The organism is Prevotella sp. HUN102 (assembly GCF_000688375.1).
Lineage (GTDB): Bacteria > Bacteroidota > Bacteroidia > Bacteroidales > Bacteroidaceae > Prevotella.
In genome coordinates, this window is record NZ_JIAF01000001.1 from 230,686 (window position 1) to 288,356 (window position 57,671).

At 45.0% G+C, this 57,671-nt stretch carries 42 protein-coding genes, 1 tRNA gene, 1 other RNA gene and 1 pseudogene (2 of these 45 only partly in view); 22 read left to right on the forward strand and 23 right to left on the reverse strand.

What is annotated here, in order from left to right:
* The 10 genes from recN to P150_RS0101150 form a co-directional block, all read left to right on the forward strand.
* Positions 1 to 925, forward strand: partial view of a DNA repair protein RecN gene (gene recN / locus P150_RS0101100; protein ID WP_028896107.1) — the 3' portion only. Its footprint begins 737 nt before the window's first position; the window shows 925 of its 1,662 coding nt (coding positions 738–1,662); its start codon lies beyond the left edge, outside the window; it ends in the stop codon at positions 923 to 925.
* Between the two features lie 77 nt (positions 926 to 1,002).
* Positions 1,003 to 2,658 (forward strand): lipopolysaccharide assembly protein LapB, encoded by a 1,656-nt coding sequence (locus P150_RS0101105; protein WP_028896108.1) that lies wholly within the window; start codon positions 1,003 to 1,005, stop codon positions 2,656 to 2,658.
* 737 nt (positions 2,659 to 3,395) lie between these two features.
* Positions 3,396 to 7,070 carry an isoleucine--tRNA ligase gene (gene ileS, locus P150_RS0101115; RefSeq protein WP_028896109.1) on the forward strand — a complete coding sequence of 1,225 codons (3,675 nt, stop codon included), beginning with the start codon at positions 3,396 to 3,398 and terminating at the stop codon, positions 7,068 to 7,070.
* A 114-nt stretch (positions 7,071 to 7,184) separates the two neighbouring features.
* Positions 7,185 to 7,568 carry a molecular chaperone DnaK gene (locus tag P150_RS0101120; protein WP_028896110.1) on the forward strand — a complete coding sequence of 128 codons (384 nt, stop codon included), beginning with the start codon at positions 7,185 to 7,187 and terminating at the stop codon, positions 7,566 to 7,568.
* A 64-nt stretch (positions 7,569 to 7,632) separates the two neighbouring features.
* Complete coding sequence (locus P150_RS0101125; protein ID WP_028896111.1) at positions 7,633 to 8,295, forward strand: lipoprotein signal peptidase; 663 nt, start codon at positions 7,633 to 7,635, stop codon at positions 8,293 to 8,295.
* A 23-nt stretch (positions 8,296 to 8,318) separates the two neighbouring features.
* Entirely contained in the window at positions 8,319 to 9,257 is a 939-nt protein-coding gene (locus P150_RS0101130) for a DUF4296 domain-containing protein (RefSeq protein WP_028896112.1), read from the forward strand.
* A complete protein-coding gene (locus P150_RS0101135) occupies positions 9,254 to 9,454 on the forward strand; it encodes a hypothetical protein (protein ID WP_028896113.1) in 201 nt (66 codons plus the stop codon). The genes P150_RS0101130 and P150_RS0101135 overlap by 4 nt, the downstream gene beginning before the upstream one ends.
* A gap of 37 nt (positions 9,455 to 9,491) precedes the next feature.
* Complete coding sequence (locus tag P150_RS0101140; RefSeq protein WP_028896114.1) at positions 9,492 to 11,132, forward strand: M23 family metallopeptidase; 1,641 nt, start codon at positions 9,492 to 9,494, stop codon at positions 11,130 to 11,132.
* A gap of 32 nt (positions 11,133 to 11,164) precedes the next feature.
* On the forward strand, positions 11,165 to 12,802 hold the full coding sequence (locus P150_RS0101145; RefSeq protein WP_028896115.1) for a dipeptidase: 1,638 nt from the start codon (positions 11,165 to 11,167) through the stop codon (positions 12,800 to 12,802).
* Positions 12,803 to 13,044: 242 nt separating this feature from the next.
* Positions 13,045 to 14,781, forward strand: coding sequence for a DUF4836 family protein (locus tag P150_RS0101150; RefSeq protein WP_028896116.1), 1,737 nt, complete (start codon positions 13,045 to 13,047; stop codon positions 14,779 to 14,781).
* 117 nt (positions 14,782 to 14,898) lie between these two features.
* Here P150_RS0101150 and P150_RS0101155 read toward each other — a convergent pair whose 3' ends face one another.
* Complete coding sequence (locus P150_RS0101155) at positions 14,899 to 15,345, reverse strand: cupin domain-containing protein (RefSeq protein ID WP_028896117.1); 447 nt, start codon at positions 15,343 to 15,345, stop codon at positions 14,899 to 14,901.
* A 227-nt stretch (positions 15,346 to 15,572) separates the two neighbouring features.
* Between P150_RS0101155 and P150_RS15620 the strand changes: the two are divergent.
* Positions 15,573 to 15,913: pseudogene (locus P150_RS15620) on the forward strand (winged helix-turn-helix transcriptional regulator).
* Between the two features lie 175 nt (positions 15,914 to 16,088).
* On the opposite strand, the gene P150_RS0101165 reads toward P150_RS15620, so the two are convergent.
* Both P150_RS0101165 and P150_RS0101170 read right to left on the reverse strand, forming a co-directional pair.
* Complete coding sequence (locus P150_RS0101165; protein WP_028896118.1) at positions 16,089 to 16,274, reverse strand: DUF4250 domain-containing protein; 186 nt, start codon at positions 16,272 to 16,274, stop codon at positions 16,089 to 16,091.
* A 7-nt stretch (positions 16,275 to 16,281) separates the two neighbouring features.
* Positions 16,282 to 17,190 (reverse strand): TraB/GumN family protein, encoded by a 909-nt coding sequence (locus P150_RS0101170; protein WP_028896119.1) that lies wholly within the window; start codon positions 17,188 to 17,190, stop codon positions 16,282 to 16,284.
* Positions 17,191 to 17,736: 546 nt separating this feature from the next.
* Between P150_RS0101170 and P150_RS0101175 the strand changes: the two genes are divergently transcribed.
* Positions 17,737 to 18,657 (forward strand): IS982 family transposase, encoded by a 921-nt coding sequence (locus P150_RS0101175; RefSeq protein ID WP_028896120.1) that lies wholly within the window; start codon positions 17,737 to 17,739, stop codon positions 18,655 to 18,657.
* Positions 18,658 to 18,953: 296 nt separating this feature from the next.
* Here P150_RS0101175 and P150_RS0101180 read toward each other — a convergent pair whose 3' ends face one another.
* The 3 genes from P150_RS0101180 to mazG are packed head-to-tail and all read right to left on the reverse strand — an operon-like array spanning position 18,954 to position 21,356.
* Entirely contained in the window at positions 18,954 to 19,871 is a 918-nt protein-coding gene (locus tag P150_RS0101180; protein WP_028896121.1) for a ribonuclease Z, read from the reverse strand.
* Positions 19,872 to 20,432 (reverse strand): hypothetical protein, encoded by a 561-nt coding sequence (locus P150_RS0101185; RefSeq protein WP_028896122.1) that lies wholly within the window; start codon positions 20,430 to 20,432, stop codon positions 19,872 to 19,874.
* 30 nt (positions 20,433 to 20,462) lie between these two features.
* Positions 20,463 to 21,356 (reverse strand): nucleoside triphosphate pyrophosphohydrolase, encoded by an 894-nt coding sequence (gene mazG / locus P150_RS0101190; protein WP_028896123.1) that lies wholly within the window; start codon positions 21,354 to 21,356, stop codon positions 20,463 to 20,465.
* Positions 21,357 to 21,488: 132 nt separating this feature from the next.
* On the opposite strand from mazG, the gene P150_RS0101195 reads away from it, so the two are divergent.
* Complete coding sequence (locus P150_RS0101195; protein ID WP_028896124.1) at positions 21,489 to 24,182, forward strand: valine--tRNA ligase; 2,694 nt, start codon at positions 21,489 to 21,491, stop codon at positions 24,180 to 24,182.
* Between the two features lie 144 nt (positions 24,183 to 24,326).
* The gene (locus P150_RS0101200; RefSeq protein ID WP_155952887.1) at positions 24,327 to 25,526 is read left to right on the forward strand and encodes a clostripain-related cysteine peptidase; all 1,200 of its coding nucleotides are present in this window, start codon (positions 24,327 to 24,329) and stop codon (positions 25,524 to 25,526) included.
* Between the two features lie 199 nt (positions 25,527 to 25,725).
* Here the strand turns inward: P150_RS0101200 and P150_RS0101205 are convergent, their stop codons facing one another.
* Positions 25,726 to 26,451 (reverse strand): DUF169 domain-containing protein, encoded by a 726-nt coding sequence (locus tag P150_RS0101205; RefSeq protein ID WP_028896126.1) that lies wholly within the window; start codon positions 26,449 to 26,451, stop codon positions 25,726 to 25,728.
* 135 nt (positions 26,452 to 26,586) lie between these two features.
* On the opposite strand from P150_RS0101205, the gene P150_RS0101210 reads away from it, so the two are divergent.
* On the forward strand, positions 26,587 to 26,934 hold the full coding sequence (locus P150_RS0101210; RefSeq protein WP_028896127.1) for an MmcQ/YjbR family DNA-binding protein: 348 nt from the start codon (positions 26,587 to 26,589) through the stop codon (positions 26,932 to 26,934).
* 312 nt (positions 26,935 to 27,246) lie between these two features.
* On the opposite strand, the gene P150_RS0101215 is transcribed toward P150_RS0101210, so the two are convergent.
* Together P150_RS0101215 and P150_RS0101220 are read right to left on the reverse strand one after the other, a co-directional pair.
* Positions 27,247 to 28,062, reverse strand: a complete 816-nt coding sequence (locus tag P150_RS0101215) for a hypothetical protein (RefSeq protein ID WP_028896128.1) — start codon at positions 28,060 to 28,062, stop codon at positions 27,247 to 27,249.
* Between the two features lie 71 nt (positions 28,063 to 28,133).
* Positions 28,134 to 29,198, reverse strand: a complete 1,065-nt coding sequence (locus P150_RS0101220; RefSeq protein WP_028896129.1) for a LacI family DNA-binding transcriptional regulator — start codon at positions 29,196 to 29,198, stop codon at positions 28,134 to 28,136.
* A gap of 148 nt (positions 29,199 to 29,346) precedes the next feature.
* Here P150_RS0101220 and P150_RS0101225 point away from each other — a divergent pair, with 148 nt between their 5' ends.
* The 3 genes from P150_RS0101225 to P150_RS0101235 are packed head-to-tail and all read left to right on the forward strand — an operon-like array spanning position 29,347 to position 34,270.
* On the forward strand, positions 29,347 to 32,907 hold the full coding sequence (locus tag P150_RS0101225; RefSeq protein WP_028896130.1) for a DUF5112 domain-containing protein: 3,561 nt from the start codon (positions 29,347 to 29,349) through the stop codon (positions 32,905 to 32,907).
* 6 nt (positions 32,908 to 32,913) lie between these two features.
* Entirely contained in the window at positions 32,914 to 33,639 is a 726-nt protein-coding gene (locus tag P150_RS0101230) for a DUF5932 domain-containing protein (RefSeq protein ID WP_028896131.1), read from the forward strand.
* On the forward strand, positions 33,629 to 34,270 hold the full coding sequence (locus P150_RS0101235) for an AbgT family transporter (RefSeq protein ID WP_028896132.1): 642 nt from the start codon (positions 33,629 to 33,631) through the stop codon (positions 34,268 to 34,270). Before P150_RS0101230 ends, P150_RS0101235 begins: the two co-directional genes overlap by 11 nt.
* 246 nt (positions 34,271 to 34,516) lie before the next feature.
* Here P150_RS0101235 and P150_RS17320 read toward each other — a convergent pair.
* The 5 genes from P150_RS17320 to rnpB form a co-directional block, all read right to left on the reverse strand.
* Positions 34,517 to 34,587 (reverse strand) — tRNA-Cys (locus P150_RS17320).
* A 73-nt stretch (positions 34,588 to 34,660) separates the two neighbouring features.
* Entirely contained in the window at positions 34,661 to 34,852 is a 192-nt protein-coding gene (locus P150_RS17005; protein ID WP_369793296.1) for a FeoB-associated Cys-rich membrane protein, read from the reverse strand.
* 19 nt (positions 34,853 to 34,871) lie between these two features.
* Complete coding sequence (locus tag P150_RS0101245; RefSeq protein ID WP_028896134.1) at positions 34,872 to 35,279, reverse strand: YkvA family protein; 408 nt, start codon at positions 35,277 to 35,279, stop codon at positions 34,872 to 34,874.
* Positions 35,280 to 35,331: 52 nt separating this feature from the next.
* Entirely contained in the window at positions 35,332 to 35,778 is a 447-nt protein-coding gene (locus tag P150_RS0101250; RefSeq protein WP_231477556.1) for a hypothetical protein, read from the reverse strand.
* 55 nt (positions 35,779 to 35,833) lie between these two features.
* Positions 35,834 to 36,218, reverse strand: an RNA gene (rnpB, locus tag P150_RS16795) — RNase P RNA component class A.
* Positions 36,219 to 36,972: 754 nt separating this feature from the next.
* Between rnpB and P150_RS0101260 the strand changes: the two genes are divergently transcribed.
* Positions 36,973 to 38,439 carry a S1C family serine protease gene (locus tag P150_RS0101260; RefSeq protein WP_028896137.1) on the forward strand — a complete coding sequence of 489 codons (1,467 nt, stop codon included), beginning with the start codon at positions 36,973 to 36,975 and terminating at the stop codon, positions 38,437 to 38,439.
* 201 nt (positions 38,440 to 38,640) lie between these two features.
* On the opposite strand, the gene P150_RS0101265 is transcribed toward P150_RS0101260, so the two are convergent.
* Entirely contained in the window at positions 38,641 to 39,486 is an 846-nt protein-coding gene (locus P150_RS0101265; RefSeq protein ID WP_028896138.1) for a patatin family protein, read from the reverse strand.
* 162 nt (positions 39,487 to 39,648) lie between these two features.
* On the opposite strand from P150_RS0101265, the gene P150_RS15625 reads away from it, so the two are divergent.
* The gene (locus P150_RS15625; RefSeq protein WP_051617402.1) at positions 39,649 to 43,959 is read left to right on the forward strand and encodes a DUF3320 domain-containing protein; all 4,311 of its coding nucleotides are present in this window, start codon (positions 39,649 to 39,651) and stop codon (positions 43,957 to 43,959) included.
* Positions 43,960 to 44,031: 72 nt separating this feature from the next.
* Here the strand turns inward: P150_RS15625 and P150_RS0101275 are convergent, their stop codons facing one another.
* The 3 genes from P150_RS0101275 to P150_RS0101285 all read right to left on the reverse strand — a co-directional run bounded on the left by P150_RS0101275 (position 44,032) and on the right by P150_RS0101285 (position 48,709).
* Positions 44,032 to 46,419 (reverse strand): TonB-dependent receptor, encoded by a 2,388-nt coding sequence (locus P150_RS0101275; RefSeq protein WP_028896139.1) that lies wholly within the window; start codon positions 46,417 to 46,419, stop codon positions 44,032 to 44,034.
* Positions 46,420 to 46,527: 108 nt separating this feature from the next.
* A complete protein-coding gene (locus tag P150_RS0101280; protein WP_028896140.1) occupies positions 46,528 to 47,400 on the reverse strand; it encodes an RNA polymerase sigma factor RpoD/SigA in 873 nt (290 codons plus the stop codon).
* 370 nt (positions 47,401 to 47,770) lie between these two features.
* Positions 47,771 to 48,709: an IS30 family transposase gene (locus P150_RS0101285; RefSeq protein ID WP_028896141.1), complete on the reverse strand. Its 939-nt coding sequence runs from the start codon at positions 48,707 to 48,709 to the stop codon at positions 47,771 to 47,773.
* 579 nt (positions 48,710 to 49,288) lie between these two features.
* Here P150_RS0101285 and P150_RS0101290 point away from each other — a divergent pair.
* Together P150_RS0101290 and P150_RS0101295 are read left to right on the forward strand one after the other, a co-directional pair.
* Entirely contained in the window at positions 49,289 to 51,820 is a 2,532-nt protein-coding gene (locus tag P150_RS0101290) for a zinc-dependent metalloprotease (RefSeq protein WP_028896142.1), read from the forward strand.
* Positions 51,821 to 52,022: 202 nt separating this feature from the next.
* On the forward strand, positions 52,023 to 52,667 hold the full coding sequence (locus P150_RS0101295; protein ID WP_051617405.1) for a SagB/ThcOx family dehydrogenase: 645 nt from the start codon (positions 52,023 to 52,025) through the stop codon (positions 52,665 to 52,667).
* 200 nt (positions 52,668 to 52,867) lie between these two features.
* On the opposite strand, the gene P150_RS15630 is transcribed toward P150_RS0101295, so the two are convergent.
* The 5 genes from P150_RS15630 to P150_RS0101320 all read right to left on the reverse strand — a co-directional run.
* Entirely contained in the window at positions 52,868 to 53,458 is a 591-nt protein-coding gene (locus tag P150_RS15630; protein ID WP_197018023.1) for a tetratricopeptide repeat protein, read from the reverse strand.
* Between the two features lie 251 nt (positions 53,459 to 53,709).
* On the reverse strand, positions 53,710 to 55,236 hold the full coding sequence (locus P150_RS0101305; RefSeq protein WP_028896144.1) for a hypothetical protein: 1,527 nt from the start codon (positions 55,234 to 55,236) through the stop codon (positions 53,710 to 53,712).
* The gene (locus tag P150_RS17755; RefSeq protein WP_028896145.1) at positions 55,233 to 55,478 is read right to left on the reverse strand and encodes a hypothetical protein; all 246 of its coding nucleotides are present in this window, start codon (positions 55,476 to 55,478) and stop codon (positions 55,233 to 55,235) included. The genes P150_RS0101305 and P150_RS17755 overlap by 4 nt, the downstream gene beginning before the upstream one ends.
* Before the next feature lie 337 nt (positions 55,479 to 55,815).
* Positions 55,816 to 56,922, reverse strand: a complete 1,107-nt coding sequence (locus tag P150_RS0101315) for a glycosyltransferase family 4 protein (RefSeq protein WP_028896146.1) — start codon at positions 56,920 to 56,922, stop codon at positions 55,816 to 55,818.
* On the reverse strand, positions 56,919 to 57,671 hold the 3' portion of the coding sequence (locus P150_RS0101320; RefSeq protein ID WP_028896147.1) for a glycosyltransferase. The gene runs 243 nt beyond the window's last position; the window shows 753 of its 996 coding nt (coding positions 244–996); its start codon lies beyond the right edge, outside the window — the gene reads right to left on this strand; its stop codon occupies positions 56,919 to 56,921. The genes P150_RS0101315 and P150_RS0101320 overlap by 4 nt, the downstream gene beginning before the upstream one ends.

The window sequence follows — 57,671 nt, forward strand, 5'->3', positions numbered from 1 at the left end:
GCACACCAAGGAGGTACTTCGCAGCATTGCTCACGTCTATCCTAAAGCGGAGGAACTCGGCAATCGTCTTGAATCTGCCTATATTGAGCTGAAAGACATTGCCGATGAGATAAGTGCAGACACCGAAGATATAGATTTCGACCCTCAGCGTCTGAACTTCATCAACGAGCAACTCGACAAGATTTATCATCTGCAAAAGAAATTCCACGTCGCCACCATTGGAGAGCTTCTCGAAATTCAGGAAAATCTGAAGAAACAACTGCACAGCATAGACAACAGCGATGAGGAATTGGAAGAAATGGAATCGCTCTTGAACACCCAATTGGAAGAATGCCGAAAACTTGCATCCGTCCTTACAAAGGCACGATTGAAAGCTGCAAAGATAATTGAGGGCGAAATGAAAACCCACCTTGTGCCAATGGGCATTCCCAACGTGCAGTTCTGCATAGAAATAAAGGAGAAAAGCCTTTCTCCCGACGGTGCCGACAAGGTGCAGTTCCTCTTCTCTGCCAACAAGAACACGCCTGTTCAGCCCATTACACAAGTGGCTTCGGGTGGAGAAATAGCCCGCGTGATGCTCTCTCTGAAGGCAATGATCAGCGGCGCAGTGAAGCTCCCGACTATCATCTTCGACGAAATCGACACGGGTGTGAGTGGAAAGATTGCCCAACAGATGGCTTTCATTATGCAGAAGATGGGAAACAGCAACCGACAGGTAATAACCATTACCCATCTTCCACAGATTGCAGCCCTCGGTACATCGCATTATAAGGTGGAGAAACACGACACGGTCACGGGCACAACCAGTCATTTACGCGAACTCAACACGGAGGAACGAATCGTGGAGATAGCGCAAATGCTCTCCGGAGCAGACATTTCAGACGCCGCAATAGAGAATGCAAAGAGCCTGCTGAATGTGAATTAAGCCTTCATTCGTTGTAATAAAACAATGTGTAAGCAGTCAATTCTCAGTTCAAAATTTTAAAAATCGCAGTTCAATATATGAAAACCCTATTAACGAGCATCCTTTTGCTCCTTTCAACAACAGTAACTTTTGCACAGTCCTCTGCCGTGAAGAATGTTGCAAACTCCACGTTTACGCTGACCACTTTCAAGGCGGACGGTTCCATTCTTGCAACATCAAACGGCGTATTCATCGCCAACGACGGAACGGCAGTCAGCCCGTGGAAACCATTCATCGGTGCCGACCACGCTGTCATCATCAATAATAAAGGCGAAAGGATAAACGTAGAGTCGCTGCTCGGTCTGAACGAGATATACGACTTGGTAAAATTCAAGGTCGATGCCTCCACCTCTGCCCCCGCTTTCGCTGCCGGCGTTTCCGGAAATTCAGGAGCTTGGATTGTAACAACATCGAAGAGCGGCGCACCTGTGAAGACTTCCGTCGATAAGGTTGAGAAGTTTATGAACAAATACAATTACAGCATACTGTCCTATCAGGTGGATGAAAAGAGAAATGGAGCCGCCGTGGTAAACGACAAAGGTCAGCTCATTGGCATACTCAATTCAGAAGGCAACGTGCAAAGTGCAACCGATGCAGCATTTGCACGCGATTTCAGGCTTACCGGCGTGTCGCAGAACGAACGGGCATTGCGCGAATGCGCCATCCGTGTAGCCCTTCCTGAAACGGAGGAAGAAGCCGTTATCGCCTTAATGTTTTCTGCCGACAAGCCAGAAAAATACAGAAACGGCATCGTTCAGGAGTTTATCAAGAAATTCCCGAAGCTCAACGATGGCTATTTGGCCCTCGCAAACGACTATGTTGCAGCCCAAAAACTTTCCGATGCCGACAAAGCATTGCAGACCTCAATTGCCAATGCCGCCAAGAAGGACGAAGCACATTTCAACTACGCACAGATAATCTATCGCTCTGTGCTCAATCCGAATCTTGCCGAAAACGCAAAAGCACAGGGGTGGTCGCTCGAAAAGGCGATGAGCGAAGCACAGGAAGCCTATAAAATTAAGCCCGAAAACAGCTACAAGCACCTGCAAGCGCAGATAACCTACTCTCAGGGCGACTATCAGAAAGCCTACAACGACTTTGAAGCACTGACCCAGACAGACTTCAAGAATCCTGAACTGTATCTGGAAATGGCGCAGAGTCTTCAGCAAATGAATGGCGACGACGCAAAAATTCTTCAGCTATTGGATCAGAGCATCGCAGAATGCGACACCCCCTACGTGCAGACCGCCGCACCTTTCTTCTATGCGCGCGGCCAGCAGCACGACAAGATGGGCAACTACCGTAAGGCTATGCAGGATTTCTACACCTATGAATATTTCTACCGCGGACAGCTTGACGCCGATTTCTACTATATGCGTTCCAAATCTGAAAGTAAAGGAAAACTCTGGCAACAGGCATTGCAGGACATTCTCATAGCATCGCGCCTCAACCCAACCGAACCCACCTATTGCGCCGAGGCCGCCAACCTTCTGTTAAGGGTAAACAAGCTTGACGCAGCAATCAGTGCAGCCGAAGAGGCCATCAAGCTCGCCCCCCAGTTTGCCGATGCCTATCTCGTGCTCGGCATAGCTCAATGCCAGAACAAACAGAAGGCCGAAGGCCTGAAGAGCATTCAGAAGGCCAAAGAGCTGGGCAACACTCAAGCCGACAGCTTCCTTGAGAAGTTCAAATAATCACGCTTTCGCCCCTCCTCATAGCGAACAAAACTCCCTGTAAACTTGTTCGCTTCTCTCTGTCATTGATTTCTCCATACTCTTTCGTAAGGTGTTGAAAATCAAATAATAAAAAACAGTTTTCAAACGTGCGAAGAATGCAATCCATTCTTCGCACGTTTGTTTTGCGTTTTTGCGAAGAATGTTCTGCAATCTTCGCATACTTGCAATTTCATATTTTCTTATCTTTCTGTCCGAATACTTTTCTGCTCGAAAAACTAAATGAAGGCAAGTTTGTCCTTATGATTGATTTGATGCTTTTTTCAAATTGTTTGTAGAGGCTATTGAATAAGTTAAAGTTGCGATTTTATGTTCGAGAACATCTGGAGTAAAGCTGTTTAAAGCTATATATAAAAAGGTGGAATCCGTGATATAAGGTAATTTGTAGATGTTGTTTCACGGATACTTTGTATTTTCAATCAGATGGATATGCTTCTTTTTCAAGAACATTTATACAGCTTTATCGGGGCGAGGCAATCTGCCTGACTTATGGGAAAAGATATTCCGTGGCTTGCATAATTTAAACTAATTGCGTTGAAGTAAAAGGAATTTGTATGATAATGTGAAGAATCTCTGTGAATTGATAATCATAATGGCAGAATAGAAAATTTGTTGAACTGTGGCTAAAATTTGGTATTTCCGACTATTCTTTATATCTTTGCATACTCATAGAATTAAGGATTAACTAATATAGAAATATGGCAAAGAAATTCGCCGAACATAATGGCCTGAACTTGGTCAAAACCAATAAAGAAGTGTTGGCAAAGTGGGAGCAAGATGATATCTTCCACAAGAGTGTGGATGAGCGTGAGGGCGAACCTCAGTTTATCTTCTTCGAAGGACCTCCTTCAGCAAACGGACATCCCGGTATTCACCACGTTTTGGCTCGTTCTATAAAAGATACATTCAACCGTTATAAGACGATGCAGGGCTTTCAGGTGCACCGAAAAGCAGGTTGGGATACACACGGTCTTCCGGTAGAATTGGGTGTGGAGAAAGAATTGGGTATCACAAAGAAGGATATCGACAACAAGGCTTCTGAAAAGTATATCTCGACGGAGGAGTACAACCATAAGTGTCGGGAGAATGTGATGAAGTTTACGGCTGAATGGCGTCAGCTCACGGAAGAGATGGGCTATTTCGTAGACTTGGATAATCCTTATATTACATACGACAACAAATTCATTGAAACGCTTTGGTGGTTGCTCAAGCAGCTCTACAACAAGGGCTTGCTCTATAAGGGCTATACCATTCAGCCGTATTCTCCGGCAGCAGGTACCGGTTTGTCGAGCCACGAGCTTAATCAGCCCGGTTGCTATCGCGATGTGAAGGACACAACCGTTACTGCGCATTTCGATATTGCAGAAGAGGATTGGAAAACGTTTGTTTCAGAAAACAATATTCAGGCAAACGGATGGGGCAAGCCCTCGTTCCTTGCTTGGACCACAACCCCTTGGACTCTGCCCTCAAACGTAGCTTTGTGTGTGGGGCCTAAGATTGATTACGTTGTAGTTGAAACATACAACCCTTATTCGGCGAAGAAGATTACGGTTGTCATAGCCGAAAATCTTGTTGCTTCTTATCTCAAACCTGAAGGAAAGGTTACCGATGGGGGCGAATTGCCTGAATATCAGAATGGCGACAAGTATGTGCCTTACAAGGTGGTTGGAAAGGTTAAGGGTACGGCACTTGAAGGGCTGCACTACAAGCAGTTGATGCCTTGGATTAAGCCTGTTGAGAAGATTGGCGAATTTGCTCCTGCCTTTGTCAATGACTACGCAGCAGCACACAGCGACAAGGTGTTTGCCAGCGAGGATGGTCGCGACAGCTTCGTTGAAATGTCGAGCGAGGCTTTCCGTGTGATTCTCGGCGACTACGTAACCACGGAAGATGGTACGGGTATCGTTCACATTGCTCCTACGTTCGGTGCTGACGACGCCAAGGTGGCAAAGGATGCAAATATTCCTGCACTCTACCTTATTTCAAAGAAAGGCGAGACACGTCCGATGGTTGATCTTCAAGGTAAGTATTATGCGATTGCCGATCTCGATGGCAACTTCGTCAAGTTCTGTGTCGATGAAAAGGCTTATGGCAATCACGCAGGCGACTATGTGAAGAATGCCTACGATCCTAAGTTCAATCCCGATGGAGTCTGGGACAAGAAGGCTACGGAGAAGTCGGAAGACTTGAATATCGTGCTTTGTATGGAAATGAAACAGGAGGGTTCTGCATTCCTCATTCAGAAACACGTACACAACTATCCACACTGTTGGCGCACGGACAAACCGGTGCTTTACTATCCGCTCGACAGTTGGTTCATCAAGGATACGGCAGCGAAGGCTCGTATGGTGGAGTTGAACAAGACAATCAACTGGCAGCCGGAGTCTACGGGTACGGGACGTTTCGGTAACTGGTTGGAGAATCTGAATGATTGGAACCTGAGCCGTTCTCGTTTCTGGGGAACTCCTCTTCCAATCTGGCGTGATGACAAGCGAAATGAAAAATGTATCGGTTCTGTTGAGGAACTGTACAACGAAATAGAAAAGGCTGTTGAAGCAGGCATTATGAAGTCGAATCCTCTGAAGGAGCGCGGCTTTGTAGTGGGCGATTACAGTCAGGAAAACTACGACAGGATAGACCTGCACCGTCCTTATGTTGATGATATCGTGCTTGTGAATGACAACGGAGAGCCGATGAAGCGTGAGGACGACCTCATTGATGTGTGGTTTGACAGTGGTTCTATGCCTTATGCGCAGTTGCACTATCCGTTCGAAGGCGAAATCAATGCAGAGGGATTGAAGAAGCCCGGCAAGACAGAAGCTGAATATCGCGACCTGTTGGTGCATTCCAATTATGAAGGAACTGCCGTTCCACCTGCATTCTATCCTGCCGACTTCATCAACGAGGGTGTGGACCAGACACGCGGATGGTTCTTTACGTTGCACGCAATCGCTACGATGGTGTTCGACTCCGTAGCGTTCAAGAACGTTATTTCTACCGGTCTCGTGCTTGATGCGAAGGGCAATAAGATGAGCAAGCACGTGGGAAACGTTACGAATCCGTTTGAAATGATGGAGAAGTACGGTGCCGACCCTGTTCGTTTCTATATGATGACCAACAGCGAACCTTGGGATAACCTGAAGTTCGACCCGGAAGGCGTGGATGAATGCCGCCGCAAGTTCTTCGGAACACTCTATAACACATATAGCTTCTTTGCGCTCTATGCAAATGTAGACAATTACGAACCGTCATTCAAGCAGGGCGAGAGCGTGTTGTCAGCCGATGCTACGGAAATTGACCGTTGGATTATTTCCAAGCTCAACTCACTGATAAAGAATGTGAGTGCAGAATTGGACAATTTTGATCCTACACGTGCAGGTCGTCTGATTGACAATTTCGTGAACGACGACTTGAGTAACTGGTACGTCCGTCTGAATCGTAAACGCTTCTGGGGCAAGGAAATGAGTGCAGACAAGAAGAGTGCTTACGATTCGCTCTATATTTGCCTGATGACGGTTGCGAAGCTGCTTGCACCGTTGGCTCCGTTCTATGCCGATGAACTTTATCACGACCTCGGTGGCGAGAAGGAAAGCGTGCATTTGGACAAGTGGCCAGCAGTAGATGCAGCAGCAATCGACCTTGACTTAGAGGCGCATATGGATATGGCACAGCGCATTACCTCAATGGTGCTGGCATTACGCCGCAAGGTTAATGTGAAGGTTCGCCAGCCATTGGCACAGATTATGATTCCGGCTGTCGATGAAAAGCAGAAGGAACACATTAAGGCTGTGGCTGATTTGATCAGGAACGAGGTTAATGTGAAAGAACTTAACTTCGTTGAAGGTCAGGGAGTTTTAGTTAAAAAGGTAAAGTGTAACTTCCGTGTTATGGGTAAGAAGTATGGCAAGTTGATGAAAGAAGTAGCTGCCAGAATGGACGCTCTCAATCAGGACGAAATAGCATTGTTTGAGCAAGTAGGTACCTATCAGTTCACTTTGGGCGACGAAAAGGTGGAAGTGGAGGTTGCTGATGTTGAAATCATTTCGGAGGATATTCCGGGTTGGTTGGTCAGCAATGAAGGAAACCTGACTGTTGCGCTCGAAGTGGAACTTACAGACGAGCTGCGAAAGGAAGGTATGGCACGCGAACTGATTAATCGTATTCAGAACCTTCGCAAGGAAACCGGATTTGAGATTACCGATAGAATCATCGTTACGATTGCCTCTAACGAGGAAACGAATGCAGCAATAGAAGCATTTGGCGAACTTATCAAGACTCAGGTTCTTGCAAATGAAATAAAGATTGCCGCCAACGATGGGGCAGAAGTGGAATTTGACGAATTTAAACTTAACATCTTGGTCAGCAAGGCTTAACATATATAAAGGTCAGTTGAATGAATAGAAGAATTTCTATGGCATTCGACTGACTTTTAAACTTCTCAAAAAGACTTTAATCTAAAAATATTATCCTATTTAACTTACTACCTTATGGAAACAAAGAAACGCTATAATGACGAGGAACTCGAGGAATTTCGCGTCATAGTGAATGAGAGACTGAGTGTGGCAAAGTCTGATTACGAAGAGACGATGAAGGTTCTTATGAATAAGAATACGAATGACATCAATGACACATCGCCTACTTACAAGGCATTGGAAGAAGGAAGTTCCAATCAGACAAAGGAGGAATTGGTGCAGATGGCGCAGCGTCAGCAGAAGTTTATTCAGGGATTGCAGGCAGCTCTCGTGAGAATAGACAATAAGACGTATGGCATTGACCGTCTGACAGGCGAGCTGATTCCGAAAGAACGACTTAGAATTGTGCCTCACGCAACGCTCAGCGTTGCTTCAAAGCAGGCAAACAAAGATCATTAAACTCCAAAGATTAAAAGGGAGCTGCTTATTCTTCATTGAGTTAGGCAGCTCTTTCACAGATATAATGAATATAAAGAAGAAAACGATAATCACCAGTCTGGTAATCCTTCTGTTGCTGGTCATCGACCAAGTTATAAAGATTACCGTGAAGCTCAATATGAGTCTCGGCGAATCCATCGTGATTTTCGACTGGTTTCATATCGAATTTATCGAAAACCGTGGTATGGCTTTCGGTATGGAATTGGGAAGCAAGCTCTTTTTGAGTATTTTCCGAATCGTTGCCGTAGGTGCAATGTCGTGGTATATATGGAAGAAAATCAAGGAAGGGGCACGCTTTGGCTATATCATCGTGCTTTCAATGATTTATGCCGGTGCTGCGGGCAATATCTTCGATTCTTTATTTTACGGTGAAATATTCACAGCTTCGCAGCCGTATTTTATGAATGCGGAGCCTGCCACCTTGGTTCCGTGGGGCGAAGGCTATTCTTCCGTACTGATGGGCAACGTTGTCGATATGTTTTCATTCCCAATCTATCACGGAACCTTCCCTGAATGGTTTCCGATAAATGGGGGAGAAGAGTTTACGTTCTTCTCGGCAATCTTCAATTTTGCCGATGCCTGCATCACGGTTGGCGTGTTCATCCTTTTCATTTTCTACCGGAAGGATTTCAACGGATATATTCCCGGGAAAGAAACGGTGGAGGAGGAGAGCGAGGTTATTGAGTAAAAAACAGTTTGAGTTGGATATTTATGAAAGGAATAAAGTTATATATCTTCTTGATTTTACAAGTAATATTGTTGGTTTCGTGCAAGCCGACGATTCCTTCGGAGTATATTCAACCGGGTGATATGGAGGAAATTCTCTACGACTATCATATCGCTATGTCGGTTTCAGAGCAGAAAGGAAGTACGCCTGCTGAACAGAAGGCGTACAAACTGGCAGTATTGAAGAAACACGAAGTTACCGAAGAGGATTTCGACGGTTCGCTTCAGTATTATATGCGCCACACGGAAAAGTTGCAGAAGATTTATGAGGAGATTTCCGTGAGGATGGAAGGCGAGGCACGTGAGCAGGGAATCTCTGAGAACGATTTGATTCAATATGGTGGTATGATGGCGAAAGGCGATACCACCGATATTTGGAACAAGTCGAAAGCAATGGTTATGTCGCCTTATGCCCCTGCAAACTACGAATCGTTCACGATAGAAGCCGATACGTCCTTCCATAAGGGAGACCGACTGGTTATGAGTTTTGATTCTAAATTCATCATTCAGGACGGCTCAAGAGACGCCATTCTTGTGATGAGCGTAACCTACGACAATGACAGCGTCTACACGCAATCACAGCATATAATGTCCGATTCCCGGCAGACAATGTCGATATCGAGTGGAGACAGCCTGAAAATAAAATCTGTCAGAGGCTTTTTCCTGATGAGTCATCCGCAAGAAACGACATCAACCTTCAAGCTCCTGATTCTTACCAACATCCGTTTGATAAAGGTACACTTGCGCAAAGAGGAACTTGAAGACGGACATAAGGATTCACTGAATGCCGAGCCGTTAAGAACCGTTGGTGGAGAACCCGTAAATCCGAATGCTCCTTCTGATGGAACTTCCAATACCAATGTGCAGCGGACGCCACAGGATGCAATGAGAGAACGTAATTTACCTCTCCAGTCAGTGCGATGAAGAGATATGCCGCAAACGAAATCCTCATAGAAGGAAAGGCTTACAGTCCGGGACTGATTGAAGTAGAGAACGGAGAAGTAATTTCGTGGCAACAGCTCGAACAGGAACTTGCAATGACGGAATGGCTTGGAGGAACAGTTACCGTCATTCGTGAAAATGGAAAGCTGACAGCCTATAAGGACGGGAAAAAGATTTAAGCCCATTGTTGTTTTAATAAAAGAGATATAAGAAAAGATGCAATATATATTAGGACTACTTTTATCAGTTTTGTCTTTCGGCTCGCCTGTACACATTCCTGTGCAGTTGGCCGGAAACTTTGGCGAACCACGTCCTAATCATTTCCACGGAGGCATCGACGTAAAGACCAATCGGGCAGAGAATCTCGGTATTTATTCCGTTGCAGACGGTTATGTTTCTCGTGCAATCGTACAAGAATACGGCTTCGGTTTTGCCTTGGTAGTGGCGCATCCCAACGGACATTCAACCGTTTACGTGCATCTGAATCGTTTTGCTCCACAGATACAGGCAAAGGTAAGGGAGTACCAGTATAAGCATAGAAAATTCAACGGCGATATAAAGTTCCGACCGGGAGAAATTCCTGTTCGCAAAGGGCAATTCATAGCATTGAGCGGGAACACAGGCTCGTCGCAAGGTCCACACCTGCATTTGGAATATCAACAAACCAAGACTGGGATACTGATGGATCCATTAAACGCTCTCGGGGGTATACTTAAAGACAATGTAGCCCCTACTGCCTACTCTTTCAAGTCGTATCCGCAAGCTGGGGAAGGCGTTTTCCAACATTCTCAGGACTCTAAGGTGTTTGCTTTCACAAAGGGAACATACAAGGCTTTGGGAAAGGTTGGCTTCGGAATCTTTGCCCACGATAATATGGATTCGGTCTACAACAACTACGGCGTGAGATACACAGAGCTGTATTGTGATGATAAACTGGTGTTTCGTAGCGACGTAAACGGCATTCCCGAGCATCAGAATCCGATGATTAATATCTGGGGAGACTACGACCATTATCTGAAGACCAAAATTTGGTTTCTGAAATCGTTTATCGACCCAACGAACAAACTGCCGATATTGCGGGCCGATGCAGCCAACGGAATCATCAACTTCAATGAAGAAAGAGAATATCATCTGAAATACGTACTGAAAGACTATTACGGAAATCAGAGCGTAAAGGAGTTTGTGGTACAAGGAGAACGGACTGATATAGTGCCGGTTGCAGCACCAAGTGGCAGTAACGCCTTGCTGTATAGCCGAGACTACAGTTTTGCTTTTGAAGGGGCAAGACTGACGGTCGGCAAAAATCAAATTCCTGCCAACTGTCTGTTGTCTCCTCAATATATGAACATCTCACAGGCATTTTCCAAAGGTTACAGATTCTCCGTCAAGTCCTTCCCGTTATTGTCTGCTGCAAAGCTCAGTATCAGGATAGAAAAGGCTGTTCCCGATCCAAACAAGCTCTTCCTCGCTTCAAGGCAAGCCGTAAACGACAGTCAGGCAGTGGTAAAATATTGTGGTGGCGTGTTTGAAAACGGTTGGCTTACGGGCAATGTGAAGGAATTGGCTAATGTCTACTATGTCTATTACGACAATATCTCTCCGACGATTACGCCAATGAGCCAGAATCCACGCAACATTATGTTCAAATTGATTGACAACGAGAGCGGTGTAAGCTCCTATGAGGCATGTCTTGACAACAAATTCGTTCTTTTTGAATATGGCAAGCACAGGGAGTTTATCACTTGCAATCTTGAAGATACGCCTTTCAGGAAGACCGGGCAGACGAGAACATTGCGCATCGTGGCAATAGACAACAGAGGAAACAGAAGCGAAACAACCTCGTCGATAATATATTAGTCAGTAAATTATTAATTTTAAACTATATGATTATGAAAAAACTATTATTCACAGTGCTTCTGGCAGCAGGTTTTATTACTGCCGAGGCTTGTACGAACTTTATTGCAACGAAAGGTGCAACGAAGGACGGTTCAGTGCTCGTAACTTACAGTGCCGACGATTACGGCTTGTTCACAGGACTTTGCCACTATCCTGCCGGCACTCACGCAAAGGGAGCGAAGCGCGAAATCATCGATTACGACACACACGAGAGCCACGGATTCATTCCCGAAGCAGCAGTTACCTACAATGTGATTGGCAATATCAATGAGTATCAGGTCAGTATCGGCGAAACCACATACGGAGGTCGCGACGAGATGATCGACAAGACGGGTACGATAGACTATGGTTCATTGATGTATCTCGGTCTTCAGCGCAGCAAGACTGCACGCGAGGCTATTCAGGTAATGACCACTTTGGCAGAAACATACGGTTACAATTCAAGTGGCGAAAGCTTTACCGTAGCCGATCCGAATGAAGTCTGGATTCTCGAAATGCAAGGTTGTGGCGGCGATGCCAAGCAGAAGATAGTATGGGTGGCAGTGAAAATTCCAGATGGAATGATTTCCGGACACGCCAACCAGAGCCGTATCGGCCAGTTCTCTACCTACAATACCGAGGTAATTACCTCAAAGAACTGCATCAAGTATGCACGTTCAAAGGGATGGTTCACGGGTAAGGATAAGGATTTCAACTGGAAGCAGGTTTATGCAGCACCCGATTTCGGCGGCCGCCGTTTCTGCGATGCACGCGTATGGAGCTATTTCAACCATTTCAAGGATATGTCAAGATGGTTGCCTTGGGCTTTGGGCAAGGATCCAAATGCCGAAGATATGCCATTGTGGATTGCTCCTGACAAGAAACTGGATGTTGCAATGATGGAGAACTGTATGCGCGACCACTACGAAGGCACAGCATTGAGCACCAACAACGACCTCGGTCAGGGTTTGTGGGATATGCCATACCGTCCGACCCCATTGTACTTTGAATATAACGGCAAGAAGTATTTCACAGAGCGTCCTGCATCCACACAGCAGAGTGCATTCTCCTATGTGTGCCAGTTGCGTTCTTGGTTGCCTCGCGAAATCGGAGGTATCATCTGGTTTGGCAATGACGACGGCAATATGGTTGCCTATGTGCCCATCTATTGCGGCAATACCACGCAGCCGGAATGCTTCAATACGCCTGAAGCCGACGCAGTAACCTTCTCAGACAAGAATGCTTTCTGGGTATGCAACTGGGTGAGCAATATGGTTTATCCACGCTATTCACAGCTCTTCCCATCTTTGAAGGAAGTTCGCGATTCGTTGGAAAACTCTTATTTTGCCAACCAGAAGGCTGTGGAAGAGAAAGCACAGTCGCTCTACAACACCGACAAGGCTGCTGCCTTAAAGTATCTCGACAACTATTCAGTTGAGAAGAGTGCAGAAATGTTGAGCCGTTGGCGTCAGCTTGCTTATTATCTTATCGTGAAATACAACGATATGGCCATCAAGCCAGAGAAGAACGGCAAGTTCCTGAAGACTCCAACAGGTTTGGGCGAACGTGTTGATCGTCCCGGAATGAGCGAGGCTGCCCGTAAGGCATTGGCTGAACAGACTGGCGACCGTTTTGTAGTGCCGGCAGAATAAAACGGTAGGACTCTATCCGAGTTCTTTTAATCCGAAACTCGGATAAGACTTTTGAAATACAAGGCATCCATTCCAGTTCTGGAATGGATGCCTTTTGGTTTACAGAACTTTAAATATTTGTTTAACAAACTGCTTGTTGGAAAATAAAGATTGAAATTATACTTGTTTCGTTTTTTTTGATTACTTTTGCATTAATCGCTGTGCTAATTATTATTTAAGAGTAACTAATAAATTAATAATCTATGAAGAAGTATTTGTTTTTTGTTCTGCTGTGTGCAGGCTTCCTTTTGGCATCGTGTTCCAAAGCACCTAAGTACACCAAGATTATTTCGGAAGATGCCGCCATTGTATTGAGCTTTGACACAAGGCAGATTATTGAGAAGAGTAATCTGAAAGACAACAAGCGTCTGAAAAAGATTTTCAATGAGACCTTGAAAGAGAGTGGTCTTGAGAACAAAGCTCGCAAAAAGCTCGAGGCTATTATGGAAAATCCACAAGAATCGGGTGTAGACTTTACCGATCCTTTTATGCTTGCCGTTACTCCAGAGAAAAATAGTACAGTACCGAGCTTTTATGGTTCTGTTGACGACAAGGAAAAGTTCACAGAATTGCTCAACGCTATCTATAAATATGGAGAAGATGGCGAAACAGTCAGCAATGAGAAAGAGTATAGTTACTTGGTAAAGGGCAATGATGCTTGGTATTTCAACGATGATTATTTTATCTTTACTGAGCTGCCATACAGCGATGATGACAAGGAAAAGAAGATGGAGGATCTGGAAGAACTGTTCCTGTCGTCCGATACTAAGGGCACTATGGCAGAGTCTGACGATATGAAGACGCTTTGCGGCAAGGATGGCATCGTTCAGATGCTGGTTAGTGGCAAGGGATTTGATGAAATTGAAAGCTATGAATTGGACGATTTCAAGAAGAGTATCCCAAGGAAATTGGATTTGGCAGAGGTTTCTTATTTGGCAGACGTGTCTGTTGATGAAGGCGTTATCACAATGACAGGTGAAGTTCTCACAAAGTCTGAGGACTGGAAGAACTGCATCAAGGAAACAGAGAAATATATGAAGAATATTTCGGGCGATATGCTGAAGTGTATTTCAGACGAAGGTCTCGTTATGATTGCCGGTCTGGATGGCAAGGGCTTTTATGATAAGCTGAAGGACAATGACTTGTTTAAGAAACTGGATTCTGGAGATAAAAAGGAGATTCGTAAGCTGTTTGAAGGCATTGACGGCGATGTGGCAATGACGCTGACAGGTATGATAAACAACAATAATACACCTGAAATGGGCTTTTTTGTTCAGACACCGAATGAAAATGTGTTGAATTTTGTCAAGGAAAATCTCTATGGCAGCAGCGATAGCTATGAATCACTGGGTAAAAACAGTTTTGCACAACCTGTTGCCTATGATTATGGCGATTACTTTGATAACGGAGCAAAGCCAACACCAACTGCATACAGCAATTTTGGTATGAAAAAGGGTATGTTCTATTACTTCTTTGGAGAGGCAAAAGGTAATGTGCAAGCTGCTAAACACGCCTTGGATAAGTCTAAAATAGAAGGCAAAAAGACTTATCTTTACTTTAATTTCGGCTTATTTAACAAATTGGCTAAGCAGATAGATTTGGAAAAAGACAAGAAAGTATTGGAAAAATTAGCCAAGGATTATGACTATGCCGAATCTTACTATGAAGGCGAAGGCAAGATAGTAGTTCGCATTTATCTCAAGAACAAGGACTTGAATCCTCTCGAACTTATTGCAGAATACGTAGAAGAGGCATACGAATATGCTCAAAGCCGTGAAACAGTCGAACCTTCATACGACTATGCTGCCGATTCGACGGCGATAAGCGATATAGCCGTAGACTCAACGGCAGGATATGAAGATTATTCAGCAGATTCAACCTACGTAGATGAGTACGCTGAACCTGAATATTCTGATGAAGATAACTATTCTGCTTACTAAGTAGAGGAGAAGTTTTTATAGAAAAAGGGGGTGTGTCAAAATAGGCACACCTCTTTTTTGCGCAAAGAGGATATGCCTATTTGGGCACACCCTCCTTCGCGCATCGTCACACTATGCTTACCACTTCACCTTTTCCTGAAGAATAACACCGTCGGCAGCATCGTCTTCGGTAAAGGCATTGCCGCTATACTGCACGCAGAGTATTACCAAAGGCTCGGAACCCGTATTGCGCACGGCACGATTGCCGGCAGGGGCCACACGTACTACGCTACCCTCCTGTACTGGGATGTTCACGCCATCTACTTGAAACTCGCCTTGGCCAGAGAGAAAGAAGTAGAGTTCCTCGTGAGTCTTATGACTGTGATAGAAACCACCCTCCGTGTCGGGCTGAAACACTTGGAAGGAAAACTCGCCAGCGACAGCACCCACAGCCTGTCCGCCAAATACTTTGCCCAGAATCTGAATGTCTCCAAAGGGCAACACGTATTCCTGTAACTCACTCATCTTACCGAAGTCTACTGCGCCGAAATTGGCACCCTCGGCTATTTTCTTCATTTCTTTCATCTTTTCATTATTGATTTGTTGTTATTGATGATGCAAAAGTAAGCCTTTTCAGAAACTTGTACAAGAGCGTACCGATGGGTTAGATGCTTACCTCTGGGTTGGAAATAGGATGTTTAACAGCTTGTACGAAACTGGGTTTAACTCACATTAACACAACTTTAGCACCCCTCCATACTCTTTTATGGTTAGAAACGGCTAATTTTGCATATACAAATCATTATAACACTATGCAACAATTCAATCAGCGGCAATACGATACCTGTCCCATTAGGCAGGTTGTCAGCAAGTTTGGCGACAAATGGTCTATGCTCATCCTTTCTACGCTCGACCATAGTGAGAGTGGCGTGATGCGTTACTCCGAAATACAACGCCACATACCCGACTGTTCACAAAAAATGCTCTCGCAGGCACTAAAAAACTCGAAACATCGCACTTGGTAAGTCGCACCATCTACGCAGTAGTGCCACCACGTGTAGAATACGCCCTCACCGACCTCGGGCGTTCGCTTATGCCCTGCCTCAACAACCTATTTGCGTGGGCACTTGAAAACTTCAACAAAGTGGTATAGGAGGAATTGCAAGCCCATTGTGGTATAGAATCCAATACCCCCGTGCATTGGATTTTGAGTCAAAACAGAACACGAGTAGACTTTTGCTGCCATCGCACCACATAAGAATGGAGAATGAAAAAAGAGGGTATGCCTATTTTACACACCCTCTTGCTTGAAATATGGCGTAATGCCGTTACCAGAACTTGCGCTGTTCTTCTGAATATTCAAATCCTTCGGACTTCAGGCGTGCCACGAGTTCTTCCTGATCCACGTTGAAGTGGTAGCAGATTTCTTCGAGCGTTTCAAATTCGTGGTCGCGCAGCAGAAAATTGATTGCCGACACGAGCATTGCCGTATCTTTAAGAGGTAAATGTTCCATTTTATATTTATTTTATTCCTTCAATAGTATAGCCGGCCTCCTTCAGAAGGTTCAGTACACCCTTGTCGCCGGGCAAATGTCCCGCCCCAACGGCAAAGAATGTAGGCTTGTCCGTCATAATCTTAGGCATCTTTGTGAGCCAGTCTGTATTTCTGTCGTCAATGAGTGCCTTCATTTCCTCGGGAGTTCCGTCGCAGCTTGTTCCCATTTTCAGATCCATAGTTTCTTTCAGCCCATTGAGATTCTGCGCATAGTAAGCCTTTGTCATCTCCTCCATCATCATCTCGGAGAATGCTCTGTTGTCCACCAAGCACATAAGACTCTCTTTCTGCCGTTCGATAGACGTGCCGTTGAATAGCAGATTCATCTGGAACTCCAACGTTTCAAGGCTCAGCACCGGTTCGTTGTTCTCTTTTGCCTTTATCTGGAAATAATTGTCGAACTGCGAATTTGGGGCGTAATCGTTCGGATGCTTCGACATATACAGCATTATGGAAAGCTGATTGAGGAGCATCGACGGCTTGAGCGTATTCATCTGTGCAGCCACCTGAGGATTGCTGAAATCCACTCCCATAAGCTCTTTCAGCAGGGCGTTGAGCCGTTTCAGTTCGTCGGCAGAGAGCAAATCCGTCAGCGTTTGTCCGTCTTTCATAGTGGAAGCATTCATAACGGTCTGCATATTTTCGGGTTGCATCATCTGTTCGGCGGCTATTTCCACGCAAACCTGTTCGGTGGCAGCGAGCGCATCGTTCAGGCCGTTGATGCTGTCGATGAAGCCAACATTGGCAAGATGATGTGTACCTATTATATAAGACGGCTTTTTCAGGTCTTTCCCTGAAATCTTATACAATACCTGTGCGCTTGCACTACTTGCAAGCAGCCCTATAAAGAAAGCTGATAGGATAAACTTTTTCATACGTTTTATTGTTTACAACCGATTGCTGTCAATCTGTTGATTATTTGTTTCTGCAAAGATAAAAAACAAAATTCAGAAAAATGCAGATATATTCAATTCTTTCTTGGCTTGGGATATAAACAAAAAAAAGCCTTGACTGATATCGCATCAACCAAGGTTCCAATACTAAAACTAAATTAACCACTAAAAAAACTGATGCAAAGATAAGGGTTTTTCTCAATAGTTGCAAACTAAAAATTACGGCTTTATTTGCACTTTTTCCCTTATCTGCTGTTTTTGGTATTTTTTTTCTTGTTTTATTGGCTGTTTTATCAATTTTTAATCATTGTGTTATGTATGAAAACGCAGAAATTGCTGATAAATTGTGATGAATTGTTAAAACTTTATTTTTCTCTCAATAAAATTTGTTTTATTCATTTTTATATCCCATTTTTGCATTGATATTACGCCAGTTCGGGATAAGAAAGTTGTTGAAAATGTTGGTAATCTAGCTTATTTTTTGTAACTTTACAGTTGAATATCAATTAATTACAAGCAATATAAGCGATGATTACCGAAGACAAAGTTATAGAAATTTTCTGTGTTATTGATGAGTTTTGCAAGAATTTAGGCGCAGAATTGAATAAAAACCTTCAAATAGCTCCCACAGACGAAGGCTACAAGCATGTCAGACACCGTAAGGGGCGTATGTGTGAAAGTGAGATTATGACCATTTTGCTATGCTGCCATTTTGGGACTTTCCGAAACTTCAAACATTATTATCTGTTCTTTGTGAAAGTTCATCTTGCCCAATGTTTTCCCACCGCAGTATCCTACAATCGCTTTGTGGAACTTATGCCTCGGGAGTTCTTTACAATGCTTACTTTTATGAAACTTTACGCCTTTGGCAAATGCACGGGAATCAGCTTTGTCGATAGTACTATGATACCTGTATGCCATAATGTAAGAAGATATTTCAATAGGTTTTTTGAGGGCTTTGCCAAGAGCGGAAAGGGTACAATGGGATGGTGCCATGGCTTCAAACTGCATCTGCTTTGCAATGACACAGGAGAGATCATAACATTCTGTCTTACACCTGCCAACGTGGATGACAGAGATCGAAGGGTATGGTCTGTTTTTACAAAAGTACTCTATGGAAAAGTATTCGCAGATAGGGGATATATCAAGCGGGAACTCTTTGAGGGACTCTTTGAGCAGGGAATACATCTTGTACACGGACTGAAAGCAAAGATGAAAAACAAACTTATGCCTGTGTATGATAAAATCATGCTACGAAAGAGATATATAATAGAGTGTATAAATGAGTTATTGAAAAACAAGGCAAACCTTGTACATTCAAGACACAGGTCGATACATAATTTCATCATGAACTTATGCTCGGCATTGGCGGCGTATTGTTTCTTTGAAAATAAACCGGATGGGCTGTCAGTATATTTGGAAGATAAAAGACAACTGGAACTTTTTTAAGATTTATTATCCCGAACTGGCGTACAGAGTGTGCTCGTGCGAGGATAGAGGTTTGATAGAAAGCAAGTTATGGTTGCACGTTCAAAACTCGCGTATTTGAAAACAAAAAATATTTTGTCGGAAATAATTGAATTATGGAGAGCATTTTGTAAAGAATATTCGCAGTTTTATAGACTCTGATGATTCTGTTTAAAAATCAAGCAAAAAGGAAATCTACGTTTTCTGCGCCATCAGCGTGAGATTTTTCTCGCAGATTTCGCAGACAACGCAGATTTTCTAAAAAGGGGCTATTGAAATTATTGCACGGCTATACACTGACCTTCGTCCGATAAAAAACTGTTTGGGAACACCTCACGGGCTTCCTTCAGCAGTTGGTTTTCGTTGGAATAGCGTGCTGAATAATGCCCTAAGAGCAGTTTGCCGACCCTTGCATCGCGTGCAACGGTGGCAGCCTGTTCTGCCGTGCTGTGATAATACAGCTTTGCGTTGTCGGCCTTGTCGTTCGCGTATGTGCTTTCGTGGTAGAGAAGATTCACGCCCTCAACCATCGTGTGAAGATTCTCCATATAGCGCGTGTCCGAGCAATAGGCATAGCTTCGTGCTGGTAGGGGTGGAGTGGTGAGTCTTTCGTTCGGAATCACTTCGCCGTCTTCCGTCTTCCAGTCGGCACCGGCTTTTATATTGTTGATTTGGCTGATGGGAATACTGTAATAATCTATCATATCGCGCCTGATATGGGGTGCCGTTTGTTTCTCCCTGAAGAGGAATCCACAACAGGCTATGCGATGATCGAGGGGAATTGTTTCCACGGTAAGGCTTTTGTCCTCGTAGATTTGAATGTTCTTTTTCGTGTCAAGCCCGTGAAAAACCACCTCGTATTCCAGTCTGTTGCAGAACATTTGCATAGAATGCTTCAAGTATTCCTCGAAGTTGGAGGGGGCGTAGACGTGCAATGGTGCCGTGCGTCCGAGCATTCCGAAGGTGGATATCATTCCCAACAGACCGAAACAATGGTCGCCGTGCAGGTGGGAAATGAATACTGCCTGAATTTTGGAGAAGTTTACGCGCGAACGTCTGATTTGAATCTGAGTGCCTTCCCCACAGTCTATCATAAAGAACTTGCCGCGAATTTCTACAATTTGGCAAGTGGAATTATGGTGCAGCGTGGGAAGGGCACTTCCACAGCCTAATATATGTACGTTGAACGGCTCCATTTATTTGGCCTTACTGCGTCCGAAAACAAAGTTTCCGTTATTGTTGCCGAGTTCCATAGAGTCGCTCAGCTCGATAATATCGAAGGTGTCTTTTGAAAGCACGAGTTTTCCGTTGTAGATTCTCCAGTTGGTCCAAGGATTCTGTTCGGCCTCTATATTTGAAAGAATCTCTCCTCCTTCCTTAATCTCGAAATCCTTGTCGAGACTTTTCCAGTTACCGAGCAGCGAAGTGAGGTTCACTGCACTGCGAAGAATCCTGTCTCCGTATTCTTCGTAGCTGATAACGGCGAATTTATCGCCTGCAAGTTTTCCTCCCTTTACCACTTCCACGGTGTCGTCGGGGTTCTCAATAAATTCGAGCGTGTCTCCTTCGTTGGTCAGGAGCAGCAGCGAATGGTTACCACCGTCGAGCATAACGCCGTAGATGGTGGAGTCGCCGTCGTTCGTTACTTCGGTTGCCGTGGTGCTTTTTTCGATGACAGGCTTTGCCTTTTCGTTCTTACAGCCGATAAAAATGGCTGCAACCATCATCAATACCAGTAGGACAGGTGTTTTTTTCATAATTCTATGCGTTTGTTTATGAGTTTTATGTTATTTCTTTTCAAGTTCCTTTGCTTCATTCCATAGTTTATCCATTTCTCCTAAAGTCATATCTTTCAGTTCTTTACCCATTTCCTTTGATTTCAATTCTATGTAGGTAAATCGGGAGATAAACTTCTGATTGGTGTGCTCAAGTGCGTTGTCGGGATTCAGTTTGTAGAGACGCGATGCGTTGATGACGGAGAAAAGGAAGTCGCCCAACTCCTTTGTGGAGTTCGCCTTGTCTTCTTTTGCAAGTTCGATTTTCAGTTCCTCGAGTTCTTCGGCAACTTTCTGCCATACGTCTTCTTTCTTTTCCCAATCAAACCCTACGTTTCTTGCCTTGTCCTGAATGCGGTAAGCCTTGATGAGACTGGGGAGAGAATCGGGCACTCCTGAGAGTACGGTCTTGTTTCCCTCACGCTCTTTCTGCTTGCGTTGCTCCCAAGTGCTTTCTACTTGAGTGGCAGTTGAGGGAATATTGCTGTTGCTTTCGCCGTCAGTAGTTTGTTGATTATCCAATTCGTCCTTGTAGACCACTTGTCCTTTGGCGTTTACTGCCATTCTGTCGTCGGCAATCTTCCATCCTGTCCAATCAATGAAATCGTGTCTGAACATCAGTTTGTCGGATTGAGCGTTGCAGACGTCCACGATGTCGAAGTCGTTTGTTTCACTTCCAAGAAGCGCGTAGAAAATAACGTGCTCCATCACGTCGCCCAACTCTTTGCAGATGTTTTTCTTGTCGTTTTTCATCAGGGCGTCGGCAAGCTCGAAAGTTTCCTCAATAGTATTTGGGCGCAGACTCTCGAAAGTCTGTTTTCTGTCCCACGGGCATTCCACACGCAGACGCTCCTGAACGTCCAACAATCGGCCGAAAGCCTCTAATTTTTCTTCTTTTGTATGCAATCTTATGAAATTTAAAGTTAAAAGAAGTACAATGTACTGCTAAATTATAGTGCAAAGATACATTTTTCAACCGATTTTTTCGTAATTTTGCATCGTTTTTAATGATAATAAAGAAATAATAATATACAAGTAATGGAATTAGCAAGCAAGTACGACCCACAAGACGTGGAATCGAAATGGTATGAGTATTGGCTCAACAACAAGCTTTTCAGTTCAAAACCTGACGGACGGGAGCCTTACACGGTGGTTATCCCTCCACCTAATGTAACGGGTGTGTTGCACATGGGACACATGCTCAACAATACAATTCAGGATATTCTCGTGCGCCACGCCAGAATGGAAGGCAAGAACGCTTGCTGGGTACCGGGTACTGACCACGCCAGTATCGCCACGGAAGCAAAGGTTGTAAACAAACTTGCACAGGAAGGCATCAACAAGGCCGACCTAACCCGTGAGGATTTCCTCAAGCACGCTTGGGCTTGGACAGACGAGCATGGCGGTATCATCCTGAAACAGTTGCGCAAACTGGGATGTTCCTGCGACTGGGAGCGTACTGCCTTCACGATGGACGAAACCCGTAGTGCGAGCGTTATCAAGGTGTTCTGCGACCTTTACGAGAAAGGACTGATTTATCGTGGCGTCCGTATGGTAAACTGGGACCCCAGTGCACAGACTGCTTTGTCCGACGAAGAGGTTATTTACAAGGACGAACATTCCAAACTCTATCACTTGAAGTATTATGTTGCGCCTGAAGACCAGTCTAAGGTTGAGCGAAAGCAGGAAGAAAACGTAATGCACAAGGACGAAAAGGGATATTATGCCGTGGTGGCGACAACACGTCCGGAAACCATTATGGGCGACTCTGCTATGTGTATCAATCCCGAAGACGGCAAGAACACTTGGCTGAAGGGCTTGCACGTTATCGTTCCGTTAGTGAACCGTTGCATTCCTATCATAGAAGATTCATACGTTGATATTGAGTTCGGAACCGGCTGCTTGAAGGTAACGCCTGCACACGACATCAACGACCACGCCCTTGGACTAAAGCACGGTTTGGAAACGATTGATATTTTCAACGACGACGGCACATTGTCGGAGGCTGCCGGACTGTATGTAGGTCAGGACAGAATGGAGGTTCGCAAGAAAATTGCCGTCGATTTGAAAGCTGCCAATCTGATGGAACGTGTGGAAGACTACGACAACAAGGTGGGTTTCTCCGAGCGTACCAATGTGCCTATCGAGCCTAAGCTCTCTACACAATGGTTCCTGAGTATGCAGCACTTTGCCGATATTGCGCTCGATCCGGTAATGAACGACGATATTGAGTTCTATCCTAAGAAGTATAAGAACACGTATCGCCACTGGTTGGAGAACATCAAGGACTGGTGTATCAGTCGTCAGCTTTGGTGGGGACACCGTATTCCGGCCTATTACTTCAAAGATGCCGAAGGAAAGAACGCAACGGTGGTTGCAGAAAACGATGAAAAGGCTCTGGAAATGGCGAAGGCCATCAATCCGAGCGTGAAGATGGAAGACCTTGAACAGGAAAGCGACTGTCTGGATACGTGGTTCTCAAGTTGGTTGTGGCCTATCTCCGTGTTCAATGGCATTAATGAGCCGGACAATGAAGAGGTAAGCTATTACTACCCGACAAGCGATTTGGTTACAGGTCCCGATATTATCTTCTTCTGGGTAGCCCGTATGATAATGGCAGGTTACGAATACCGCAATACATTCCCGTTCAAGCACGTCTACTTCACAGGTATCGTTCGCGACAACCTCGGCCGAAAGATGAGCAAGAGTCTCGGCAATTCGCCTGATCCATTGGAACTCATTGAAAAGTACGGAGCCGACGGAGTGCGTATGGGTATGATGCTTTCAGCCCCTGCCGGCAACGATATTCTCTTCGACGAGAGCCTCTGCGAGCAGGGACGCAACTTCAATAACAAGATTTGGAACGCCTTCCGACTCGTCAAAGGGTGGGAGGTTGCAAAACTCAATCAGCCTGAAGCAAGCAAGATTGCCGTAGCTTGGTTCGACGCCAAACTGAAGGAAGTAAATGCGGAAATGGAAGACCAGTTCAAGAGCTACCGTATTTCGGAAGCCCTGATGACCGTCTATAAGCTCTTCTGGGATGAATTTTCCAGTTGGTATCTGGAAATGATCAAGCCCGAATACGGCAAACCAATCGACAAGCAGACTTACGAGGCTACGCTCAACTTCTTCGATACGCTCCTGAAGATGCTTCATCCGTTTATGCCGTTCATCACAGAAGAACTGTGGCAGCACATTTTCGACCGCAAGGATGGCGAGAGCATTATGCTCGAGAAGCTCGAACTTGCCCTGCCTACTGCCGAAGAGCAGAAACTCATTGCCGAGGTGGAAAGCGTGAAGCAGATAGTCGGAGGCATTCGCACCATCCGTAATCAGAAGAACATTGCTCCGAAGGTGGCTCTTAGCTTCGAGGTGGTTGGCAAAAACAATTTTGAAGTCTACAACTGCGTTATCTCAAAGATGGCAAATCTCGAAACAATCAGCGTGGTAGACGAGAAGAGTTCCGACGCATCGGCGTTTATGGTGGGTACGGACAGCTTTGCAGTGCCTCTCGGAAACCTCATCGACGTGAAGGCGGAAATAGAGAAACTCGAGAAGGAACTGGCTCATTTGGAAGGTTTCCTCAAGGGAATCAAGGCGAAACTCTCCAATGAGAACTTCGTTTCTCACGCACCGGAAGCAGTCATTGCCAAGGAACGCAAGAAGCAAAGCGATTCGGAAGAGAAGATTGGTGCCATAAAGGCAAATATCGAAGAACTCCGAAAGAAATAAGAACATACGGAAATGATGAGCGAACGGGCGGCATCCCTCCATAATGAAGGGATGCTTGCCCATTCTTTCTCAAATACACACAGCTAGTCTGCAATCCAAAGGCATTGCAAATAAGGGGATATTTAAAAACGACACTTGACAGAAATGAAGAAATTATTTTTATATTTATTCGCATCTTTAGCATTATTTGCATCGTGTGGAGGCGACGACAACATCAGTCCGCCTATTGATGAACCAGAAACAGACCCAAAGGCGCAGAAGACTGTAATAATGTATTATCCTTGGACAGGGCATAATACAATCAATCCTGTTACGGGAAAACCAACCAGTTCTGGTCTGTACGAATACTTCAAGAACAATATTGCCAACGTGGAAGTATCCATCAAGAAGGTCGGCTCCACGCAGAACACGCGTACATTTGTTGTCATAGCCGACTCTCCATCGTCCGTAGACCTGTTTGAAATCAAATACAAGGACGGCAAATGCACGCGCGACACGCTTTACCATTACACAGGCGTTGCCACAAATGCCGAAAATCTGAAAGAGTATATCGCAAAAATCAAGCAAAAATCGCCATCTCCAACTTACGCAATGGTAATGGGAGCGCACGGAGACGGGTGGATTCCAAAGAACAAAACACGAAGACGGACGAGAAGTGTTGGTGGACTTTACGCTTACGACCAGTTTGATATTTCGGAAATATCAAAGGCAATAACCGACAACGGCATCAAACTTCAGTATTTCTGTTTCGACGACTGCTATATGGCAAACGTTGAAGTGGCTTACGAAATGAAAGAAGCCACAAGATATATCATTGCGTCTACGGCAGAGATAATGGGAACGGGCATTCCTTATGAAGACGTGTATCAGTATATGGCTTCGCAGAATCCTGACTATAATGCCATCGTGAACGCCTATCTTTCGTTCTATCAATCTTACGTCTATCCATACGGCAGCCTGTCTGTGATTGATTGCGACTATATTGATGAAATGGCAGGGATAATGAAACAATTCAATGCCTACAATGATGCTCCGACAGAGGCAGAACTCTCTCCTCAGGATGGATACAGAGAAGCCCGTTATTATGACTTTGCCGACTATCTCCGCAAGTACAACCGACACATTACCGAACAGGGCAGCGACAGCATAGCATACGCAGACGTGCTCTCAAAACTCGTTCCCAGCAAGGTAAAGACCAATGAACTCTTCACTGTTTACAGAGGAGGCGGGAGTCCCTATACGGTTTCGGCATATAGCGGCATCACTATCAGCGATCCGTCCACCCACAAGGACGTAATACAGAACAAGCTGAACACTCCTTGGTGGGCAGCCACACACAATTAAGTCCCCTCCTCCTGCTTTGTTTGAAACATTCTGAAAACAATATCGAAGTCGAACCGTTGCTCCAACGGTTCGACTTTTTTTGTTATGAAATTACGTTTGAAACAAATCAACAAGGATATTCCGTGCTTATAAATCCATCGTTGAGATTATAGCTTATGGAGATTTTATGTTTTCCTTATAACGTAAAAAGAGTTTTCTGTCAATCTGTTTGTATTTCTCCGTTTATACGTTTTCTGACAATGGAAAATGCACGTTGGAAAAGTGCAGAATCTTTTATCGTATCTGTCATTTCTGTGAAACGGCATTTAGGAACGACAAATGTAAGTTCGTTTTCGGGTACTAACGGACGGGCTGACGGATCCAGCATTCCGATGAAGCATCGCCGACCATTCTTGCGATTCTCTGTTACTGCAAGGCTGACTATACTCGTGCAACCGGAGCCGAAAGGAACTGCCACGGCATCGAAAGCATTATTGTCGAAGAATGCCCAAGCAGTTAAGCCGGAAAGAATGTCGAGCGTTGCCCAAAACAAAACCCCTTCAATATCGTCCATACTGCTTAGTTTGTCCATTCGCACGAAGTTCAGGTAAGGCTTCTTACTGCGTGTGATGTCAAGTTTTCCAATGTATTCTTCAACCATTTCGGGCGTTTGTTTGTAGTGTTCTGACTGCGATACAAACTGCGGTACCCGCTCTGGCATTTTATGAAACCCTGTGTATAACCCACCACCACATTTCACATTGTCGGCTGACAAGGTAAGTGGTTCTCCATCTCGAACTTTGCTGATAGCACCTATCATACACCGTGGCACTTTGCTTTCTGGATTGGCAGGCATATCGCCGTAGCCCAAAGCTATGGGTAGAGGAACTGCCTGCCCGAAAGCCTCTTTATAAACTTTTAGAAATTCTTTATATTCATTGTTTATGTTCCTTTGTTTTGGCTAAGAATGGAAATTGCCATTTGTTGGAATCCTTATCTGTTAATTAGTACAAAGGTAATAAAAAAGTTTTGTTTGTAGAATAATTAAAGCTACCTTTGTTTACAATATAATAGATGGATTATGAATGTAGAAGAACTGCGCGACTATTGTTTGTCGCTCTCGCCCGAAGTGGAGGAGAAATTTCCTTTCCAGAAGTTCGGTGGTGCCAAGGATATCTTGGTGTTTTATATTGGTGGACATATGTTTTGCTATTTCGACATTAATCATACTGATTGCGTGTCGATGAAGAGTACCGAGGAAGAAGCAACACAGCTGCGCGAACAGTACGATTATATCGGATTGCCCCATAATGCAAGCAAGAGCTATGCGCGACGATGGATAGGAATTGACATTGCGAGGGCTGATGATTCGCTCGTTAAAAGGCTTATTCTCAATTCGTTTTGCATCGTAGGCAAAAGGTCAAAATAAATCATTCAAGCGTAAGAAATATATGGAAAGGAAGACCTTAATAATGATGGGCTTCGGTCGGGGATCGGGCAGTAAAAAATCAGCGATTCAAGACGGGTTTCCATTCTTGCGAAGATTGCGTTCCATTCTTGCGAAGATTGCAGTGCGTTTTTGCGAAGAATGAATTGCAATCTTCGCAAGAATGGAAAATGGAAAAAATACTTTGAGAATATATTGTATAAGCTGCTGATAACCAGTAGTGTTATCCTTTTTCTCCTGTATGATGAAAAAATAAAGGCTTTGGAGCGAACGGACGATTGCTCCAAAGCCTTTTTATTCTTCTATTTCGGCGAGGCTTCTCCTGAAGTTGTGAATGAAATTGCTTGTAGTTTCCAGAGGGGCGTAATCGAAATATCGGAGACTTCGCCTGAGATTCCTTCTCAAAACCGTGCCGTTGTTCCTTACGAAGCCTGCCGAATTTTCCTTGAAGTGCCATTCCACAGTGGTTTCCTTCACGAGATTGGAAATGGTTCTGATGACGAGTTTGTATGTTCCTTTCTCCACCTGCTTCACAAAGGGAAGTTCGTCTTGCTCGAATCCGAAGAACTCCATCAGTATGCTGCCCTGCAACTGTGCCATACGGTCGAGGTGCAAGTTGGAAATCCAGTTTTCCAGTTTTACGAAATCCACTTTGTCGCCACGTGTTCTGAGGTACTGTCCGAGCCTGATAATGCCCTCAAGACTGATGCCTTTGTTGAGCATTGCATTGGTGTTGAAGACTATGATTTTGAGAATATCCACGGCTTCGACGGACGTATCGATGCTGTGCAGCTCCTTATGGATGATTTTCTGAAGTTTGTTGTTGAAGATTCCATTGCTCAGCCTTATCTCGCCTTTCTCAATCTTCTGTTCAGGTTTTCGTTCCTCGAGGGTTTTCTGTACCTTTTCCACCAAGTCTTGCGGCAGCGTGAGGTTCTCATCGTTGGAGTTGTTGTTGATTCCCTTCACAAAGATGTTCAGCACATTCTGAATGTCTACCATCTGAAAGAGCTTGTACCACTTGAATGCAGACATCAGTTCAAGGCGCGTCTTGTCGTTGAAGGCACCTGAACGGAGGATATTGAAAAAGTTTCTTTGTATGATGTCCATCTCTTATTTGGTTTGACTTTACGTGATGTGTTTATGAGTAGCGTTTTGTGGAAACGGTATAATCTCCGTGTTTAAATTCTTGTACGGTGATAAAAATCAATGTTTTCTTTTGAGAGCAGTTCGATAGGCATATAGTTTACAGATCGAACTTCTTTCTTTAATACCAGTGCGCTGAAGAGTGTTTCCACGCTTGAGTAGCCTTGTTGGTAGGCGTGCTGGGCAATGAGGAAGGAAATGCTGCCCTGTCGGAGGCAGTTTGCATTCTTGTGAACCATATCGTAGCCCATAATCTGGATTTCGCGGCGATTGGTTTTCAACAGAAATTCACCCACAATGTGTGCCTTTGAATTCATCGTGATGCCGTGGTGGATTTCAGGATGCGCCTTGAAGAACTTCTCCAGAATGCCGTCGTATCGCTTCCGTTCTTCATCCAACGGGAGGTTTATCTCAAGAATCTGCACGTTTGGGAAATGATTTTCCATATAGTTTCGGAAACCCACCTCACGGTTTTCCTGCTGTCGGCTGATCATTTTTCCGTCCTTGGTCTGCTTCATCAGCATAATCGCCTTTTCCTCCTTGGCTATGAGCATCAGCATCCTTGCCGCAAATCTGCCGCTTTGGATGGGGTCCTGACCATAGAATGAGAGTGGTTTCAGGTCGGGCATATAGGAATCGAGAAGAATGAAGGGAATATTGTGCTTATGGAGTTCGTCGGTATAGTTCTTTGTCAGCTCCATCGTGTACGGAACGAGGATTACTCCATCAGGATTTTCGGCAAGACTCTCTTCGTAAGTCTCAATGAAAGACTTGGAATGCAGTCTGTTGTAATACTTTATCTTTATGTTTAGTTGGAAATCGCGGCGCATTTCTATGGCTTTGAGCACTCCCTGTTCTATTTCTTCCCAGTAAGCCTCGCTGGAATGCTTCGGAATGAGGCAGTGAAAGGTGTAGCTCTTGTTGTATGCAAGGACGCTTGCATAGACGTTTGGCTGATAATTTATTTCCTTCAATACCTTTTCAACCTTCTCGAGTGCTTCTTTGGAAACGTTGGGACGCTTGTGCAAGACCCTGTCTACCGTGCCTACGCTGACGCCCGCCTTTTCCGCAATATCTTTAATCCTAATCTTTTCAGCCATATATCCTAACTGTATTTGTATGCAAAAATAGTAATTAATCTTCAGAAAAGCACGATATGATTGTAACTTTTTCACTTTTAGGCAATAAAAGAGGAGTTCTTGTACCGTAATTGCGAAAACTTTTGTATTTTTGTGTCTGAATATTAGAATGCGCAAAGGTAATGTAAGAATCGGTTTCGGGCTGCTTTCCACGCTTGTTGTCGTGATGGTAAGTGTCCTTTTGTCAGCTTGTTCGCAGACAGACAGAAATGCTGTGGACGAGTTGAACGAGAAAGCGTATTCCTTCCATTACAAGAATCTGGATTTGGTTTCCGTATATGCGAGACAGGCATACGGTGCTTCTAAGACTTACAGCGTAGGCAGGGCTGAAGCCCTCAATAATATGGCGTTCGTAGACATTATTAAGATGAATTTCAAGCGAGCAAAGCAGCGTCTGGATTCGATTCCTGAACTTACGGACAACCAAATCGAACTGCTGATAGCCGATATTCAGCAGATGCGACTGTGCCAACGCGAGTCGCGCAACAAGGATTTCTATGATTTCCGCGAACAGGCGAAGCAGAGACTGCGAAGAATAGCCGAAGAGGAGCATTTTCTGGACGATCATCAGCGCAAGAGAATGCTCTATGCTCGGTCGGAATTCAATATTGTAACGTCGGTTTATTACTATTACGTAGGACTTGGTGGACCTTTCGGCAAGGCTTTGCAGTCGATAGATGCCGAAGAATTGCTGAAGGGCGACACGGCGCAATACCTCAAGTATCTATATAATATAGGGGCAGGTGGTGTGATTAAGGAACAATCGCAGGAGGAAGTGAATCAGAAAGAACTTGATAATCTCATCCGTTGCTACCTCCTTGCACAGCAGAACGGCTATAAATACTTTGAGGCCAACTCATTGCAGGCTATCAGCGAACACTTGCAGATAGCAGAGTATCGCGACAAGCTAATCGACGACAACCTCCCTGCATTCAAATACTTGAACGTTGATTCGATGCCCGACAGTTTGCTGGCAGGTAATTTTGCGCAGCGTTCATTGGATTTGTTCACTGCCTTTGGCGATAAATACCAAGTTGCCGGTGTATACAGAACGCTTGCTACCTGTTATTGGAACATTAATGACAACACTTCGGCGATAATCTGTTTGGAAAGTGCCCTGGACAAAAATCCGGAAATCGTTCAGGCTCCCGACCTTGTAGCCTCCATCCACGAGCAGTTGTGTGTTGTGTATTCCTCAATCAACGACAAGCAGAGCAGCGATTTCCACAGGAATGCCTATCTGGACTTACAGGAACAGACCCGACAGGACAGGTATTTAGAGTCGCGTGCAGGTCAGTTGGAAAAGACTTCCAAGACGCTTAACTTTATGATAATGCTCATTGTCATTCTCATTGCTATGGTTGTGCTGTTGCTTTTCATTTTCCACAAGATGCGAAAGAGAAGAGCCAAGAAGCATTCTTTGGACGAATTGCTGAAACCCTTGCAGTTGTGGCAGGACCAGAATAAGGTTTCTATGGCAGAAATGGAGGATAAGTACGAGGCTTTGCAGGAAGACTATCAGGTGGAACTGTTGCATTTGGTGCGTAACAAGGAACGGAATCTTGAGCGACGTGCGAAGGTTGAACTCGTAAACTCCGTAACTCCTTTCATAGACCGTATGCTTCACGAGATAAAACGACTGAAAGCAGGCAACGAGAATGAGACATTGCGCAGCGAACGATTCCAATATATCAATGAGCTTACGGATAAAATCAACGAATACAACGATGTACTGACCCAGTGGATACAACTGAAACAGGGAGAATTGTCGCTGCACATCGAGAGTTTTCCTATTCAGAAGATATTCGATATTGTTGCAAAGGGCAAGATGGGGTTCCACTTGAAGGGCGTGGAACTCGATGTTCGGGAATCTTCTGACGTGGTAAAGGCAGACAGAGGGCTGACATTATTTATGATAAACACGCTTGCCGACAATGCAAGGAAGTTTACGGAAAATGGCGATAAGGTTACGATAGTTTCCAAATCAGAAGCAGAATATGTGGAAATATCGGTTTCCGACACCGGAAAAGGCATACCGTCGGAAACGCTGGAGCACATTTTTGAGCATAAAGTGATTGTAGACAGCAGGGATTCAGAGTCCCACGGCTTCGGATTGATGAATTGTATCGGCATCATCAACAAGTACAAGAAGACCAGTCAGATATTCTCCGTGTGCGAGATAGGAGCTGAAAGCACGGAAGGGAAAGGCAGCAGATTCTTCTTCAGGCTTCCGAAGGGAGTTGCCAGATGCCTGTTGGCATTGCTTACGATGGTATTTCCCGTATCAATCCTTGCGTCGTCAGATGCCCATACAGAACAAAAAGACAGCACTTCTGCCCAAGTCTTCAACAACAAAGACCTGCAAAAGGCAGATGCTTATGCTGATTCCGCATTTTACAGCAACGTAAACGGCACGTATGAAAAGACACTTGACTTTGCAGATACCTGCCGATATTACCTCAACAAGTACTATCTGTCGCTGCATCCGAACGGCAAGAATCTGATGAAGAGGGAATCAACGCAGGCTGAAATCCCTGCCGAAATCAAGTGGTTTCACGATAATCTGCCCACAAACTATATGGTAATCCTCGACATCAGAAACGAAAGTGCTGTCGCTGCATTGGCACTTCACGAATGGTCGCTGTACAGATACAACAACGATATGTTTACACACTTGTTCAAGGAGACCTCAGCCGACAAGACCTTGGCTGAATATTGCAGACAGATGCAGCGTTCGGAATCCAACAAGAACATTGCGGTAGCCTTGCTCATTATCCTTCTTATCTCCATTATGCCGATATATTATTTTATGTATTACCGACACCAACTGTTCTTCCGATTCTGCGTCGAGCAGTTGAAGCGAATGAATGAAATCCTACTTGGCGATAAAACGGCAAAGGAAAAGAAGAAGGAGATAGCCGCTATTCCCACGAATAAATTTCCCGAATCGCTGCAAGACATCACAAACAAGATAAACTCAGCCCTCGACGACACCATTGAACGCGTGGAGGAAAGCAGACTGAACATCGAATTTGCCGAAGACAACCTGCACCGACTGCAATATGAGGATGAGAAACTGCACGTTGGCAACAACATTCTCGATAATTGCCTTTCAACCCTGAAGCACGAGACGATGTATTATCCGTCGCGCATCAAGCAACTCACGCACTGTGAAGAGAATTTGCAGACAATAGACGAACTTGCTTCCTACTACAAGGAACTCTATTCGCTGTTGAGCAATCAGGCAATGCGCCAGATTGCATCGCAGAAGTACGTACTCAGTACCGTTGAAGTAAAGGACATCATCTCATCCAAGATGAAACTCGAGAACGAAACAATGGGGAAGACGAAGGTGCTCGGCGATACCGACTTGCTGAAATACCTCTTCCTGACCCTCCAACGACAGGCTGCGACTGGCGATTTAAGGGTGAGCGTGGAAGAGAGATACAAAGGCTACGCCACAATCCGTGTGCATTTTCAGCAGAACAGTCTTTCAGGACTGGAGAGTTCGCAGCTTTTCTATCCCTCGGCAAAGACGCTGCCGTTCCTCATCTGCAAGCAGATTGTGCGCGAAATAGGCGAACACACCAATCAGAGAGGCTGTGGAATTTCGGCAAATATCCAAAACGAAAAAATTGTCATCGACATAACTTTAACTAAAGCAAATTAGAACAGAATGGAAAACTTCAAAGTTATCATAGTGGAAGACGTGCCATTGGAGCTTAAAGGCACTCAGGGCATTATCAGCAATGATATTCCGGAGGCGCAGGTGCTCGGTGCCGCACAGAACGAAACGGAATACTGGAAGCTCATCAAGGCAGAACTGCCCGACCTCGTACTGTTGGATCTCGGTCTGGGAGGCTCAACCACCATCGGAGTGGAAATCTGCCGACAGACAAAGGAACTGTATCCGGGCGTGAAGGTACTTATATTCACGGGCGAGATACTCAACGAGAAGCTGTGGGTGGACGTGCTCGACGCAGGGGCAGACGGTATTTGCCTGAAGAGTGGCGAACTCCTGACACGCAGCGACGTTGCGAGCATAATGGGAGGCAAGAAACTTGTGTTCAACCAACCTATTCTTGAAAAGATAGTAGACCGTTTCAAGCAAAACGTAAGCAGCGAACTGATGCACCAAGAGGCGATGATCAACTATGAAATAGACGAATACGACGAGCGTTTCCTACGACATCTTGCATTGGGCTATACCAAGGAACAGATAACGAATCTCCGTGGAATGCCTTTCGGAGTGAAGAGTCTTGAGAAGCGGCAGAACGAACTCGTGCAGAAACTTTTCCCCGAAGGAAAGGGAGGAGTGGGCGTGAATGCAACCCGACTGGTGGTGCGTGCGCTCGAACTGAGAGTGGTTGATATAGACAACTTATATTCTGATGAGGAATAAACTCGGACTATTGGCGATAGTCTTCATCGTGTTGCAAGTCCTTCTCGTGATAGCATCGTGGATGATTACGGCCGCATTCCCCGAATTGCAGTTGCATTCCCTGCTGAGCGAAGAAGGAATAAGGTGGTTTTCGCGAAACTTTGCAGACAATATGAAGACAGACGTGCTGGTTTGGATGCTGCTCGGCGTTACGGCTTATGGAGCTTTCCGGACCAGTGGGCTTAGTTCGTTTCTATACCGAATGCTGAAGGAGCGCAGGGCATTGGGCAGTTTCAGTTACAGAGAGCGGATAGGATTCAGGGTTGTGCTTGCCGAAATCCTGTTTTTCATTGTGCTTACCCTGATGATGACGATGCTTCCACAAGCCGTTTTGCTGAGCGTTACGGGTCATTTGTTCCCGAGCAGCTTTTCGGAAAGCCTCATTCCATACCTCGCCCTTGTCGTAACGGTGTGCTCATTGTCCTATGGAGTAATGTGCGGACAGTTGAAAAGTCTGGGCGAAACCTATGAGTCGTTCTCCAGCGGCTTCAGGCTCTGTGCCCATTTGTTCCCGATTTATATCCTTATTGCAGAGTTCATAAGTTCCTTTGTCTACGTTTTTCAGAGCTACCTGCACATCTATTTGGATTAGGAATAAGCGAACACGAAGGCAAAAGAGCGAGAGGAAAAATTCGGATTCGAGATAAACTGCCCAAGAAACTATTAACAAGGCGACAAGTAGACTTCCAAAATTTCAAACGTTTTCGGTCTTGCTTTTCAATATTCTTCCGCACACATAAAGACCGCTTCCCTGTCAATCCATTCGCCTGTTCTCCTGTTTGCTTCCCCAAATGGGGAAAATAAAAAAAGAACCGGAAATTCTTCCAGTTCTTTTGTGAGGTGCCTAGCGGAATCGAACCGCTCTACACGGTTTTGCAGACCGTTACCTAACCTCCCGGCCCAGGCACCATAGGCGAGCATTCATTTCCTGAATGCGAATGCAAAATTAATAATTATATTCGGTTCGACCAAATTTTTTCCATCAATTTTTATGACAATATGCAACTTTGTCGTGTTTCGACATTGTTTTCTTCATTGCCTGTTCGTGTATTGCACATCCCGAGCATCCTCCGCACGGGTCGTTGGCAGTCCTGATGGTCTTTATCAGCGCACGGACAACATACAGAATTGCCAATAGCAAAACTACTGTCAGTATTATATATTGTGTCAGCATTTGTTCCTCCTATATTTATTTATACCGGATCCTCTGCGTCTTTGTCTGCAAAAATCTCATCGGCACCCTTTATCTCATCCTCATCGAACCATTGCGCGAGTTTTGAATGAGCCTTATCCTTCACGTCATCGCCAACCTCGTTCCAAATTTTGTTTATCACGAAGAGCAGAACCGTGAGGTCATCGGCCAGACCTGCAATCGGAATAGCGTCGGGAACAATGTCCAACGGCGAAATAAGATAGCCCAGCGCACCGATGATGATGGCTTTGTCCTTGAGCGAAACCTTGTCGCTCTCCATTGAATAGTAGAGAATCAACGCTGCATAGACCAGTTTCACGCCGGCACGCTTTGCTATTCTCTGTATCTTCTCTATAAATCCTTCCTTTGAGAATTTATCTTTATATTTCTGTAAATCAGGAATTTCCATAGTCTCCTTTCATTTTTGCATCCTTTCGGTGCTGTTAATAAATATTGCAGGGTTATCTCGGATTGTAAGCCAGCACCTCATCCACGTATTCCTTTGCCATCGGATATTCGCGGTTCGTGCTGTTAATCCTTCTCCTTACGTTTACTTTCATCAGAATACGGTAGAGCAAAAACAGTACCATTCCGATTGCCAGTCCTATCAAGACTTTGCCAAAGCTCTTGAGGGGGAACATTTCATCCTGAAATCCCGAGAGCACTATGATGGGCAGACATACCAGAAAGCCTGCTATCGTGTAGCGTGTACGTTCCGTTCCCTCGCTGTCGAGTGCCGCCTGATACTCAAACAGATAGTCCGAGAGTTCCTCGTAGGTAAGCCGTGAACCCATCTTTGGGAAATCGCTTTCGTTCTTATAGTTATTGATTTTGTTCTCAACCTTGTGCTGAAAATCGTCTGCAACAATCCGGTAGTTCTCGTAATGCTTCATATTGGATTTCTTCATTGAAAGCAAGCCTCAACTTCCTCTCCCCGAGACGGGAGAGGAAGCGAGTATGCCGTAAAATAGTGCCCCTGTAAGCCGGGTTCTGTTCCTTCATCCTCTTTCGATGAATGAAGGCGTCTGCCATTTATCTACTAATTGGGTCGCCCCAATTCTCAAGCATTCTACCCTCCATTGTGTCGTTATGAACTCGGGCGGGCTACCCTCAGACAATGGTTTACATGAACTTGCAACTCCTGAACAGCACAGCCAGACGATCACCCGCCTGCTGGTGGTCTCTTACACCGCCTTCTCATCCTTGCCATCCTTGCAGATGGCGGTTGTTTTCTTCTGCTTACATCTACTGTTGCCAATAGCTTCTATTTTCGGAAGCAGGATGCCCTGCGTTGCCCGGACTTTCCTCTCGCATCGGAATGATGCCAGCGGCAGAACCGGAACACTACCTTATTAATATGCAAAGATAGTGCAAATAGCAGAAAGCACAAAATATATTATCATTTTTTGGATATTAAGTTCGATGTTCAGCCTCGCACACATACTTCATTGTTCTTTATTCATCGAACTGAATGAATGGAACTACTGCGATGGGATGTTGCGTAGATTGCCGTTGGGGTTAGCCGTTTCTCGGTGTGTTTGGGCATTGAACCTTTGTAAAACCTTTGGTTCAAGATTGCATTTTATGCTGAAATTCACGATATTTGTAAGTCGTTGAAAATCAATGGATAAAAAACGCAATCAAATCTTGCGAAGAATGCGGCGCAATCTTCGCAAAAACGCATTGCATTCTTCGCAAGATTGCACGCCATTCTTCGGTTACTTGCAAATAGTCTGTCAGTAGGCTGGCGGCAAGCATTGTTTTGCCGGGTAGGGATGGTGCCGTTTCCTCGGATAAATTCAACGGAAAACACAGGGAAGAAGAGCCTCGAGAACAGAATGAATACCGCCCTGCGAGGTTTTTAAACAAAAGATAGCTATTTTGAATGAATGTAAATTTGTCAGCCTATCTCATTAAGAGCCGTTAAGCAAGCAAAAGTAATTGTTAAATTGGATGAAGAAAACTGACAAACTTTCAGTTTTACATTTTTTGCGTCTATATTTGCAATCGTTTTAAACAGCATACCGGTATCTTTCAGAACAACTGGTACAAAGGTAAAAAATAATAAACAAAAAAACATAGAATAAAGTAAAATGAAGGTTATGAAAAAGTTAGCACAGTATCTCGTAGGTGCATCTTGTGTCGTTGCACTTGCATTCTCCACAGGAGCTTTCATAAAGGTAAATGCTGCGAAAGCACCTGTTGCGGCTCCGGGACAGCCGGTAGACCTCACATACGCTGCCGAAAAGGCTCTTCCGGCAGTAGTGCATATCAAGTATGTTCAGAACTCAAAGACACGCACCGTCGAGGTTCAGGACGACCCGTTCGGAGGCTTCTTCGACCCGTTCGGCTTCTTCGGAAACCCGGGTGGCGGCGGTGGCACGCGCCAGCAGCAGATTCAGACGCCAAAGAGAAAGGCTACGGGCAGTGGTGTGATTATTTCTGCCGACGGATATATCGTAACCAACAATCACGTAGTGGAAGGTGCTGACGAATTGACAGTAACCCTGAACGACAACCGTGAGTTCTCGGCACGCATCATCGGTACGGACAAGAGCACCGACCTTGCACTCATCAAGGTGGATGCGAAGAATCTGCCTTTCCTCACAGTAGCCGATTCTGATAAACTGAAAGTGGGCGAGTGGGTGATAGCTGTCGGCAACCCCTATAACCTTAACAATACGGTTACTGCCGGTATCGTGAGCGCAAAGGCACGTGGTCTCGGTGCTTCAACAAATGGCGTTGAAAGTTTCATTCAGACCGATGCCGCCATCAATCAGGGCAACTCCGGTGGTGCGCTCGTGAACACGCAGGGCGAACTGGTGGGCATCAATGCTATGCTTTATTCGCAGACTGGTTCATACACGGGCTACGGTTTTGCCATTCCTACTGCTATAATGACAAAGGTTGTAGACGATATCAAGAAGTACGGAAGCGTACAGCGTGTGGTGCTCGGCATTCAGGGCGGCGACGTACTTAACTATATCAATGCGCAGAAGGAACAGGGTAAGGAAGTTGATCTCGGTACAAACGAGGGTGTATATGTAGATAAGGTGGACGAAGACGGCAATGGTGCCGAGATAGGTCTTCAGGCTAAGGATGTTATTGTCAAGTTCGATGGCAAGAAGGTCAGCAAGATGGCTGAACTCCAACAGGAATTGAACGGCAAACGTCCGGGCGATAAGGCTGCGATTACGTTCCTGCGCAACAAGAAAGAAATTACAAAGACCGTTACTCTGAAGAATGCTCAGGGCACTACGAAGCTGTTGGAGCAGGTCGATATTGACGTGCTCGGTGGACAGTTCCGTCCTGTAACCGACGCAACAAAGAAGCAGCTCAGCATCAACTATGGTCTCGAGGTGCTGAAAGTGAACAGCGGTGCTTTGCGGGAGGCAGGTATCAGCAGAGGTTTCATCATCCAAAAGGTAAACGATGCAACCGTAAACTCTATCGAAACACTCCAGAAGCTCGTGAAATCAGCGTCTACAAGCAAGGAGCCTGTGCTCTACATTCAGGGCATCTACCCTACGGGTAAGAAGGCATACTTTGCCGTTCCGCTTGCAGACTAATCATTATTAGCAGATATTATTATACCAAAAGTCCCGGCATTCCATAAGGAATGCCGGGACTTTTTTTGAAGTTCTTGAAACTAATAGATGAATATCGGCTCTGTTCATCAGGTTTAATACACAAGCGTTATCGTGTTTTACAATTTCATTTTCTCGAAAATAAACGAATTATGGAGCGTACTTTGTAAAAATAATTCAACACTATAAAAACATAGTTTTGATTTCATCGAGCTTTTCCAATGCTGCTTTTCTGCCCAGTTCGTAGGTTGCCTGCATCTCATCAGGGCTGTGGGAGATATGGCCTATCGTGAGTTTTTCCTTCGGACGAATGACGAGTGTATTGCCCTTTGCTTCCTCTTGTCTGACGAATTGCAATTCTTTGTTATACATAATATGTCGTTCGGCAATGGCTTTAATCATTCTTGGGTAATGTCTTAACTGTAAACGGATTAAAGGCAATAGTTTGTTGGGTTCTTTTGCGTAATCGATTGGTTGTGTCAGCACGACAAGGTTGCGCTCGTAGCCTTGTTTCTGGAAGAAGTCGAGGGGAATCGAGTCGGCAATGCCACCATCGAGGAGTTTCTGTCCGTTGATGGTTACGATTCTTGAAGCCAAAGGCATAGAGGCAGAGGCGCGAATGTATTCCAGTTCTTCATAGTCGCAAGAGTGCAACTGTTTGTAGAAGGCCTTTCCCGTGCCCACGTTTGTACAGACAATCCAGAACTCCATAGGGTTCTTCCTGAATGTTTCAAAGTCCACAACGTCTTCTTTCGTCGGGATGTGGTGGTAGTCGTATTCGCCTCCGAAGTAATCTCCGGTAAGAATCAAAGAGCGAAGAGAGGCATATCGCCAGTCTTTTGCAAAACGTTTGTTGTATCGGATGACGCGTCCGTGCTGTTTCGATTTCATATTGCAGCCGAAAGCGGCACCTGCCGACACGCCTACGGCACCATCGAAAGTGATGCCTTCCTCCATCAGAACATCCATAACGCCTGCCGAAAACAGTCCGCGCATAGCTCCGCCTTCGAGCACTAATCCCTTTTTCATCTATTATTTATCATTAATTATAGTACAAAGGTAAGAAAAATTAAAGAATTTGGTGTATATTTGTAAGCAAAAGAACGCAGGAACATTGCAATGCAGGTAGTGGATTGCAGAGTTCAATACATTTATTCATTCCCCTGAAGAGGGGTTCGCAAAGGTATTGATATGGATGATGAATTAATTAAGATTGACGAATCGAAGCTGACCAAACAGCAGATTTGGGAACGCAAGTTGTTGGATTTCTCGTTGAGGAATAATCTTTTGAACCTGAGACTGGGTTCAAAGGCTATTCCGATAGCAGCAGAAGATGTATGCCAACTGGAAAACGAACTGAGCAGCGGAGCCGATTTTGAGATTGTCTCTTCGCTGTCTGAGCAGGAACTGCTTGCCGTGGAGAAGCGACTGTATCGCGAATCCCGCACGGCTTTGGAGGAAAATGGTGCAAACACGCTTTTCCTTGCTATTGGTTTGCTGCATTGGTACGAGGATGCCAAGGCGGAAAAGGAACGCCTTGCGCCGCTTCTGCTCATTCCGGTTACGATGGTTCGCAAAAGCAGCACGAAATACGTTATCCGTCTTTTAGACGAAGATATTACTTTCAACCGTACTTTGACAGAACTGCTCAGCCAGCAGTTCAACATCAAGAATCCCGAACTGGCTGAACTGCCCGAAGACGAACAGGGAGTCGACGTGAGAAAGGTGCTCGGTATCTTTGCGGATAAGATAAAGGATCAAGCCAATTGGAAGGTGGAAGAAGCTGCTGTGCTGTCTCTTTTCTCGTTTTCAAAGTTTGTGATGTGGAACGATATTCACAACAATGGCGAAAAGATGATGAAGAATCCGATTATCAGCAGCATTGTTACCAAGCAGCTTTCGCAGGAAGTGGTAACGGAAGCTGCAGATATGCGACAGAAAGACCTGAACGATGCACCGTCAAAATACGCATTGCCGGTAGATGTGGACTCTTCACAGTTGGAAGGTGTCGTAGAGTCGGGCGAGGGCAGAAGTTTTATTCTTTACGGTCCACCGGGAACCGGAAAGAGTCAGACCATTACCAACATCATTGCGAATGCGCTTTTCAACAACAAGCGTGTGCTTTTCGTGGCTGAAAAGATGGCTGCGTTGCAGGTGGTTCAGAATCGTTTGAGGAAGATTGGACTGGATCCGTTCTGCCTTGAAATGCACTCCAACAAAATGACCAAGGGACATTTGCTGGAGCAATTACAACAGGCTCTCGACCTCACGCACATCAAATCGCCGGAAGAATACAGGCAGTTGAGCGATCAGCTCTTTGCCGAGCGCAAGCAACTGAACGGATATATGGATGCCTTGCACAGAAAAGGGGCTTCCGGTCTTTCGCTCTATGACTGCATTGTTCGGTTTGAGGCATTGAAAGATGGCGAAATAGTTCCTTCTGAGAATTATCTTAATTCGGTTAATGACAATGAATTGAAGAAAAATGTTGAAGTGATTCGTCAGCTTCAGTCGGTCTTTTCTGTTATCGGTCATCCGTCAGCACATCCTCTCCGTGGGCTTACTACGACCGACGCATCATTGAACGTTCAGCAAACATTGTCAGGGAAGATTGATTCGCTCCGTCAGTTGCTTCCTTCCGTTATCGCTTTGTTCAACAGACTTAATGCTTCTGCCGTCAATAAAGTGCCTGTTTCGCTCCAGTCTATGGATTGGCTGGACAAGCTTGTAGCACAACAGAAAGTCATTACGGCGCAGTATGCAGAGAGTATTCTCTCGCTTGATGCAGCGCAACTGCGAAATGAGTGGACAACGGCTTGCGGCAAGTGGTTTATTCCCCGTTTCTTTGCAAAGCGCAGCGTGGTAAATAAGATGAAATCATATCGCACAGATTTCGCTTCCGACGCTATGGAGGCTCTCTTGAAGCTATTGGAAGAACGCAGCGCAACGCTGAAGACATACGGAATGCAGCCCGGTCAGTCGGTTTTGACGGCTGCTGACATTCAGACTATCGGCAGTCTGGACGGATTGGCAGCAAAAGAGCTTTTCGACAATCCCGATTTGAACGACATTTCTGCCCATCTCGACCAATGGCAGAAGGCTTTGCCGCAGGTGCGTGATTGGACTCAATGGTGCCTGCGAAAGGAAGAACTGCGGAAAGCGCAGCTTGAAAACGTGATACAATACATATATGACAATCCCGAAACTGATGCGATGAGCGTTGGAAATGCGTTGGAAAAGGGCGTGTATCGCCAGTTGGCAGTTCAGGCAATCGATGCCAGCCCACAGTTGCAGCTTTTCAACGGCGTGATTTTCGAGGAAACAATCGCAAAGTATCGAGATTTGGCAAAGCAATTCCAGACGATTACGAAGAAGGAACTCTACTGCCGATTGGCAGCCAACGTGCCTTCGATGGCGATTGAGGCTACAAAGTCTTCCGAAATGGGACTTCTGAAACGCTATATCGCAAGCAAGGGACGTGGCGTTTCCATCCGGAAAATCATAGAACAGCTACCGACGCTGCTCCCTCGTCTCTGTCCTTGTCAGCTGATGAGCCCGATGAGCGTGGCGCAATACGTGGATTTGAACAACGAACCTTTCGATTTGGTCATCTTCGACGAGGCCTCTCAGATGCCTACCTCCGAAGCCGTGGGAGCAATAGCACGAGGCAAGGCACTTATCTGTGTGGGCGACCCTAAGCAAATGCCGCCGACAAGTTTCTTCCAGATGCAGAGCACGAATGACGACGAGGCCGAAATCGACGATATGGAAAGCATTCTCGACGACTGCATCACGCTTTCGTTGCCTGCCCATTATCTGTCGTGGCACTATCGTTCGCGCCACGAATCGCTCATTGCGTTCAGCAATGCGCAGTATTACGAAGGCCGTCTGTTCACTTTCCCGTCTGTCGATGACAGGCTTTCAAAGGTAAATTTCGTGCCGGTAGACGGTTTCTACGACTTCGGAAAGACGCGCTGCAATCAGGCGGAAGCCGAAGCAATCGTTGAAGAAACGGTGCGCAGACTGAAGGAATATATTGCCAAGGGAGAGGGAGCAACCTATCGTTCCATCGGTATTGTGTCGTTCTCGAAGGTGCAGCAAAACCTGATTGAAGACCTCTTGACGGACAGATTGGCGCAAGAGCCCGAACTGGAGAAATATGCCTACGACGTTGAGGAACCGATTTTCGTGAAGAATCTTGAGAATGTTCAGGGTGATGAGCGCGATATTATTCTTTTCAGTATCGGATATGGCCCCGACAAGGACGGAAAGGTCTCTATGAACTTCGGTCCGTTGAACAATAATGGTGGCGAACGCCGACTGAATGTTGCCGTAAGTCGTGCCCGTTACGAAATGATGGTGTTTTCAACGCTCCAGCCTGAAATGATAGATCTCAGCCGTTCTGATGCAAACGGCGTGGTGGGACTGAAGAAGTTCCTCGAGTTTGCCAAGAGTGGGCGTATGGCTGTCGCTCCATCGGCTGTCGATGTTGCGAACGGGCAGAACTCAATTGTAGTTGGCCTCTCGGAAGCATTGAGGAAATCGGGCTATGAAGTAGACGCACAAGTAGGGCGTTCTCACTTCAAAGTAGACCTTGCCGTTATCAATCCGAAGGACAAGAACAAGTATCTGCTAGGCATACTGTGCGACGGACCTTCCTATTTTGCTACGAAAACGCAGCGCGACCGTGAGATTACGCAACCCGGAGTATTGAAGGGATTGGGCTGGAATCTGCTGCGTGTGTGGGCTGTGGATTGGTTTATGAATCGCGAACAGACTGTTCAGAAAGTGCTCGACGAGCTTAAACGACTGGAAGATGCCGATAATACGGATGCGTCCGTCAAATCAGCGCAGCCATCTGTCCCCAAGACCGAAAAGCCGCAGCAGCCTGCCGGCTTTGCAACTATGCCTTTCAGCGTGAGCGAAGACGAGATAGTTCACGCCGAAACAAAGGAAATTCCTTATCAGGAAGCCGACATCAGGCGTGCATTCAAAGGAATGAATGCAGAGAAACTGGAGGCAAATTCGGAAAAATTGAGCGAAGATATAAGAAAGATTATAGAAGCCGAACAGCCCGTAAATGCTTCTTGGATTGCAAAGCGCATCATAAAGACTTGGGGAATGACGCGCACTTCGCAGAGATTGACGGATATGATAGCCAATGATATTGTCCGTTTCAAGGTGGACCGAACCTATAATGAGGCTGATCCTACGGTTTGGTTGAATACTGATTCGATGAAGAATTTCGATGGTTTCCGTCAGGCTAACGGTCGTGAAATCGATGAAATACCGGGTATTGAGGTGTCGAACTGCATTGTTTTTGCCATCGAGCAGCAGGTTTCTATCCCACGGGAGGAATTGAAGAAACAGGTAAGCAAGCTGATGGGATTCAACAGAATGGGTGCAAAGGTAGATACTGTGATTGATAATTGCCTGACGGTTCTTCTCTCGCAAGGCAAGATAACCGAGTCAGAAGGCGTTCTGAAGGTTGTTGTCCAATAGTTTCTGAAGTGCGAAAGAGCCATATCAAACTCTGTTTTGAGTATTGATATGGCTCTTTTTTAATGTTGTTGATTAAAACTCCACTGTTATTTTACCATTGAATTGACGGCCGGTCAGATAGTTTGGAACTGCATATTGCTGACCCGAAATGTCTGTTATCCAATAATAGGAATTGACATTGTTGATGCCTAAAAGGTTCAGACAGTCCAAGCCTAACCAAACATTACGGAAGATAGACGGCTTTGCGCCATCGTGATTGTCGTAAAGTCGGTAGCTCATACCGATATCGGCACGTCTGTACGCTGTGGCACGGAAGGAATTGTTCTCGAGTTCCTTGTGTGGAGCAGCGAAAGGAAGCCCGTCGGCATAGGCAAGTTTCAGCGACATTCTCCATCGTGTAGTTCCCGGGAAATAGTCCGTGAAGAAAAGGTTTACGGCGAATCGCTGGTCGGTTGGCAGAGGAATGCTCTTTCCGTTCAGTTTCATTCTTGTATTCATCAGACTGAAGGTAAGCCAAGAATCAGCACCCGGTACAAATTCTCCGAAGAGTTTCAGGTCGATACCCATTGCGTGGCCGGACGCTTCGTTATCTCCATAATATGTTACCTTAACGTTATCAACGGAATAGGGAACAAGGCGCGACATTGCTTTGTAATAGACCTCGGCAGAGAACTTGAAAGGACGATTCATCATCTGAAAACGATAGTTCATTGCCGCCAAAGCGTGGATGGAACGCTGTGATTTTATTTTCTCGTTGAGGGTTGCGTATGTTATGCCGTTAATCAGAGTGGTATCGCGAAGCTCTTTATAGAAAGGTGCCTGATAGTAAAGTCCGCCTGCGACACGGAACGACAGATTACGGTTCCAGCCGGGAGTGATGGTAAGCGACGCTCGCGGCGACACGATGCTCTCACCGTTGAAGCCCCAATGTGCGTAGCGGACACCATAGTTCAGCGTGAAGAGAGTAGGGATGGAGTCGTTGGTCTGGAAATTCCAAGTGTCCTGAAGATACCCCTCAAATCGTTTCGTATCCAGTTTGTTCTGCGCTCTCAGCGAGTAAATCATATTCAGGTCTTTACCTGTGTGTGGAACATTGTATCCTGCTGAGTCACGGTATTCGTATTCGGCAGAATTTTCCGTGATTCTCTCTATCTTATAGGTAGCTCCGCCTTCGATGTTATGCTTGCCTGCCCTGTGCCTCATCATCAGCTTGAGGCTTTGAACGTTGGCTTTCAGATAATCGCGCGAATGCTGCATATAGGTTCCTACGCCGAGATTTTCGGAAGTTTCGGTCTGTGTGAGCCAATACTGTCCCTGAATGTCATAGCGTTGCTGCTCCTTTGTGGAGAATGCAGAAGCAATGAGCGAAACATCGGTCTTCGGCGAAAGGTGGTTGGTAATGCTGAATGTGCCGAAATATGTGCGGAAAACATCCTTTTCCTTGCCGTCGAAGTAAACTTTGAATGCCTTTACATTCTCCATTGTACCGAAATTCGTCTCACGGTCTTCAGGTTCAAAATTATAATGGTTGTCGGAAATGTTACCGATGAAATCAATCTGCCATCGCTTGCCGGGCTGCCAAGAGAGATAAGTCTGGTAATCGAGGAACGAGGGATTGTATTCTCCCTTTGTTTCCAACGAACCGAGCAGATATTTGTTCGACTTATAGCGCAGTCCGTTAGTCCAAGTAAGTTTCTTTGAGGACAGTCCGAAGTATCCACTCGCACCAAGCATCGAGAGTGAAACGGAGCCTTCGGTGCGTTTGGGGCGTTTGTAGGTAATGTCGAGCGCAGAACTCATCTTGTCTCCGTACTTTGCTTCAAATCCACCGGTTGAGAATCCCACGTTTTCCACCATATCGGGATTGATTACAGAAAGTCCTTCCTGTTGTCCGCTGCGCACCAAGAAAGGTCTGTAAACCTCCACATTATTTATATATACGGAGTTTTCATCGAAAGTACCGCCACGAACATTATATTGCGACGACAGTTCGGAGTGAGTGGAAACGCCTGCCTGTGTCTGAATTATTTCCTCGATGGCATTGCCTGTCGCGGAAGGAGCGCGCTTGGTATTGTCCAGTTTCAATACCTCGGTAGTGCCGTGCTGCGGCGTTTTTCCCTCAACAACCACTTCCTGAAGCTCGTTGTCGTCGGCAAGCTGAACCAAAAGCGTCTGCTTGCCCTGTGGTCTTACCAAAATTCTGGTCTTGCTCTTGTAGCCGAGCATCGAGAATCTTACCTTGACGGAATCCTCACTCTGTAATTGCAGGCTGAACTCGCCCTTGAGGTTGCTCATTGCCAGTTGTCCCTGCGAAACAACCATAATGGATGCCAGCTCAATAGGGTTTCCGTCCTTGTCGGAAACCTTTCCCTGAAGCGTGAACGACTGTCCCATCGCCACGCAGGAAGTGATGAGAAACAAGCCAAGTATGATTATCTTTGAAATCTTATCGTGTAACATATTTTCATTAACGTGGCAAAGCTGCATTTATTGCTCTGATACTGCAAAATAAAACCCCACTACACCTTTACGGGCAGTGGGGAGTATGCTTTTAATTTTCAACAAAAATTAGCCGAGATACTTCATCAGCACTCTGGCGTTTCCACTTTCGCGGATTTTCTCAATGGCCTTTTCGCGAATCTGGCGCACACGCTCGCGGGTGAGAGCCATCTCTGTTCCAATCTCTTCCAGACCCTTTTCCTGACAGCCGATGCCGAAACACTCGATAACGATCTTGCGCTCGCGTTCCTTCAGTGTGTTCTGAAGAACAGCCTTTAAGTCGTCCGACATTGACTCGAAGTCTACGCCCTTGTCCGTTCGGGAATCATCGCCTGAAGAAAGCATATCGCTCATTGAGTTGTCATCATCATCGCTGAATGGCGCATCAATGCTCATGTGGTGATTGTCCGCACTCTGACTCTGACGGATTCGTGCTTCGTCGATACCTGTAAGATCGGCTAATTCGTGAATTGACGGACGACGGTTGTGCTTCTGAACAAACTCATTCGTTACCTGATTGATCTTAGAGATAGCACCAACCTGATTCAAAGGAAGGCGGACAATGCGGCTCTGCTCAGCGATTGCCTGAAGAATGCTCTGGCGAATCCACCATACGGCATAAGAGATGAACTTAAATCCACGAGTTTCATCGAATTTCTCGGCAGCCTTTACGAGTCCAATGTTACCTTCGTCGATAAGGTCGGTAAGAGAAAGCCCCTGATGCTGATATTGCTTTGCAACAGATACCACGAATCGAAGATTGGCTTTAATGAGTTTCTCCTTAGCTCGTTCTCCTTTTCTTCCACCCTTATGAATTTCTTGAGCAAGCTCAATCTCTTCATCAACGGTAATCATAGGTTCACGGCCAATTTCTACCAGATACTTGTCGAGAGCCTCACTGGAACGATTGGTAATACTTTTGGAAATCTTAAGTTGTCTCATGAATAAAATTTATGATTTTTGCAGCAGAAATAAATTCTAAAATGCGTAAAATGACTTACAAAGTTACAATAATATTTCCAGAAAATGAATGCTGTTAAGTTTTTTTGTCTAAAAAATATGTCAAATTTGTGAGTGGAATGAAATCGATATTAACAGAATAATCGAAGTCTCGGTAATGATAAACTGCGCATATCGTTGACTATTAGTTATTTGTCTACATCTTGTTTCTCGAATGACAAGTTCATCTCTTTGCTTAGAACTTAGATGCAAAGTTACGAAAAAATCTTGAAATCTGCAAACAATGAGTAGAAATCATACAGCCAAACAAACGTGTTGCTTCTATGTGTAGAGTCAACCAGCAAGTGCAAAATTACAACACATGTTTGAAGAACTCGCACTTTGGTGTGGAAAAGTTTAGTTTTTCCCTTGGTCTTTCATTCAATTTCTTCTGTATGGCCATAATCCTCTTGTCCGTATAGTTCTCAAAGGAATCCTTTTTAGGGATATATTGCCTGATTAACTTGTTTGTATTCTCAATGGCTCCCTTTTGCCATAAACAATATGGATCTGCAAAGTACACAGGCACGCCCAACCATTTCGTGATATCCTTATGTGCGGCAAACTCAGGTCCGTTGTCAGTGGTAATGGTCTTCAGTCTGTCCTTGTATGGCAGCAGCAGTCTCCTGACTGCTTTTGCCAGAGGCTTCGACTGCTTCCCAAATGGCAGTTTCCGCATAAGCAACATATTGGTGGATTTCTCCACCAGTGTGAGTATGGCCCTTTGGGCAGGGTCGACGATCAGGTTCATCTCAAAGTCTCCAAATCTCTTCCCGTCCACTTCCTTGCTTCTCTCATGGATGCTCACCCTGTCCTTGACAGGAAGATGCCCACCCTTGGGGTGATGCCTGTATTTCATCTGATGTCTTGTGTGCCCGGCAAGTTTCCCTGTCGGGTCATTGTGGATGATGTTGTAGATGGACTGATGGAACACCCTTATCCCCTCATTCACACGCAGATACCCTGATATTTGTCTTGGAGACCATTGGTCATTAACGATATATTCCTTGATTCTCCAGACCAATTCGTCGGAGAGCCTGGAGTTGCTCACCGTTCGCCTCCTGCGCTCCATGGCCATGTCGTGCGCCTTCGTCCAGATATACTTTCCCGAGGGCGTGCTGTTGCGTTTGATTTCACGTGAGAGTGTTGCCTGACTGATGCCGACGATGGCGGCAATTTCTTTTCTTGCGGTTTTCTTTTGAAGTAAGGCGAAAATTTGCGACCTTTGCTCCGAGATTAATTGATGGTACATAAACAATACAAAGTTAGTTAATCTTGGGGAGACTTCGGTCTCCCTTTTTTAATTTGTATTGCCGGTTGTTGCTTTTTCCTCGCCGAGAGATGCAGACAACCTCTCGCTACGCTTCGAGAACGTCTGCGTCTCTCGGCGAGGGCTACTCTTTTTTGCACTTCGATTTGGAATCTTCATATGTCTTGCTGATAAATGAAACAATCAGGTATTGCCTTTTTAAACTTTTAACTCATTAGCATAAGCCAAACTTTCAATCTTTCTCGCATATCCTTTCTCTGGCAGACTGTAATTCTCAAATCAGCAATGTTTCAATTATTTGCCAATTCGTAAGTGTTTGAAAATCAGAAGCCAAATAGCGACTTTTCAATCTTCGCAAAAATGCAATCCATTCTATCGAAGATTGCGCTGCGTTTTTGCGAAGATTGCATTGCATTCTTCGCACAAATGAAAATTATGTTTTTACAAGTGATTTTTGGGTGTTCGTCAGACTAATGGCGAGATAAGGGTTTTTAACCAAAAAGCTTTTGCAGACTGACGGATTTCTGCTATCTTTGCATAATATAGACAATTATTAACAATATGAGAATCAACAAGACATTAGCTGTCGTTGCGTTGGCAATGACTATCGGAAGCACGGGGAGCTTTGCGCGAAGCTGTTTCTCTTCGTTTGCCGTGAACGATTCCACGGAGCAGGCAAGCAAGGAAACGGATGGCAAGGCTGACCGGAAGAAAAACGACAAAGACGATAAGAAGGACAAGAAAGATAAACTTTCGGACTACGAAAAACTTATAAAGAAAGGTGGAAGTGTGGAAGAAGGACTCTTCACAGTTCGTCATATCGAGGACAAATGGTACGTAGAAGTGCCTGATTCTGTGCTCGGACGCTATATGCTGGCAGTAACGCGTTTCAGCTCCGTGCCACAGAATTTCGGCAAATTTGCAGGCGAGGAACTTTCCGAAGCTACCATCTACTTTGAACAGCGCGATGCAAAGACGCTGCTGCTGAAGGCTTTTGTTCAAACGCACGAAGCAAATCCCAACGACCGTATCTCTATCACGCTCGCTGCATCAACGGCTGATCCTATCATTGCAGCCCTGAAAGTGATTGGAAGAAACAAGAAGAAAGACAAGCAACTGGTGGACATTAGTCCTTTGTTCGTGAAGGACAACAACATCGTCAGTCTGTCGGCTTCCGATGCCAAGTTTCTGAAACTGGGAGGATTGCAGGCCGACCGTACTTTCATAGACACCCTGAAGGTATATCCTATCAATCTTGAGGTGGCTTCCACGCGTACTTACGCCTCTCCAACGCCAAATAGCCCGGCATCCTATACGGGTTCGGTAACCATCGGCTTGAACACGAGCATAGTGTTGCTGCCGAAACATCCTATGCGCAAGCGATTCTGGGACAACCGTGTGGGCTATTTCACGAATCGCAGAACGGTGTTCAGCGACGATCAGAACAAGACGCAGCACGAGCAGGTAATATCCCGTTTCGAGCTTGTTCCGAAAGATGTGAAGAAATACAAGAAAGGCGAACTCGTGGAACCGGTTACACCTATTATATTTTATATAGATCCTGCCACGCCAAAACAGTGGGTTCCTTACCTGAAAGCAGGTATCGACGACTGGAATGTGGCTTTCGAGGCAGCCGGTTTCAAGAACGCAATACAGGGAAAGGAGTGGCCGGAGGACTCGGATATGAGTCTGGACGATGCGCATTACAGCGTGGTGCGCTATCTGCCTGCCGAAATTGAGAATGCCTACGGACCACGAATTGTTGATCCACGAAGTGGACAGATCATCGAGAGCCACGTGTGCTGGTATCACAACGTGATGAATCTGCTCACAAAGTGGTATATGATTCAGTGCGGCCCGCTCGATAAGCGTGCGCAGAAAATGAAGTTTGATCCGGAACTGATGGGCGAACTCATCCGTTTTGTTTCCAGTCACGAGGTTGGACACGCGCTCGGATTGCGCCACAATATGGGTGCAAGCCACGCCACTCCCGTGGAAAAGCTGCGCGACAAAGCGTGGGTGGAAGCCAACGGACACACGGCAAGCATTATGGATTATGCCCGTTTCAACTATGTTGCGCAGCCGGAAGACGGCATTTCAACGAAGGGTATCTTCCCTCGCATCAATGATTACGATAAATGGGCTATCAAGTGGGGGTATCAGTATCGTCCCGATTTCAAGGATGAATTTGAAGAGAAGGAAGGGCTTCTGACCGAAACGACGAACGTGCTTGCGAAGAATCCACGCCTTTGGTTTGGTGGCGAAGGCCGGGGAGAAGACCCTCGTGCGCAGACGGAAGACCTTGGCGACGACAATGTAAAGGCAAGCGAATACGGATTGAAGAATCTGAAGCGAGTTGTAAACGGTCTTCCTGAATGGACAAAGCAGACCAACGACAGAACGGACGATTTGAAGGAAATGTGGAAAGCCGTAAAGGATCAGTTCAATCGTTACAACAACCACGTGTTGAAGAACATCGGTGGTCGCTACAACAACAATGTGCCCGGCAAGAAACCTTACGAAGTAGCCCCTGCAAGTAAGCAGAAGGCAGCAGTGGAGTATCTTGGGCGTAATCTTTTCGAGGCACCGATGTGGCTCTATCCGTCAAACATAATTGATATTACAGGTACTGACGTGGTTTCTGACATTGCTGGTCAGCAGCAGCGGGTTCTTTCCCGGATGATGTCGGTAGATGTGCTCGGCAATGTCTACAAATATCAGGACGGTTCTGCCGTTGCCTATCAGTTGGAAAGCTATCTCGACGACCTGTATAAGGCAGTTTGGAAACCTTTGGCAGCTATGACCGGCAGCAATTTGCAGGCTCGTCGTCTGCTCCAGAGAGCATATATAAATAATGTGAACACTCTTCTTAATCCGGCAGAAACGCCTGCAAAGGACGCAAAGACACCAACTGCGGCAAGGCAAAGAACATTGAACTCCGACATTCAGCTCTATCTTGAACAGCAATTAGACCGAATTGAACAGTTCTGCAAGGCTCAATCTGCACAGGGAACAGGCATCAATACACGCCATTTCAAGGATTTGCTTCGCCAGATTAAGTTGGTAAAGGAAAGAAGAACCACAGTGAAATAATTTCGCTTATCCCTCAAATCCTCTCCTTTTGGAGGGGATTTGCTGTATTATTGCGTAGTAGTATTAAACCATTTAATGCTTTTCCAATCATAGAATCAGCATAGAGTGGATAGTGGACGACTATTTATTAATTTAAATTCCCTTAATTAAAGAGGACTAAAATAGACTTAAAATGAGATATTTAATTTTATTAATTACTTTTATGAGCACGTTAGTTACAAATGCACAAGACGTTATCAAATTGCCGGATCCGTTCGTCGGAAGTTCCAAATACGATTTAAGCCTGATGGGAGCACTCTCTTCGCGTTCGTCCAATCGTGAATTTGGCGATGAGGAAATCAATAATCAGGACCTTTCCACCTTGCTTTGGTGTGCAACGGGAGTGAATCGTGAAGACGTGAATAAGCTAACGGCACCTTCGGCAATCAATGCTCAGGACATTATGGTGTATGTTTGCTCGGTAAAGGGTGCTTATCTTTACGACCCTTTCAAGAATGAACTGAAGAAAGTAACCGATGGGGATCTGCGTGTTTCCATCGCCGGCCGACAGAAAGGAATGGAAAAAGCACCCATCAGCCTTGTGCTTGTTTCCAATCAGGCTAAGTTTGGTGGTGAAAGCACCAACGGAGCAATGATTTCCGGTGCTATGGATGCAGGTTATGTTTCGCAGAATATCTATCTTGCCTGCGCTGCTATGGGGCTGAATACGGTAGCTCGTGCCACGATGGATAAGGAAGCATTGCAGAAAAGTCTGAAACTTACGGAGCAGCAAGTGCTTTTTCTCAATCATCCGATAGGACACAAGCCGTTCAAGCTTCAGCAAGCTGATGGCAATGTTGCGAAGTAAAGGAGCATAACCTGAGTTAAGAATGAGCCGACAAGTGGATAGAGGAGTGGGGGAACAAGTAAGTTAGTTCACATTCTTCCCATATCAGCCTTGTCTTCCCTTTATTTCACTTTGCATAGACGGTAATACAACTTGTAACTTATTCATTAATTACATTGTATCTCTGAGTTTGGAACAATCCATAACTCAGAGATGTTATTTTAATTATAGGTTGCATTGTTCTGTTCTTTTGCAACCACCGTCGTTTCAGATTCCTTTTCCTGTTGTGGAACGTTCAGGTCTTGAAGATGCCGCATTGCGTCTTCATCGCCATATTCTGCTGCCATCCTGTACCAACGTATGGCTTCCTCAAGATTTTTCTCCACGCCGTTGCCCTCCCTGTAACAGTTTCCAATAAATTCCATAGCCCACGGTTCGCAGCCATTGGCAGCCTTGAAAAGCCATTCCAATCCCTTTTTCCTGTCGGATTCAAGGCCGCATAATCCATTGAAATAAAGAATACCTAATTTATATTGTCCCAATGCAACGCTCGAATAAGCCGATTTCCGGTACCATTCCAACGCCTTTTTAAAATCAGTTTTCACTCCCCAACCATTTTCAAAACACATTCCAACATTGTAATAGGCATCTATATTGCCTGCTTTGGCAGCCTTTACATAATACCGATACGCCTTATCGAAGTCTTCGTTATCAAACGCCTCATCGGCTTTTTCCAATAATCTGTCTGCCTTTTTCGTTGTTTTCTCAACGCTATTCATTGCTACACGGAACGGCACTTCGGCTTGTGCCATTGCCATTTGAGGCATATATAGAATGCAAATAGCTATGAACAATATTCTCATATTGAATAAAAGTTTATATGTTTTTGTGAAATAACAAATTAAATAATTGAAATACAAAACTACAAATATTATTCGAGAAACTTGTTCGCTGCAAGATTATTTTTCATAATGAGGAATGCTGAACATTCGTCAATACAATGAAAAACGAAAAAGATAACGGGCAAGTCAATGATTCGACTTGCCCATTGATAAAATTTTTCTTAATTCAAGATTATTTTTCTTGTGTTCTTTTTGCCCAATGACTTGTAAGTGAGTAGATAGATTCCCGAATTTAGTTCTGAAAGATTTATTTCCTTGGCTTCTCCTTTGGCATAAACTACTCCGGAAATTGATGTAATGCACCATTGGTTGGGACGGTCGAAGTAAACATTTCTTCCTAAAATTCGGCAGCTATCAGTTTCGTTTTCTGCCTCTAAAGTATTGATTCCAGTCAGCACATCAGTGTCTTCGCCGTCTCTTATGAACCAGTTTTTCGCCGTAGCTTTCCTAATAATGTCGTCGGTAATTTGGTTGTGTTCAGCACCTGCTTCCGTGTCCTGTGAATTGAACATAGAGAGGATGCCTCCTTCTGGTGCGGCTTCCAGACTTTCCACCAACTTGTCTGAAGCGTCAGCGTTCAGATAATTGTGGTCGATGAAAATCATTCTGAGTCCTGTGCAGCCTTTGGGCGCAAATGATGCTAACTTATTGTTGGAACAAGCTAAGGCAACCAGATTCGTAAGTCCGTCGATATTCAGTTCTGTCAGCTCGTTGTTCGACACAAAAACTTCGGCAAGTGCGATGTTCTTTGTAAGGTCCAGCTTCTTAATATGATTGAAACCACACGCCAGAATTTCCAATTCGGTCTGGTTCTCAAGGTTCAGTTCCGAAATTTCGGTATCAGAACAATACAGCTCTTTCAGGTTTCTGCAATTGCTGAAATCCAGTTTTTCGATTTTTGTATTGTTGCACACCAGCTCCTTCAGATTCTTTTTGTTGCTGATATTCAATGCTTTCAGGTTTTCATTGTCCTTGCAATGAATCTGTACGAGATTGGGATTGTTGTCCAAATTCAGTTCCTCAAGGTCGCAATCTTCACAGCGCAGTTCCTGTAATTTGATGTTTTTAGATACGTCTAATTTCCCTAATTTGAGTTTTTTACAGTCAAATTTCTCAAGTTCCGTGCAATTTTCCACGTTCAATGCCGTAATCTTGTTGTTGTAGCAACCCATTTCCACCAACTGGACGGCTTTGCTGAGGTCAAGGCTTTTAAGCTGATTGCCAAAGCAATAGAGCAGTTTTAAGTTTTCAGGTGTACCTAAATTCAAACTGCTTATCTGGTTTTCCTGACAATACAATAATGTGAGATAAGGATTTTTTGAAACATCCAGCGATTTCAACTGATTCATCTGACAGTCCAAAACTATCAGTTTTGCAGCTTCTTCGCAATTTATTTCGGTAAGCTGCATTGATGCACAGCTCAATGCAAACACCTCTCCTTCAATCTGAATAGTCGGTGCATCGGCACTTGCCTGCAAGGGCAGAAAGGCAGGTTTCTGCAAATTGTCGTTCACGGCATACTCTTTAAAAGTGCCGTCGCCCGTGTTAATCTTCACTTTCGAGTCTTTGGCAGCAATCAAAAGTCTGATAGCTTCGCCTTTAGGCATCGTGCTTTTCAGTATGATTTTTTGCGCAAAAACAGGAATGCAGAGCGCAAACAGCATAATAATAGATAAAAGTTTTCTCATAATTTATAGTATTTTAGGTATGGCAAAGATACAAAATGAATATTAATCTCGCAAAAAAGTTTTTGTTTTTCTGTTATATCTTGTTGGATTTCATCTAAAAGAATCTGATAATAGGATAAGGAAGAGACATCTATTCTGTAAAGAATGATTACTAAAAACAGTTCATTATTTTTTTGTAAAATAGAAAAATAAAGGGCAAAACAAGAGAGAAGAAGCAGCAAATTTGCCGTGATTGATTTCATCTGTGCGAGGTTTGCAATGCGTTTTTGCGAAGAACTAATTGCGTTTATCGCAAGAATACAATGCAATTATCGCACGAATAAAAGGCAAAAAACGGAGCTTCGGGAGGAGAATATGGTCAGTATGGTGGTTATTTTCTTCTGTTTCGGAAGATATTTATCGCTGTTTTATTGCACAATATTGATAAGTTAAAGCGAAAATATCTGTTTATCAGTTATATAAAAATGCACACGCATAATTCGCATATTTGAAAAATAAAAATCTTTTGTTCAAAATAAGCGAATTATGCAGCGTGTTTTGTCAATAATATTCACAAATATATGTGCCAGTCAGCAAATTTTAATCTTGCTTTAAAAGCTGCTTATAGAATGCTTCGTATTCTTTTGCCACCTTTATATAATTATGGTGTTTCTGAACATACTCAATGCTTTCTGCTTTCAGTCGCTGAATCTGCGAGGGATTTTCAACAATCTTTTTAAGCTCTTTGTAGCAGCTTTCGTATGTCGGTTCTACATTCACGATGGGGCGAAGTCGTTTTTCGCCGATGATTTCGTAGTTTTCAGGTTCGCCTCCACCAATGCATACGATGCCACGGCTCATTGCTTCGAGTGGATTCATCGAAGGGGTGTAGCTGTAAAGTTGGTCCAGTATGAGGTCGGAACCCTCCATCATCTCAACATATTCGCTGAAAGGGATTCCATTGGCAATTTTCAGTTCAACCTTGGTGGGGTATTCATTCTCTATATCCTGTGCGGCTTTGAGCATAATGTCCGTTCCCTTGTATTCAGAACGGCTTTTGCTGATTCCAACGAAGATTTTTATCGGGAGTTCAGCCTTGCTGCAAACGGCTGCGTCCGGCTTTGTCTTTATGGGATAAGGGATGAACGTTGTCTTTTCCTTGAAGCGGGGATGATAGCACACCCAATACTCATAGAGTCCGGCAACAATGCCATTGCAGTCTTCGGCAATGTATCTGTTCAACGCCTCTTTCGGAGTGTTGAGCCAGTCTTTTCGCTCTTTCAGCGCGTCCTTGTTGGTTCGCAGCGTGCTGCCGATATTGAAATCGCTGTAACGCAACGGCATTTCTGTGCTGCAAGTGTGAACCCAATAATAGTCCATTCCGAAAGCACCGAGAACTATTTTTCTGTTATGCTTCCTCAGATACTTGTAAATACGGAAGTGTCTTTCGGCTTTGAACTCAAAAAAAAGAGGGTTGATGAGTTGGACTATATCATAATTTCTGAACTTACAAAGAAGTGAATAAACCCTGATTAACAGACTTATACCTCCAATCTTTCCATCTTTTCTTGAAACATCAATGTCTCTCGGATAGTTTTTCCAAAAGTCTCCGTTAGAAACCACGGTTACTTCGTGGCCGAGCGTGCGCAAACCCTCAGCCAACGTCCAATGCACGTTGCTGTATTCTCCTAAAAGCAATATCTTCATTCTTCTTTTTTCATTCTTGGCAACACCATCAGCAGCACACGGCGACCCGATTTTGAATTGACGGCTTTTCTGAAAAGTTTATATTTCTTCGTGTAGTCTCTGTCGGGCAATGGGAAAAGCCCCTTGTCGTAGAGTTTTCTGACGGCTTTTTCAAGGTATTGTGCATCCTTTGTAAGTACGATAAGATTGTAGAGATAATCCATCGTGAGCTGCGCCACCCTTCGTTTCAATCCCTGCTGTGCCCTCGGTGGCAGCGTGTCCGTCCGTTCATTCAGTCTGCAAATCACGTCGAAGTTGTCGTTGAGACGCTTTAATACCGACTTGGTGTCTTTTCTGTGGATGACGGAGTCGCTGTGCTGACGGTAGAAATAGGCTTTTGCATCCGTGCTGATAAGTCGTTCTGAAAGTAAAAGCAACTGTGGCGTAAACTCCTCATCCTCACCGTATGAAGTATTTTCGTTGAATTTCAGGTTTATCAGTAGGTTCTTGTCGAAGATATACCCCCATATCGCCCCCTTGATGTTCTGATGGTTCAGGAAAGCTATGCCGTCTATCGGTTCGGAATCGTTCGGCTCCGAGGTGTCATCGGGGTTGCTTGTTTTGTCGAACGATACCACATCGGGCTGCCTGAATCTCAACAAGTCGAGGCAATGCTCGTATGCAGGGGAAATGAGATAGTCGTCGGCATCGATGAAATGAACATATTTTCCTTTGCAAATGTCTATTCCTATATTCCTTGCCGCGCTTAC

Excerpts from the sequence above, each read along its gene's own strand:
- P150_RS0101105 (WP_028896108.1), top strand. The coding sequence starts at position 1,003 with ATGAAAACCCTATTAACGAGCATCCTTTTGCTCCTTTCAACAACAGTA.
- P150_RS0101220 (WP_028896129.1), bottom strand. The coding sequence starts at position 29,198 with ATGGCTGAAAAGATTAGGATTAAAGATATTGCGGAAAAGGCGGGCGTC.
- P150_RS0101260 (WP_028896137.1), top strand. The coding sequence starts at position 36,973 with ATGAAAAAGTTAGCACAGTATCTCGTAGGTGCATCTTGTGTCGTTGCA.
- P150_RS0101175 (WP_028896120.1), top strand. The coding sequence starts at position 17,737 with ATGATTACCGAAGACAAAGTTATAGAAATTTTCTGTGTTATTGATGAG.
- P150_RS0101120 (WP_028896110.1), top strand. The coding sequence starts at position 7,185 with ATGGAAACAAAGAAACGCTATAATGACGAGGAACTCGAGGAATTTCGC.
- P150_RS0101155 (WP_028896117.1), bottom strand. The coding sequence starts at position 15,345 with ATGAAAGAAATGAAGAAAATAGCCGAGGGTGCCAATTTCGGCGCAGTA.
- P150_RS0101140 (WP_028896114.1), top strand. The coding sequence starts at position 9,492 with ATGCAATATATATTAGGACTACTTTTATCAGTTTTGTCTTTCGGCTCG.
- P150_RS0101225 (WP_028896130.1), top strand. The coding sequence starts at position 29,347 with ATGCGCAAAGGTAATGTAAGAATCGGTTTCGGGCTGCTTTCCACGCTT.
- P150_RS0101265 (WP_028896138.1), bottom strand. The coding sequence starts at position 39,486 with ATGAAAAAGGGATTAGTGCTCGAAGGCGGAGCTATGCGCGGACTGTTT.
- P150_RS0101285 (WP_028896141.1), bottom strand. The coding sequence starts at position 48,709 with ATGTACCATCAATTAATCTCGGAGCAAAGGTCGCAAATTTTCGCCTTA.
- P150_RS0101165 (WP_028896118.1), bottom strand. The coding sequence starts at position 16,274 with ATGGAACATTTACCTCTTAAAGATACGGCAATGCTCGTGTCGGCAATC.
- P150_RS17005 (WP_369793296.1), bottom strand. The coding sequence starts at position 34,852 with ATGCTGACACAATATATAATACTGACAGTAGTTTTGCTATTGGCAATT.
- P150_RS0101275 (WP_028896139.1), bottom strand. The coding sequence starts at position 46,419 with ATGTTACACGATAAGATTTCAAAGATAATCATACTTGGCTTGTTTCTC.
- P150_RS0101280 (WP_028896140.1), bottom strand. The coding sequence starts at position 47,400 with ATGAGACAACTTAAGATTTCCAAAAGTATTACCAATCGTTCCAGTGAG.
- P150_RS0101295 (WP_051617405.1), top strand. The coding sequence starts at position 52,023 with ATGAGCACGTTAGTTACAAATGCACAAGACGTTATCAAATTGCCGGAT.
- P150_RS0101180 (WP_028896121.1), bottom strand. The coding sequence starts at position 19,871 with ATGGAGCCGTTCAACGTACATATATTAGGCTGTGGAAGTGCCCTTCCC.
- P150_RS0101150 (WP_028896116.1), top strand. The coding sequence starts at position 13,045 with ATGAAGAAGTATTTGTTTTTTGTTCTGCTGTGTGCAGGCTTCCTTTTG.
- P150_RS0101170 (WP_028896119.1), bottom strand. The coding sequence starts at position 17,190 with ATGAAAAAGTTTATCCTATCAGCTTTCTTTATAGGGCTGCTTGCAAGT.
- P150_RS0101125 (WP_028896111.1), top strand. The coding sequence starts at position 7,633 with ATGAATATAAAGAAGAAAACGATAATCACCAGTCTGGTAATCCTTCTG.
- P150_RS0101200 (WP_155952887.1), top strand. The coding sequence starts at position 24,327 with ATGAAGAAATTATTTTTATATTTATTCGCATCTTTAGCATTATTTGCA.
- P150_RS0101145 (WP_028896115.1), top strand. The coding sequence starts at position 11,165 with ATGAAAAAACTATTATTCACAGTGCTTCTGGCAGCAGGTTTTATTACT.
- P150_RS15630 (WP_197018023.1), bottom strand. The coding sequence starts at position 53,458 with ATGGCACAAGCCGAAGTGCCGTTCCGTGTAGCAATGAATAGCGTTGAG.
- P150_RS0101250 (WP_231477556.1), bottom strand. The coding sequence starts at position 35,778 with ATGAAGAAATCCAATATGAAGCATTACGAGAACTACCGGATTGTTGCA.
- P150_RS0101305 (WP_028896144.1), bottom strand. The coding sequence starts at position 55,236 with ATGAGAAAACTTTTATCTATTATTATGCTGTTTGCGCTCTGCATTCCT.
- P150_RS0101230 (WP_028896131.1), top strand. The coding sequence starts at position 32,914 with ATGGAAAACTTCAAAGTTATCATAGTGGAAGACGTGCCATTGGAGCTT.
- P150_RS0101210 (WP_028896127.1), top strand. The coding sequence starts at position 26,587 with ATGAATGTAGAAGAACTGCGCGACTATTGTTTGTCGCTCTCGCCCGAA.
- P150_RS0101185 (WP_028896122.1), bottom strand. The coding sequence starts at position 20,432 with ATGAAAAAAACACCTGTCCTACTGGTATTGATGATGGTTGCAGCCATT.
- P150_RS0101290 (WP_028896142.1), top strand. The coding sequence starts at position 49,289 with ATGAGAATCAACAAGACATTAGCTGTCGTTGCGTTGGCAATGACTATC.
- P150_RS0101245 (WP_028896134.1), bottom strand. The coding sequence starts at position 35,279 with ATGGAAATTCCTGATTTACAGAAATATAAAGATAAATTCTCAAAGGAA.
- P150_RS0101315 (WP_028896146.1), bottom strand. The coding sequence starts at position 56,922 with ATGAAGATATTGCTTTTAGGAGAATACAGCAACGTGCATTGGACGTTG.
- P150_RS0101130 (WP_028896112.1), top strand. The coding sequence starts at position 8,319 with ATGAAAGGAATAAAGTTATATATCTTCTTGATTTTACAAGTAATATTG.
- P150_RS17755 (WP_028896145.1), bottom strand. The coding sequence starts at position 55,478 with ATGAAATCAATCACGGCAAATTTGCTGCTTCTTCTCTCTTGTTTTGCC.
- P150_RS0101235 (WP_028896132.1), top strand. The coding sequence starts at position 33,629 with ATGAGGAATAAACTCGGACTATTGGCGATAGTCTTCATCGTGTTGCAA.
- P150_RS0101195 (WP_028896124.1), top strand. The coding sequence starts at position 21,489 with ATGGAATTAGCAAGCAAGTACGACCCACAAGACGTGGAATCGAAATGG.
- ileS (WP_028896109.1), top strand. The coding sequence starts at position 3,396 with ATGGCAAAGAAATTCGCCGAACATAATGGCCTGAACTTGGTCAAAACC.
- P150_RS0101215 (WP_028896128.1), bottom strand. The coding sequence starts at position 28,062 with ATGGACATCATACAAAGAAACTTTTTCAATATCCTCCGTTCAGGTGCC.
- P150_RS15625 (WP_051617402.1), top strand. The coding sequence starts at position 39,649 with ATGGATGATGAATTAATTAAGATTGACGAATCGAAGCTGACCAAACAG.
- P150_RS0101135 (WP_028896113.1), top strand. The coding sequence starts at position 9,254 with ATGAAGAGATATGCCGCAAACGAAATCCTCATAGAAGGAAAGGCTTAC.